This window comes from Paenibacillus sp. ALE3, from assembly GCF_054113405.1.
Window position 1 is genome coordinate 205,001 of sequence record NZ_CM134214.1, and the last position, 55,629, is coordinate 260,629.

A 55,629-nucleotide genomic window follows, 5' to 3' on the forward strand; every position below is an offset into this window, starting at 1 on the left:
AAGGTAGCGAAATTCCTTGTCAGGTAAATTCTGACCCGCACGAATGGCGTAACGACTTGGGCGCTGTCTCAACGAGAGATCCGGTGAAATTTTAATACCTGTGAAGATGCAGGTTACCCGCGACAAGACGGAAAGACCCCATGGAGCTTTACTGCAGCTTGATATTGAATTTGGGTACGATCTGTACAGGATAGGTGGGAGCCGTTGAATCTTGAGCGCCAGCTTGAGAGGAGGCATCCTTGGGATACCACCCTGATCGTATCTAGGTTCTAACTTGGTACCGTGATCCGGTGCGAGGACAGTGTCAGGTGGGCAGTTTGACTGGGGCGGTCGCCTCCTAAAGAGTAACGGAGGCGCCCCAAGGTTCCCTCAGAATGGTTGGAAATCATTCGAAGAGTGCAAAGGCAGAAGGGAGCTTGACTGCGAGACCTACAAGTCGAGCAGGGACGAAAGTCGGGCTTAGTGATCCGGTGGTACCGCATGGAAGGGCCATCGCTCAACGGATAAAAGCTACCCTGGGGATAACAGGCTTATCTCCCCCAAGAGTCCACATCGACGGGGAGGTTTGGCACCTCGATGTCGGCTCATCGCATCCTGGGGCTGAAGTAGGTCCCAAGGGTTGGGCTGTTCGCCCATTAAAGCGGTACGCGAGCTGGGTTCAGAACGTCGTGAGACAGTTCGGTCCCTATCTGTCGTGGGCGTAGGAAATTTGAGAGGAGCTGTCCTTAGTACGAGAGGACCGGGATGGACGTACCGCTGGTGTACCAGTTGTTCCGCCAGGAGCACCGCTGGGTAGCTATGTACGGAAGGGATAAGCGCTGAAAGCATCTAAGCGTGAAGCCCCCCTCAAGATGAGATTTCCCAATTAGTAAGACCCCTTGAAGACGACGAGGTAGATAGGTTGGGGGTGGAAGTGCAGTAATGCATGGAGCTGACCAATACTAATCGGTCGAGGGCTTATCCTAAAGATAAAGCGCAAGGAAGTTTCGGATCCAGTTTTCAAGGTGTAACCTTGAAGTTAGAATTTGCGAGGCAAATTCATGTTTGGTGGCGATAGCGGAGGGGTTCCACACGTACCCATCCCGAACACGACCGTTAAGCCCTCCAGCGCCGATGGTACTTGGACCGCAGGGTCCTGGGAGAGTAGGACGTTGCCAAGCAAAAGTGAAAAAGGATGATAACCTTAGCAGGTTATCATCCTTTTTTTTATGTATTTTGTGGATGGACACCTGCTTCTAAGGTTGACAGAGAGAAGATGCTTTGCGACACTCTAAGTGCGTATTTTTTTAAAAGGTCCAAGTATACGAGCGAGGTGACGAAGTTATGAAGATCAGGCAATTACAACGTGAGGAATTTGAAGCAGCTATTGAATTATCCCAGTATGCTTTTCAGTTTACAATGCCCCCGGAGGATCTGGAGAAAGCTAAGAAGAAATTCAAACCAGAACAAACATGGGGAATCTTCGACGGGCACGAATTGAATGCTAAACTGACTTTGCTGCCGCTACAAGTATACATACATGGTCAGGTTTTTGATATGGGGGGCATTGCTGGTGTGGCAACGTGGCCGGAAAAGCGTCGCGGGGGGATGGTTTCACGTTTGTTGACGCATGCGCTTGAAGAGATGAAGACTGCAGGACAAAGCCTTTCTTTTCTGCATCCATTCTCATTTGCCTTTTATCGTAAATTTGGATGGGAAACATATACGGAGTACAAAAAGTACGTCATTCCAATTGATAAATTCCCTGCTAAACTTAAAACAGAAGGTATAGTCAAACGGGATATCAAAAATATTTCAGAATTGGACCAAGTGTATCAATCGTATGCTTCACGTTACAATGGTACGCTGGTACGAGATAAGGAATGGTGGCAGGAACGGATTTTAAATGAAAATTATCGAACTGTAGTATATTACACGGATGCAGGCAATCCTCAGGGATATGCACTATACAAAATAGAAGATAAACAGTTAAATTGTGATGAGTTGGTATATGAAAATGAGACGGCACGTCGGGCTTTGTGGACTTATTTTGCAAATCATGACTCAATGATAACCCAAGGTAAATTTATTTACGTTCCAGCAGATGACAACCTGCCCTTTTTACTCGATGATCCGCGAATTCAACAGGAAACGGTGCCTTATTTTATGGGGCGTATTGTGGATGCAGTTGCTTTTGTAGAGAGATACCCTTTTGAGCAGATTGGAGAAGAAACAAGTTTGACCTTACATCTGACAGATCGGTATGCCCCTTGGAATGAAGGAGTATGGAGATTAACAATTACTAGGGAGGGGCAAGGACATCTGGCAAGAGTGGATACAAGCAATTTATCTGACAACGCCTTAGCAGCTGACTTGAAACTGGGGATTCAGTCATTAACAACTTTAATGCTCGGCTACCAGCAAGCTGATAACCTGTCTAATTGGGGGCGTATTGAAGGAAGCAGTAAGTCTGTGGCTGCACTTAAACGTGTAATACCAATAAAACAAACGTTCTTATTGGATTTTTTCTGATAAAGCTCCAATTGGTTCTTCTTAATTTCCAACTTTTTTTTAACCAATTGGATGTGGTTTATCATAATTACTCAAAGCTCTTTCCATAATGGGAAGAGTTTTTTGTAATATGGTATAAAACATAATTAGATTGCGAAAAATGGTATTGACCCCTTGGCAAAAATGAAATTTGTGCTATAATACGAATATAGTCAAAGAAAGTCAAAGTCAATTGGAATCAGTGTGATTCCACAAAAGTATTATGTTGTTGGATTGGCCGTATATAACAATTTGACAGCAAAAAAGTAAAAATAACGACCTGATTTGCGTATAGTTAGGAGCTGCTTCTTATGTACAGAAGTGAAGTGTATGATTTATCGCAAATAAAGGTCACACTAGAAACGAAACGGTACAATTCCAATGGATGTACAACAGGCAATAGCCTGAATGCAGCTTAGATTCGTGACTATATCGTTTGGTTAAGTTCAATATACGGCGGACTCTGTGGAGCGTGAAATGTACTTGAATACTTGCGTTTCCGTTAGTGGAGGATGATGAAATGCGCAATGTTTCCGACATTATTGAACAATATTTGAAGAGCATGCTGCTGGAAAGTCCCCAAGGCTTAGTGGAGATTCAGCGCAATGATCTGGCTGACCGCTTTTCCTGCGTACCGTCGCAAATTAATTATGTAATTAGTACCCGGTTTACGCTGGAAAAAGGTTATGTGGTGGAAAGTAAACGCGGTGGTGGAGGCTACATTCGAATTCAGCGAATTCAATTACCTGCACAACATGCGATCCATACACACCTTCATCAGAGCATCGGGGAGGAAATTAGCCAATCGGCAGCAGAAGGACTGATTTATCAGTTAGAGGAAGCTCATTTTTTAAGCAAAAGGGAAGCTGGTCTAATGAAGGCTGCTTTATCAAGAGATACATTATTGCTAAAGCTTCCCTATCGTGACCAACTGCGAGCAAGATTGCTTAAGGCTATGCTGATCTCGTTGCTGGCGGCCAAATAGCTAGTATCCATTAACCAGTGAATAGAGATTTGCAATTCAGATGTAGGGATTTGTAAAAATCCTGACGTTGAAGGAGGTGCTTTTATGCTGTGCCAAGAATGTAATATGCGGCCGGCAACTTTGCATTTCACCAAAATTGTGAATGGCGAAAAGACAGAGTTTCATATTTGTGAGACATGTGCGAAGGAAAAAGGGGAGATGATCCCTGGAACACCTAATGGCTTTTCGATTCATAGCTTGTTGTCGGGGATGTTGGATTTTGACTCCAGCACAAAGAGCCAGTCTTCAGGTCACACTGTTCCCCAAAATCTGCAATGCAAGGATTGCGGTATGACTTATACACAGTTTAGTAAGCTAGGACGTTTTGGATGTCCATCATGCTATCAATATTTTGATAGTCGTCTGGACCCTCTGTTCAAGCGTGTGCATGGTAGTACGAGTCATGTTGGGAAAGTTCCGGTCCGTACTGGAGGCCGATTAAAGGTTAAACGGCAAATTGATGATTTGAAAAAAGAGATGCAACAACACATTGTACAGGAAGAATTCGAATCAGCTGCTGAGCTTAGGGATCAAATCAGAAAGCTTGAAAAAGAAATGACTGAAGAGTAAAGTTTGTGAAGAGTAGGAGGGAATGCGTGATGCCCAATATCCGATTTACGGAAAAGCCGCTAAGTGATTGGATGCGTGGTGATGCTGCGGATTCGGAGATTGTCATTAGCAGCCGGGTAAGAATTGCGCGTAACTTGCAGCATCTGCCTTTTCCCATGCTTGCTACCAATCAGCAGTCGGAAGAAGTGCTTCAACGCTTAACGGATATCCTTCAGTATGATGATTTGCGTCGTTTTGGTACTTTTCATACCTTGAAAATATCCGAGTTGGATGAGATCGACAAGCAGGTACTGGTTGAGAAGCACTTAATTAGTCCTAATTTGGCGAACGAATCTCGCAACGGTGCTGTGTTGATTAGTGATGATGAATCAGTTAGTGTTATGATAAATGAAGAGGATCATCTGCGTATTCAGTGCTTATATCCGGGATTTCAGGTGAGAGAAGCCTGGGAACGCGCTATGGTCATTGATGATGCATTTGAAGCTCATGTTGATTATGCATTTGATGATCGGAGAGGGTTTCTGACCAGTTGTCCGACGAATGTCGGCACAGGTATGCGAGCTTCGGTGATGATGCATTTGCCCGCATTGGTTATGACTCATCAAATCAATCGTATATTGTCCGCTGTTTCACAGGTAGGTCTTACGGTTCGCGGTATTTATGGTGAAGGCAGTGAAGCAGTTGGAAATTTGTTTCAGGTATCTAATCAGATTACCCTGGGACAAACCGAAGCAGAAATTATTGAGAATCTGCATGGCGTGGTGCTGCAAATTATAGAGCACGAACGTTCTGCCAGAGAACGATTGATGAATGAATCCATGCTGCGGATTACAGATCGGGTGATGCGTTCATTCGGTATTTTGTCGTATGCAGCAGTTTTGGATTCCAAGGAGGCTGCACAGCGGCTGTCCGATGTACGTCTCGGTGTAGATTTAGGGATTTTGGAGCGTCCTTCCATTGCAGCGATGAATGAGCTTAATGTGATGACGCAACCTGGCTTTCTGCAAAAAAGCTTTGGGGATAAAATGAATACCGGTGAGCGCGATATGTACCGGGCGAAGCTGATCCGGCAAAAATTAGGCACAACCCTTTAATATATAGAATGATCTGAAATACACATTGTGGAGGTGCAGGATATATGATGTTTGGAAGATTTACGGAACGTGCACAGAAAGTGCTTGCCTTGGCCCAGGAAGAAGCTGTTCGATTGGGACACAACAACATTGGCACAGAGCACATTTTGCTAGGACTCATTCGTGAAGGCGAAGGAATAGCAGCGAAAGCCTTAATCGGTTTAGGGCTGGGACTGGAGAAAATCCAGGATGAAGTGGAAACACTGATTGGACGCGGTCAAGAGCAACCGACGAACATTGCCTATACTCCACGTGCCAAAAAAGTCATTGAGCTGTCTATGGATGAAGCACGTAAATTGGGTCATACCTATGTAGGTACCGAGCATATTTTGCTAGGTCTTATTCGTGAAGGTGAAGGCGTGGCAGCACGTGTTCTGAACAACCTGGGTATCAGTTTGAACAAAGCGCGTCAGCAAGTGCTTCAATTGCTCGGCAGCAGCGAGGCGGTTTCCAGCCATCACGGTGCTCCCGCTAATGTCAGCACTCCAACCCTGGACAGTCTGGCACGCGATCTTACGGCTTCTGCGAAGGAAAATAACCTGGACCCCGTTATTGGGCGTAGCAAGGAAATTGAGCGCGTTATTCAAGTGCTCAGCCGCCGTACAAAGAACAATCCTGTTTTGATCGGTGAACCTGGGGTAGGTAAAACAGCGATTGCCGAAGGATTGGCACAAAAAATCATAGCGAATGAGATTCCTGAAACGTTGCGCGACAAACGCGTAATGACACTTGATATGGGCTCTGTAGTAGCAGGTACTAAGTATCGTGGTGAATTTGAGGATCGCTTGAAGAAGATTATGGACGAGATTCGTCAAGCCGGAAATATCGTACTGTTCATTGATGAGCTGCACACGCTGATTGGTGCTGGTGGAGCGGAAGGCGCAATTGATGCGTCCAACATCCTGAAACCTGCTCTGGCACGTGGCGAGCTGCAATGTATCGGTGCTACTACGCTGGATGAATATCGCAAATATATTGAAAAAGATGCTGCTTTGGAGCGTCGTTTCCAACCTATTACAGTGGATCAACCTTCTCCAGAAGAAGCAATCCAAATCTTGTATGGTCTGCGCGACCGTTACGAAGCGCATCACCGTGTAAAAATCACGGATGAGGCTATTGAAGCTGCAGTAAGATTGTCAGATCGTTATATTACGGATCGCTTCCTACCGGATAAGGCTATTGACCTTATTGATGAAGCGGGCTCCAAGGTAAGGCTGAATTCCTATACAGTACCGCCAAACCTGAAACAGCTGGAAAACCGTCTGGAAGATATCCGTAAGGAAAAAGATTCAGCGGTACAAAGTCAGGAGTTTGAAAAGGCAGCTGCGCTGAGAGATACAGAGCAAAAGATCCGTGAAGAGCTGGATGTCACTAAAAACCAATGGAAAGAACAACAGGGGCGTACAGATTCCGAAGTTACACCAGAGGATATCGCTCAGGTTGTTGCCATCTGGACTGGTGTCCCAGTCAGCAAGCTAAAAGAAGAAGAAACACATCGTTTGCTGAATATGGAGCAACTGTTGCATGAACGGGTGATTGGGCAGGACGAAGCTGTTAAGGCAGTAAGCCGGGCGATTCGCCGGGCACGCGCCGGTCTGAAAGATCCGAAGCGTCCAATCGGCTCCTTTATTTTCCTCGGTCCAACTGGGGTCGGTAAAACAGAGCTGGCACGCGCCTTGGCTGAATCTATGTTTGGTGATGAAAATGCGGTTATCCGTATTGATATGTCCGAATATATGGAGAAGCACTCCACATCCCGTCTGGTAGGAGCGCCTCCAGGGTACGTTGGATATGAAGAAGGCGGTCAACTGACTGAGAAGGTACGTCGTAAGCCTTACTCTGTTGTGTTGCTGGATGAAATTGAAAAGGCACACCCAGAAGTATTCAATATTCTGCTGCAAGTGTTGGAGGATGGACGTCTGACGGATTCCAAAGGTCGTGTTGTTGACTTCCGTAACACACTTATCATCCTAACTTCCAACGTTGGTGCGCAGGCAATCAAACGTAACTCCACGCTTGGCTTTACAGCTGTTGTGGACGCTGGGGCGGATTACGATAACATGAAGGGCAAAGTGATGGATGAACTGAAGAAAAGTTTCCGTCCTGAGTTCTTGAACCGGATAGATGAAATTATCGTTTTCCATTCTCTCGAAGAAAAACATATTGCCGAAATTGTTTCACTCATGTCTGAGGAGCTGCGTAAGCGTCTGAATGAGTATGAGGTGGACTTTGAGTTGACAGATAAGGCTAAGAATTTCCTTGCCAAGGAAGGCTTCGATCCAGCGTATGGTGCGCGTCCATTGCGTCGTGCAATCCAGAAGCATATTGAAGATCGCCTGTCCGAGGAACTGTTGACTGGAAACATTTCTAAAGGCGACTCTCTCTACATTGATGAAGAGAACGGTGCATTGACAGTAACGAAAAAGGATAATGTATCCGCGAAGTCCTAAAGCAGTTTAGTAAATAAAACATTAGAAAAGGGTGTCTCGCAGGCTGGAAAGCTATTGCGAAGGCACCCTTTTTGTGTATTGAATACCTTGAAAGGGTAGGCTAAAAGCTTTGGGAAAGTTTGTGATATTGCTTTACGTCCGCCAAGCTTCAATGGTAAACTTTTATTGTTACAGCTCTTTCAGGTGCTGTGTGAAGATAAATTCGACATCATCGTCGTCAAGAAGGAGCCAGGGAATAAAGTATGGCTAAAGTGAAAACTAAATTTTCCTGTACGGAATGTGGCTATGAATCGCCTAAATGGTACGGAAAATGTCCTGGATGCCAGGCATGGAATTCCATGGTCGAAGAAACGGAAAGCGTTGTAAAAACTCAAGGAATGGGATCTTCCCTTCTTACTCATAGCACAAAAGACAAACCGCTTCCTATTATTGAAGTGGAAAGTGGCAAAGAAACACGAATCTTGACGGGAATTGGTGAATTAAATCGTGTACTTGGTGGAGGTGTGGTGCCAGGTTCACTTGTTCTGGTGGGTGGTGATCCGGGGATCGGCAAGTCTACGCTTATGCTGCAAACCTCTAATGAGCTGGCTTTAACTGGTTTAAAGGTACTCTACGTGTCTGGTGAGGAATCCGTCCGCCAAACAAAGCTACGTGCAGATCGCCTCGGTGCCTTGTCTCCCAGTCTGTACGTATTATGTGAGACGAATTTGGAGACGATTGAAGAAGCAGTAGACAGCTTGAAGCCAGAGTTTTTGGTCATCGACTCGATACAGACTGTATATTTGCCTGAGGTGACAAGTGCGCCTGGTAGTGTAGCTCAGGTGCGCGAGTGTACTTCACGATTTATGCGGATTGCCAAGGGATTAGGTATTGCTACAGTACTGGTAGGGCATGTGACCAAGGAAGGCGCTATTGCAGGTCCGCGTTTGTTGGAGCATATGGTCGATTGTGTACTTTATTTTGAAGGAGAGCGACATCATACGTATCGGCTGTTGCGTGCGGTTAAGAATCGCTTTGGTTCTACGAATGAAATTGGTATTTTTGAAATGGCTGAAAGTGGTTTGCGTGAGGTGGCGAATCCTTCTGAACTTTTCTTGTCCGAACGGCCACTGGGGGTGGCTGGTTCCACCGTCGTTGCCAGTATGGAGGGAACCCGACCTGTATTGGTTGAACTGCAAGCACTAATTGCAGCTACACATTTTCCATCTCCACGCCGAATGGGTACGGGGATCGACCATCATCGGATGGGATTAATCATTGCCGTCCTAGAAAAGCGGATGGGCATGTTTTTGCAAAACCAGGACGCTTATCTCAACGTTGCTGGAGGCGTAAAGCTGGATGAACCAGCGGTGGATTTAGCTATAGCGGTGAGCATTGCTTCCAGCTTTAGGGATGCTCCTACCAAGCCATATGATGTGATTTTTGGTGAAGTAGGACTGACAGGCGAGGTGCGGGCTGTATCCCGAGCAGAACAGCGAGTGCGAGAAGCGGAGAAATTAGGTTTCAAACGGGTGATCATGCCCGAGAAAAGCTTAAAGGGTTGGACACATCCGAAAGGGATACAAATTATAGGAGTTGGAACGGTGGCAGATGCACTGGCAGCTGCATTAGATTAGGGGGCATTGAGAATGAAGGAAGCGAGCCAACTGGATAAAATGAACGATTTGCTGCGGCTTGTGGCACCGGGAACTCCCTTTCGCGACGGATTGGAAAACGTTTTGCGTGCCAAAACGGGTGCTCTTCTGGTCGTTGGCTATAGCCCGGAAGTAATGGAAGTCGTGGATGGCGGTTTCTCTATTAATTGTGATTTTTCACCGAACTATTTGTATGAGCTGGCTAAAATGGACGGCGCAATCATATTGAGCGAGGATTTAAAACGAATTTTATATGCCAATACGCAATTGATTCCTGACTCCTCCATTTCGTCCATAGAAACAGGGATTCGGCATCGGACGGCGGAACGAGTTGCGAAGCAGACTGGCAAACTGGTTGTGTCTATTTCCCAGCGTCGTAATATTATTACGTTGTATCAGGGGACTTTACGGTATGCGCTCAAGGAAATCGGGGTTATCTTAACGAAAGCCAATCAGGCCATTCAGACGCTGGAAAAATATAGATCCGTATTGGGGCAAGCCTCAACCAATTTAACTGCATCTGAATTCGAAGAGCTGGTTACCATGCCAGAGGTTGTTAATGTCATTCAACGGATCGAAATGGTGCTGCGCATCAAAATGGAGATCAAACGATTTATTAACGAGCTCGGAAATGAGGGCAGGCTGATTAGCATGCAGATGGAGGAGCTTGTCAGCAATATCGAGGAAGAAGCTTGGTTGCTGTATAAGGATTATGCCAAAGACGACAGCGACGAGAAGATTCGTGAAATTATATTGGGACTCAAACGTTCTACGGACGACGAATTACTGGATGTAAATCATATTGTACGTTTATTAGGCTACCCTTCTTCAGCAGCGACATCAGAAGAATATATTGCTGCACGCGGATATCGGGTATTGAACAAAATACCTCGTTTGCCAAATGTAATTATTCATAATCTGGTGGAGCGATTTGGACGTTTTCCACATGTCATGACAGCAACGATTGAAGAACTAGATGAAGTAGATGGCATAGGAGAGGTTCGTGCACGTACGATTAAAGAAGGGCTTAAACGTTTGCAGGAACAAGTTTTCATTGACAGACAAATGTAAATGTAATACAGTGAAAGGATTATAATGGAACAATTCATACATTGAGGTGAAGAGATGATTACCAAATCAATTCCGAACATGTGTACCTTGGGTAACTTGTTTCTCGGAATGATCGCCATTTTATTGGCCGTAGACGGAAAATACAGCCTTGCCGCTATTATGGTTATTGTCGCCATGTTGTTGGACGGACTGGATGGAAGGATGGCCCGGGCTCTGAATGCCCAGAGCGAATTCGGTAAAGAACTGGACTCCTTATCAGATATGATATCTTTTGGTGTTGCTCCCGCAGTTATTATGTACATGGTTGCTTTTCATGATGCGAATTCGGCTCTCGCTTGGACGGTTACAGCCATTTTTCCGATGTGCGGAGCATTGCGTTTGGCTCGTTTTAACGTACGTCCCGGTGTACCAGGTTATTTCACAGGTCTGCCCATTCCGGCAGCAGGTGGCGTATTAGCCACTTTGTCCTTATTCCATAACGAGATTTCTTTGTTATACATGTCGATTGCCATGTTGCTGGTCTCTTATTTGATGGTTAGCTCCATGAGATATCCGAATTTCAAAAAGGTCGGTCTTCCGAAAAAAGCGATCTGGATTGCTCCATGGGTCGTAATTGCAGCGGTGTTTCTGGCCGTTAAATTTCCTGATCAGCTGTCGAAGCTGATTTTTGTACCATTGGTGCTATATGCATTGTACGGTATGAAGCTGAACATTCGGAAGCTATCACGCAGACGTGGACGGGAACGAGATCGTTCTAATCAAGAAGAACAGGACGACCAATATCGTCATTCGCAACGTTAGTGTCAGACAAGAACTAGAAGAAGCATTTATTTCCTTGATTCATTCAGGGAGATAAATGCTTTTTTTATGCATAAAAAGTGAAAACACAGGGTTAGTTATGCGAGAAATGGATCATACTGGTAAGGGAAGTGCTATGTATCCAATAAATAGCAGACTATTGAAAAGAAAATAAAGGAGGTATAGAAACTCAATGTGGAGAAAGGCTATTTTAACTTTTACAGGATTGTGCGGCGCGTGGTTTGGCTATACGTTATACCAGCGGATAGGAGGCATCGTATCGTGGATGCCACAATGGTTGAGTGATGGTTCTTTACCAGGAATGGCTGTTTGGATGTTAGCGGGAGCAGTGCTATTTATGGTTGGCTGCTCATTCGCAGGGGCGTCCGTGGCGAATCGATTGCAGCAGGGGATTGAAGGCTTGGTACGAATTCCGATGAATGAGATGATGGCAGGTGTGATGGGGTTAGCAGTGGGGCTGATCCTTTCCTTGGCAGTTTACCCACTCTTTTCAGGATTGGGGGCACCTGGTCTACTTATCCAGACCGCGGTTACCTTGGTATGCGGATATGTGGGATTGATGGTAGGGCTAGAAAAACGGGACGAGTTGTCATGCTTTTGGAGTTCAGGCTTTTTTGGTCGGGGAGCGGATGTAGAAGAACGCAAGCTGGAGGAACATAAAATTTTGGACACCAGCGTCATTATAGATGGGCGTATTGCGGATATCTGCAAAACAGGGTTTATTGAAGGAACCATTGTGATTCCTGAATTTGTGTTGGAGGAGCTTCAGCATATCGCAGATTCTTCAGATTTACTTAAGCGTAATCGTGGACGGCGGGGTCTGGATATTTTGAATAAAATCCAAAAAGAACTAGATGTGAATGTGCTCATTTATGAGGGGGATTTTGAGGAAATTTCAGAGGTCGACAGTAAGCTGGTTAAGCTTGCAAAGGTGTTGCAGGGTAAAGTTGTAACTAATGATTTTAACCTGAATAAAGTATGCGAACTTCAAGGTGTGTCTGTGCTGAACATTAATGATTTGGCGAATGCAGTGAAGCCTGTCGTACTGCCCGGTGAGGAGATTATGGTGCAGATTATCAAAGACGGCAAGGAGCATGGGCAGGGGGTAGCTTATCTGGATGATGGTACGATGATTGTTGTGGAGGGTGGACGTGACTATATTGGCTCTCTCATGGAAGTGCTGGTCACAAGTGTACTTCAGACCTCTGCGGGTCGCATGATCTTTGCTAAACCGAAATTATTGGAAAAAGCTCAATAAACGAGGTATGATGAAGTAGATGTGTTATCATACGGATCGTCCAAGTGCGATCAGGGCAGGAGTTATTTGAATGAACAATCAGGTAGGAGTCGTGATTGTGGCGGCCGGGCGCGGCTCCCGTATGGGAACGCAGGAGAGCAAGCAATTTCTGCTTTTGCGAGACAAGCCCATCTTCATACATACACTTGAAATATTCGCAGCAATGCCTGAAGTGGATGAAATGGTGATGGTTACTGGAGCTGGAGATGTGGAACGTTGCAGAGACTGGGTTCATCAATACAAGATCAGCAAAAATGTACGAGTGGTGGCTGGTGGCAGTGAACGCCAGCATTCGGTTTATCGCGGCTTGCGCCACTTGCAAACAGATTGGGTGATGGTGCATGATGGTGTGCGTCCACTGATTCAACCTGAGCTTGTACGTTCATGCCTGGAGGCTGCCCAGCGTACTGGTGCTTCTGTAGCGGCAGTACCTGTAAAGGATACGATCAAGCAAGTGAACGGGGATGGTATCATTACAGCAACGCCGGATCGCCGAAGTCTGTGGAGTATTCAAACGCCACAGACTTTTCGTCTTTCCGATCTGCTGCGGGCCTATGAGGAAGCGGAGCAGTCAGGATTTTTGGGGACAGATGATTCTATGCTGGTGGAGCGGCTAGGCATTCCAGTTACTGTCGTCCAAGGCAGCTATAAAAACATCAAAATTACTACGCCTGAGGATTTGGAGATGGCGGAGTTATGGGTAAAGACAGAGGGAGAGGATATCAAATGATCAGAATAGGGCAAGGGTTTGACGTCCACCAGCTGGTGGAAGGAAGGCCATGCATCATCGGAGGCGTACATATTCCGTATGAAAAAGGTTTGCTAGGTCATTCCGATGCAGACGTGCTGCTGCATGCCATTAGCGATGCCATCCTGGGCGCGCTTGGCTTGGGAGACATCGGAAAGCATTTTCCGGATAATGACCCTGAATTTAAGGACGCTGATAGCCTGAAGCTACTGGAGCATGTGTGGGGGCTGGCTAAAGAGCGGGGATATCGATTGGGGAACATTGATTCTACGATTATTGCGCAGAAGCCCAAGATGGCATCGTACATCCCGCAGATGAATGAAATCATCGCCCGGGTGCTGGAAGCAGAGGAGTCGTCCCAGGTAAATGTTAAGGCGACAACGACGGAGCAACTCGGGTTTACCGGGCGAGGCGAGGGAATTGCGGCTCAATCGGTTGTCTGTCTAATCAAGTAAATGCTATCATCTTGAGTAATTCTATTTGGAGGAGATTATATGAGCACGGAAGTTCGTGTACGCTATGCACCAAGTCCTACAGGGCATCTGCATATTGGCAATGCCAGAACAGCATTATTTAATTATTTGTTTGCCCGCAATCAAGGCGGGAAATTTATTATCCGCATCGAAGACACAGATGTGAAACGCAATATTGAAGGTGGAGAAGAAAGCCAGCTTAAATATTTGAAATGGTTAGGCATGGACTGGGATGAAAGTATAGACGTGGGCGGCGAGTTTGGACCTTATCGCCAGACCGAACGCTTGGACATCTACAAAACATACTGGCAGGATTTGCTGGATCGTGGTCTGGCATACCGCTGTTATTGCACGGAAGAGGAGCTTGAACGCGAGCGTGAAGAACAGATGGAACGTGGGGAGACACCACGTTACTCAGGAAAACACCGTGATTTAACAGAAGAACAGTGCCAAGCATTTGAAGCAGAGGGCCGTGTACCAAGTATTCGTTTTCGCGTACCAGAAGATCGTGAATATACGTTTGATGATATGGTTAAAGGTCAAATTACGTTCAATTCCAAGGAAAGCGGCGATTTTGTTATCGTCAAAAAAGACGGTATTCCGACATATAACTTCGCCGTAGCGGTTGACGACTATTTGATGAAAATATCGCATGTACTACGGGGCGAAGATCATGTATCCAATACACCGCGGCAGTTGATGATTTTTGAAGCTCTCGGCTGGGAGCCTCCACGCTTTGGTCATATGACGCTGATCGTAGGCGAGGATCACAAAAAGCTCAGCAAACGAAATGAATCCATTATTCAGTTCATGGAGCAGTACGATAAGCTGGGCTATCTGCCGGAAGCTATATTCAACTTTATTGCGCTGTTGGGCTGGTCTCCGGAAGGCGAGGAAGAGATCTATGATCGGGAACAACTGATTTCGATTTTCGATCCTAATCGTTTGTCCAAAAGCCCAGCTGTATTTGATACAAACAAGCTTGCTTATTTGAATAATCATTATATTAAAAAAGCTGATCCTGAGCGGATTGCCAGCATGGCCATTCCACATTTGCAGGCAGCAGGGCTGTTACCAAATGAATTATCGACGGAACAACAGGATTGGGCTAAAGCTCTTGTCCGCTTATACCAAGAACAAATGACTTCAGCGTCTGATATTGTGGCGTTGTCTGAGTTGTTTTTCCGTTCGCATCTGGAGTTGGATGCTGATGCGGCGGCTGTTCTGGCCGAAGAGCAGGTTCCTGAAGTACTTAGAGCCTTTGCAGGCAAGGTTGAAACGAGCGAGGAATTTACAGCTCCACAAATGGCCAAGCTGATCAAGGAAGTTCAAAAGGAAACTGGTTTTAAGGGGAAACAGCTGTTCATGCCGATTCGTGTGGCCCTTACAGGTCAAACTCATGGACGGGATCTGAACGAGACCATCTATTTACTTGGACGTGACAAGGTGTTGGACCGTCTTAAGGCACAAATTAAAGGCTGATATTTCTTGTCAATTTGTTGTCTTTTCGCTATAATGACTCCATTGATATGGATTGATACTTACGTGTAAAGGCTGCGAACAGGAGAAGTACACTGCATAAGGGCATCTACCAGAGAGGACGGTTGAGGGGAAACCCCAGGCTGAGAACCGTCTAGATGACCTGCGGAGGAAATGCGCCTGGGAGCCGTGCGCCCGAACCCTCGTTAGCCTACAATGCTAATGCGGCAAGGGCTTGCCGATTCGTTCCCGTTACAGGACGCCAAAGACGGACTTTTCTGCTTTTTTTGTAGCAGATATGTTCGAAGCAGAGTGGGACCACGTATATGCGTCTCTGCAGCCTAGGCTGCGGAGGCGCTTTTTCATTTTTATCAGATTCAGACTCGCTGTAGATTGAAAATTGTCGAAGCGTGCTAGTGACTACGAAAATTGGCGAAATCTGAAGTGTGATGCGGCGAGGATATGGAGGGAAGAGGAGGGCGACATGTTCAGGCATTTCAAATCCGATATTCAAACTGTTTTGGATAATGATCCGGCCGCCCGGAGTAAGCTGGAAGTCATTTTTACGTATTCTGGCGTTCATGCCCTTTGGGCACACCGAATCGCACATTGGTTTTATTTGCGAAAGTGGTGTACTCTAGCCCGTGTTATATCCCAGGTATCGAGGTTTATGACAGGAATTGAAATTCATCCTGGCGCTCGTATCGGAGATCGGCTGTTCATTGACCACGGCATGGGTGTTGTCATTGGCGAAACCTGTGAAATTGGCGACGATGTCGTGTTGTATCAGGGGGTTACTCTTGGAGGGACTGGAAAAGAGAAAGGGAAGCGTCACCCCACCATTGGGAATAATGTCGTTATAGGCTCCGGTGCAAAAATATTGGGTTCATTTACGATTGGGGCGCAATCCAACATTGGCTCCAACTCGGTTGTGCTAAAAGAAGTTCCGCCAAACAGTACGGTAGTGGGCATCCCAGGGCGAGTGGTCAGACAGGATGGCAGACGTCCAGATCGACTTAGTCACCAATTGCCTGATCCGGTCGTCGATTCTATACGGTCTCTTCAAATGGAAATAGAACGATTGCGAGCAGAATTGTCTGATTTGAAGGAGGAGCAATCTGCTCAGAAACATCAGGTGACCCAAGAGAATAAATTACAAGGATAATTTTCATGAGGGAGGAACATAACGATGTCGCTTCAAATTTATAATACAATGACGAGGAGCCGGGAGCCTTTTGTGCCACTGGAGCCTGGAAAGGTTAAAATGTATGTATGTGGTCCTACAGTGTATGATTACATTCATATTGGTAATGCACGGCCTGTAATTGTGTTTGACGTGGTACGCAGCTACTTGGAGTATTTGGGCTATGATGTAAACTATGTGGTGAATTTTACGGATGTCGATGATAAGTTGATCCGCAAAGCTCGGGAACTTAATATGGCGGTTCCGGCAGTTGCTGAGAAGTTTATTGCTGCCTATCATGAGGATCTGGCAGGATTGAATGTTCCTGCTGCCAGCATAAATCCTCGTGTAACCGAGAGCATGGTTCTGATTATTGATTTTATCAAGGATCTGGTAGACAAAGGCTATGCCTATGAGAATGATGGTGATGTCTTCTACCGGACCAAAAAGTTTAAAGACTACGGACAGCTGTCAGGTCAAAATTTGGAGGAGCTCCAGTTTGGGATTCGCATCAATGTGGATGAACGCAAGGAGAATGCCGAGGATTTTGTACTCTGGAAAGCAGCGAAACCGGGAGAAATTTACTGGTCAAGTCCTTGGGGAGATGGACGCCCAGGCTGGCATATCGAATGCTCTGCTATGGCTCGTCACTATTTGGGGGATACGCTGGATATTCATGGAGGCGGACAGGATCTGCAATTTCCGCATCATGAATGTGAATGTGCACAATCTGAAGTGATTACGGGTAAACCATTATCTCGCTACTGGATGCATAACGGATATATTCGCATAGATAATGAAAAAATGTCGAAATCACTCGGTAACGGTATTTTGGTTAAAGATCTGCGTGCTCGCCACAAGCCCGAGGCTTTGCGTTATTTTATGCTGTCGACACATTACCGCAATCCTTTGAACTACAACCAAGAGACGATGAGTCAGGCGGAGAATAGTGTCGAACGGATTGCCAATGCAGTCGCCAATGTAAAGCATCGTTTAGCCATTGCTTTGAAAGGTAATGAAAAAGTATCGGCTGAGCTGCAAATGAAGCTTGACGGGATACTGCAGCAGTTTGGCGAAAAAATGGATGATGATTTCAATACGCCTGATGCGATTACTGCGGTGTTCGAATGGGTCAGCGAAGCCAATCTTTTGTTGCAGCGTGATGTTGTCAATCAGGCGGAATTGCAAGCGGTGCTGCATACTTTCCATTCGATGAATACGGTGCTTCGCATTTATTCAGAATCGAGTGAAGAGCTGCTGGATGGCGAAGTTGAGCAGTTAATTGCAGAACGTGTCGAAGCTCGTAAAACTAAAAACTGGAGTAGAGCTGACGAAATTCGCGATTTGTTAGCTACTAAAGGCATTGTGCTTGAAGATACGGCCCAGGGGATGCGGTGGCGGCGGAAATGAGTGATAAGCCACTGAATTCAGGAGCTGTGAAAGGCGCAGGAAACTGGTTTCCGTATCCTGCGTCCAAGCCGGCTCGCTTGATGCCCCCTATTGCGTTAGCTTACATTGGTGATGCAGTGTATGAGGTGGCTGTCCGGCAATATCTGTTGACACACCCCAACCTGCGTCCCAATCATTTACATCGACGAGCTACAAAGCTAGTCTCTGCCAAGGCACAGAGTCGTATGTTGGGGTTGCTAGAAACAGTGCTGACGGATGACGAGCGTGACATTGTCCGACAAGGAAGAAATGCCAAGTCAGGGAGCCTGCCTAAAAATGCTGATGTGCTTGAGTATCGACACGCTACAGCACTGGAAGGATTGATTGGTTATCTGTATTGTGATGGACATTTGGACAGATTGACAGAGTTGATTACGTACGGAATTGCACAAATGGAAAATACCGAAAAATCATAAATTGGGGACGGATTGGATGAATTGAATATCAACCGTTTTCCGGGAGGAAGCTAGAGATGGAAGAAGAATGGATTGCCGGTAAGCATTCGGTAACAGAGGCGCTGCGTTCAGGCAGGACGATAAATAAAATTTGGATTGCGGATAATGCACAAAAGCATTTGACATTGCCGATTACAGCTGAGGCGAAAAAAGCAGGAATCATTGTTTTGCAGGTAGACAAGCGTAAGCTCGATCAAATGGTTCCAGGCATTCAGCATCAGGGAGTGGTTGCGCAAGCAGCACCTTTTGCCTACGCTGAAGTGGAAGACTTGCTTGCTAGTGCTCGTGCTAAAGGCGAAGAGCCGTTTTTGATTTTGCTGGATGAAATTGAAGATCCTCATAACTTGGGCTCCATCCTTCGTACGGCGGATTGCACTGGAGCACACGGTATTATAGTGCCAAAAAGGCGTTCAGCAGCTGTAACTGTAACGGTGTCTAAAACATCGGCGGGTGCTGTGGAGTACGTTCCAGTGGCACGGGTGAGCAATCTGGGGCAAACCATTGACCGTCTTAAAGAAGAAGGTGTATGGGTAGTTGGCACGGATGTTACAGCAACCGATCCCGTCTTTGGGAATGGGGTATTCACCGGTCCTGTAGCGATTGTCATTGGTAACGAAAATAAAGGAATGGGCCGTTTGATCCGTGAGAAATGTGATGTACTTGTCAAGCTGCCGATGGCGGGACAAATCAATTCTCTCAATGCTTCTGTAGCTGCAGGTGTCGTCATGTACGAAGTCTTGCGCGGACGACAGGCACGGAGCTAACGATATGGCTGACACGCGGGATGTTCTGCTTGTGGACGGTTACAACATGATTGGAGCCTGGCCCGAACTTTCCGCACTGGTACAATCTGGTATGCAGGAAGCGAGGGACAGACTTCTTGAACGACTGGCGGATCATCAGGCGTATTCGGGCAGAAGAGTCATCGTCGTGTTTGATGCTTACAGGGTGCCAGGATTAGGTAAAACCTTTGCCCAGAGCAAAGTCCAGATTTATTTTACTAGAGAAAAAGAGACAGCCGACGAATGCATCGAACGATTGGTTCGGGAGCTGAGCAGCAAGAGAAGAAGCATTTACGTAGCGACAAGTGATCAGGTAGAGCAGCATGTTGCTTTTGGCCAAGGAGCACTCAGAGTATCGGCACGAGAATTGCTGATCGAGATTGAGGAATCTGAAAGGGAAGTCCAGAAGCGAATTCAGCAGGATAACGCCAAATTGTCTCGCAACTCGTTGGATGCCAAGCTGAGTCCGGAGCTTCGAAAGCTGTTCGAACGATGGAGAAGAGAATGATCCAATAATTGGTGCACTCTCCATTTTGAAACCATTGACAATTTTGTTAGCGCTCTTCTTTTTTAGGTTGTTGTGGTTGACGGTATCAGGTTACATCGCGTATACTTGTCGTATATTTGAGAGAGTAACGGGTACCTTGCGTTGCAGCCGGAGGGATTGTTAGTGAGTGTGGACCTCAAAGATATCATGTTGTCAAAGTTTGATTACAAAAATGATGAAGACATTGTCGGAGCAGTCCATGAAGGTGATGGGGAAGCGCTGGAGTTTCTGATTAACAAGTACCGGAACTTTGTGCGGGCCAAGGCCAGATCCTACTTCCTGATTGGTGCTGATCGCGAGGATATTATTCAGGAGGGCATGATTGGTCTCTACAAATCCATTCGTGATTTTAAGGGAGACAAGCTTGCTTCGTTTAAGGCTTTCGCCGAGTTGTGCATTACACGACAGATTATTACGGCAATTAAGACGGCTACACGACAAAAGCACATTCCTCTGAACTCTTACGTATCTCTGGACAAGCCCATCTATGATGAAGAGTCAGACCGGACGTTGCTCGATGTGATTTGTGGAACACAAGTAAGTGACCCTGAAGAGCTGATTATCAATCAGGAAGAGTTTGTGGGTCTTGAGGACAAAATGTCCGAGATTCTGAGCGAGCTAGAACGCAAGGTACTTATGTTGTATCTGGACGGACGTTCGTATCAGGAGATTGCAGAGGATCTTGACCGCCATGTTAAATCCATTGATAACGCGCTGCAACGGGTCAAGCGTAAACTTGAAAAGTATCTGGAAGTAAGGGATAGTTGAAAGTAGAGGCTGACATGGAAAAGGCTCGAGTTTGAGTCTTTTTTTATTCGTTTTGGGTAAGCTGTGCAGGTTTATAAGTGTTGTAAATGATTTATACTAAAAAAGATGAATAATAGATATCGCTTTGATTTTGAAGCAGTATTTCAGAGAACAGCTCCAAAGGATGGGCAGATGTAAAAATGCACCACAACCGAGACTGCGAAATGTATGCAAACATTCGTTGACATGGAAAACCCCGTGTGATAAAGTGTTTTAGGTAGGCCTAAATTCGCGGTTTTTTTTAGGATCAATTATGAGACTTCCGGTGTTGGATGTCTTCGGGAGGTGCACATCATGCGGGTAATTATTACTTTGGCTTGTACAAATTGCAAACAAAGAAATTACACAACGACGAAAAACAAGCGTAATCACCCCGACCGCATGGAGATGAAGAAATTCTGTAAGTCCTGTAACGAACAGACTTCTCATCGGGAAACCAGATAGTTTTTGGAGGTGTAGTCGGCGTGAAACGCAGTTTCAAGTCTCTGTTTTCCTTTTTCTCTGAAAGCTGGGCTGAACTCAAGAAAGTTCGCTGGCCCAATCGTAAAGAACTGACCAACTATACGCTGATTGTCATAGGGACGATTGCGTTCGTCACGATTTATTTTTGGGTTCTCGATATCGGCATTTCCGCTGTGATCGAAGCGATTATCTAGGAAGGGTTCCAGGTGGCTTGATATGGAAAAAAGATGGTACGTCGTTCATACCTATTCAGGGTATGAGAACAAAGTCAAAGCCAATTTGGAAAAACGCGTTGAGTCCATGGGCATGGAAGACAAGATATTCCGTGTTCTTGTTCCTATGGAAGAAGAACTGGTAACCAAGGACGGTAAGAAAAAAACCGTTATGCGTAAAGTCTACCCTGGTTATGTCTTGGTCGAAATGGTCCAAACCGATGATTCTTGGTATGTTGTACGCAACACACCAGGTGTTACGGGATTTGTAGGGTCGACAGGCTCGGGTTCCAAACCGACGCCATTGCTTCCGGAAGAAGTTGAACAGATTCTGAAGCATATGGGCATGGTAGAGCCGAAACCGAAGATTGAATTCGATGTTAAGGAATCCGTGCGAATTAAAGTTGGTCCTTTTGCGAATTTTGTGGGCTCCGTGGAAGAAATTTTGGTTGAGAAGAGCAAGCTTAAGGTTCACGTCAACATGTTTGGACGGGAAACCCCGCTTGAGTTGGATTATACTCAAGTGGAGAAAATATAGATTTTTCTTACAGGTTTCTTGTGGGAGGATCAATAGGTCCGTCTACCACTATTGAGTCAAGGAGGTGTCATCCATGGCAAAAAAGGTAATTAAAATGGTAAAACTGCAGATTCCTGCAGGGAAAGCTAATCCAGCGCCTCCAGTAGGTCCAGCTTTGGGTCAAGCAGGTGTCAACATTATGGCATTCTGTAAAGAGTTCAATGCTCGTACTGCTGATCAAGCAGGCCTGATTATTCCGGTTGAAATTTCGGTATTTGAGGATCGTTCTTTTACGTTCATCACCAAAACTCCACCGGCTGCTGTTCTGTTGAAAGTTGCTGCTAAAATCGAAAAAGGTTCCGGTGAACCGAATAAAACGAAAGTTGCAACTGTAAATCGCGCTGCTGTTCGTCAAATTGCAGAGCAAAAAATGCCTGACCTTAACGCAGCTTCCGTAGAATCGGCAATGCGTATGGTTGAAGGTACTGCTCGCAGCATGGGTATCACCATCGTAGATTAATTTTATTAATCTACGTGTGCCGGCAGTTTGACTGTCCGGTAAGTGTGGGAGGAATATCCGCTAATACCACATAAGGAGGAAAAGATAATGGCTAAACATGGTAAGAAGTACCTGGAAGCTGCTAAGCTGATTGACAGCGAAGCAACTTATGAGCCTTTGGAAGCCGTTGAATTGGTGAAAAAGGCTGCAACTGCTAAATTCGACGAAACCGTTGAAGCTGCAGTTCGTCTGGGCGTAGATTCCCGTAAACAAGACCAGGCTGTTCGTGGTGTTGTTGTCCTGCCACATGGTACGGGTAAAACACAACGTGTTCTGGTATTTGCAAAAGGTGACAAAGTGAAAGAAGCGGAAGCGGCTGGCGCTGATTTTGTTGGCGATCAAGATATGATCAACAAAATCCAACAAGGCTGGTTCGAATTCGACGTCTGCGTTGCGACACCTGATATGATGAGTGAGGTTGGTAAACTGGGTCGTTTGCTCGGTGGTAAAGGTTTGATGCCTAACCCTAAAGCAGGCACAGTTACTTTCGATGTTGCCAAGGCTGTTCAAGAAATTAAAGCCGGTAAAATCGAATACCGTCTCGACAAAGCAGGTCAAATTCACGCACCAATCGGCAAAGCTTCTTTCAGTGCTGAACAACTGAACGAAAACCTTAAAGCCTTGATTGAAGCCTTGAACCGTGCGAAGCCAGCGGCTGCTAAAGGTGTATACCTGAAAAACATCGCTATTTCTTCGACTATGGGACCAAGTGCACGTGTGAACGCATCTGTTTACAGATAATATTTTTATTGACAGGTTCAATTGAATTTGTTATTCTGTAAAAGTTGTGAGTCATTGTGACTGACCGTTAAAGTTGAATATGCTTACCGTAGACAGTAGGTGCCTTCGGGCTTAATTTCCTACCGAGGTGTTATGATAGAACGTTTCATGTGACGGGCTTGTCCCGTCCATGTAGATTTATCAAGCCTTCGTACTCTACGGAGGCTTTTTTCATGCTCATGAAAACGACTTTGGTAGATCACCAGAATGGGTGTTTCGAACAAAGTAGATAAATTGATCAGGAGGTGTACAGTTTGGCAAATGCAAAGGTGATTCAAGCAAAACAAGAAGCTGTTGAAGTTGTAGCTGCAAAATTGCGCGAGAGCGTAACAACTGTAGTTGCAGACTATCGCGGTCTGAATGTTGCCCAAGTAACTGAGCTGCGTAAGCAGCTTCGCGAAGCCGGAATCGAATTTCAAGTGCTGAAAAACACACTGCTCCGCCGTGCAACTGCGGAAGCAGGATTGACTGAACTGGACGCAGTATTGACAGGTCCTACTGCAATCGCGTTCGGTAAAGATGATGCAGTGTCTGCAGCTAAAATCTTGAACGATTTCGCTAAGAAAAACAATGCATTGGAACTGAAAGGTGCAGTTGTAGAAGGTCGTGTGATCGGTGTTGAGGAAATCAAAGCGCTGGCAGAACTGCCATCCCGCGAAGGTCTCCTTTCCATGCTCCTCAGCGTGCTTCAAGCTCCTATGCGCAACTTCGCGCTTGCAGTTAAAGCTGTTGCAGATAAAGAAGAGCAAAGTGCATAAGTTGGGATTTAAACCTGCTGTATAGCAGTTAAGAACAAAAAAATACGAATTTAAATGGAGGTTCAACCATGAGTAAAGAGCAAATCTTGGAAGCAATTAAAGGTATGTCCGTATTGGAACTGAACGATCTCGTGAAAGCAATCGAAGAAGAATTCGGCGTAACTGCAGCAGCTCCAGTAGCTGTAGCAGGTGGCGCAGCAGGTGGCGCAGCAGAAGCTGAGCAATCCGAGTTCGACGTAATCTTGACAAGCGCTGGCGCTTCCAAAATCAACGTTATCAAAGCAGTTCGCGAAATCACAGGTCTTGGCCTGAAAGAAGCAAAAGAACTGGTTGACAACGCTCCAAAACCACTGAAAGAAAAAGTTGCAAAAGAAGAAGCTGAATCCGTTAAAGCAAAATTGGAAGAAGCAGGCGCTTCTGTAGAAGTAAAATAATTGACTGCTCTCTAGCAGCCAATGAATTAAAACAAACCCCTTGAGGTGATCTTCAAGGGGTTTGTTGCTGTAAAACGGTATTATAAACAGGTCTGAGATATTATTCTAAAGGCTATGATGTTAGTACGACCGTACAACCGAAAGAGGTGGGCGTGAATGGCTGATCATTATTACTCCAAACGGCCAGAGACGGCGCATGAACGACGAAGTTTAGAAACAGTACTACGTGGACGTTCCTATCGATTTGCCAGCGATTCAGGCGTTTTTTCAAAACAGGGAATTGATTATGGGAGTCGAGTGCTGATTGAAGCTATGCAACTTCCTACAAATGCCTCGGTATTGGATGTAGGATGTGGCTACGGACCGATTGGTTTGACGGCGGCAACGCTTGTCCCAGACGGACACATTACAATGGTTGATATTAACGAGCGAGCCGTTCAACTAGCGATAGAGAATGCGGAGCGTAATGGGATTAAAAATGTCACCATTAAGCAAAGTGATTTGTTTGCAGAAGTGCAACACGAACGTTTTGACGTGATCTTGACGAATCCTCCTATACGTGCAGGGAAGGAAACGGTGCACACCATTTTTGAACTTGCATATGAGCATTTAAACGAGGGTGGAGCTTTGTGGGTCGTCATCCAGAAAAAACAGGGTGCTCCTTCGGCGAGCGCTAAAATAGAGAGCCTTTTTGGTTATGTGGAGGAAGTTACGAAGGATAAAGGTTATCGGATTCTGAAGGCAGAAAAAACTTTTAGAAAAATGCAATAGGACCATTGACTTGAGTCCTGGTCTGTGATATCATTATAAAATGTCAGTATTAGGATGCCCTCCATGGCTTTAGTTTGTTGAAATGTCAATAGATTTATGCGTAACAGGGTATAGTATTTATACCTATTACGTATAATATAACCATTTTGGGCAAATCTACAAGTGATGAAGATCTTCCGGCAAGAGGATTCCGCAGATACGTCGCTCTTTTTTCGAATGCATTCGAGTAAGGGCTTTTCTGTATTTGTAAGATCGAATCTTCTGTATGTGTCTTATTATAAGGTCACAAACAGAGGTTCGCAATGTATTTTTAAAGTGAGTAGACATGAGGGGTGAGTTTAAGTTGGCAGGACATCTTGTTCAATATGGTCGACGCACTCGGCGCAGTTATGCACGTATTAATGAGGTACTCGAGGTTCCCAACCTGATTGAGATCCAACAAAAATCCTATGATTGGTTTTTGGAGGAAGGATTACGGGAAATGTTTCGGGATATTTCTCCAATTCAAGATTTCACAGGAAATCTGATTCTGGAGTTTATCGATTACTCTCTCGGAGAACCCAAATATACCGTTGACGACGCAAAGGAACGCGACGTTACGTATGCAGCACCGCTTCGGGTAAAAGTCCGGCTTATTAATAAAGAAACCGGGGAAGTGAAAGAGCAGGAAGTATTCATGGGAGACTTCCCGCTGATGACTGAAACGGGTACGTTTATTATTAACGGTGCGGAACGGGTTATTGTCAGCCAGTTGGTTCGCTCTCCCAGCGTCTATTTCAGCACAAAAGTCGACAAGAATGCGAAAACAACATACACCGCAACGGTAATTCCTAACCGGGGGGCTTGGCTCGAACTGGAGATGGATGCGAAGGATATTATCTATGTCCGGATTGACCGTACCCGTAAAATTCCGGTTACGGTGTTGCTGCGTGCGCTTGGCTTTGGCACTGATGCTGAGATTCTGGATTTGCTCGGCAATGACGAATATATCCGCAACACACTTGATAAAGACAACACGGATTCCACGGAGAAAGCGCTGATCGAAATTTATGAGCGTCTTCGTCCGGGTGAGCCGCCTACATTAGATAACGCAAAAAGCTTGCTTGTTGCACGCTTCTTTGATCCAAAACGTTATGATCTGGCCAACGTAGGTCGTTACAAAATCAATAAAAAGCTTCACATCAAAAACCGTCTGTTCAATCAACGGCTTGCTGAGACCCTGATTGATACGACAACTGGCGAAATCATTGCTGAAGCAGGGCAAATGGTAGACCGCCGCCTGTTGGACGAGATTTTGGCTCAACTGGAAGAGTCGGTTGGACATCGTACGTATCATGTTGCTAGTGGTGTTTTAGAAAGCAACGATATTCCGCTTCAAACGATTGATGTATTCTCGCCAATTGAAGACGGTAAAGTGGTAAAACTGATTGCCAATGGGAATATCGATAAATCGGTTAAGAACATTACGCCTGCCGATATTATTTCCTCCATCAGTTATTTTATTAACTTGCTTCACGGAATCGGAAGTACGGACGATATTGACCATTTGGGTAACCGTCGTTTGCGTTCTGTAGGTGAGTTGCTTCAAAATCAGTTCCGGATCGGTTTGTCCCGTATGGAACGCGTGGTGCGCGAAAGAATGTCGATTCAGGATGCTAATGTAATCACGCCACAGGCGCTGATTAACATACGTCCGGTCATTGCGTCGATTAAAGAGTTCTTTGGTAGCTCCCAGCTGTCTCAGTTTATGGATCAGACAAATCCGCTTGCTGAATTAACGCACAAACGTCGTCTGTCTGCACTCGGACCCGGCGGTTTGACGCGCGAACGCGCGGGCATGGAAGTACGTGACGTCCATCCAAGTCACTACGGCCGTATGTGTCCTATCGAGACACCAGAGGGACCGAACATTGGTTTGATCAACTCTTTGTCCACTTTCGCACGTATTAATGAGTATGGATTTATCGAAGCTCCTTATCGTTGGGTAGATCCGAAAACCGGAAAAGTTACAGACCAGATTGATTACCTGACTGCTGATGAGGAAGATAACTACATCGTTGCTCAGGCAAATGCGGAACTAACAGAAGAAAACACCTTTAAGGATGAAATCGTTATTGTCCGCTATAACAAGCAGTCTGATAACATTATTCCAATGGCAAGTAGCCGTGTTGATTACATGGACGTATCGCCTAAACAGGTCGTATCGGTCGCAACTGCACTGATTCCGTTCCTGGAGAACGATGACTCGAACCGCGCATTGATGGGTTCCAACATGCAGCGGCAGGCTGTCCCACTGCTGATTCCGAAAGCGCCTTTGGTAGGAACAGGGATGGAACATAAGTCTGCAAAAGATTCTGGTGTTTGCGTTGTGTCCAAGTACAACGGGGTAATTGAACGTTCTTCGGCTAACGAAATTTGGCTGCGTCGTATTGAAACGGTAGATGGTGCTGAAGTAAAAGGCGATATTGTTAAGTATAAATTACACAAATTTATGCGTTCTAACCAAGGAACATGCATCAACCAGCGTCCGATTGTGAACAGAGGTGATATTGTCAAGGTTGGCGATATTCTTGCCGATGGTCCTTCCACCGAGATGGGTGAGTTGGCACTGGGACGTAACGTTGTCGTAGCGTTCATGACTTGGGAAGGTTATAACTACGAGGATGCTATCTTGCTGAGCGAGAAATTGGTTAAAGAGGATGTATACACCTCGATCCATATCGAGGAATACGAATCTGAAGCTCGTGATACGAAGCTTGGACCAGAAGAAATTACTCGTGATATTCCGAATGTTGGTGAAGAAGCGCTTCGTAATCTAGATGAACGCGGCATCATTCGCATCGGTGCGGAAATCGCCGCAGGTGACATTCTTGTTGGTAAAGTAACACCTAAGGGTGTGACTGAGTTGACAGCTGAAGAACGTCTCTTGCATGCGATCTTCGGTGAGAAGGCGCGCGAGGTTCGTGATACTTCCTTGAGAGTCCCTCACGGAACCGACGGGATCGTTGTAGATGTTAAAGTATTTACACGTGAAAATGGCGATGAGCTGCCACCGGGTGTAAACCAGTTGGTGCGCGTATACATTGCTCAAAAACGTAAAATTTCCGAAGGCGATAAAATGGCTGGACGTCACGGTAACAAGGGTGTCGTTGCCCGTATTCTGCCTGAAGAAGATATGCCATTCTTGCCGGATGGCACTCCAGTACAAGTCGTACTGAACCCGCTGGGCGTACCTTCGCGGATGAACATCGGACAGGTGCTTGAAGTGCATCTGGGTATGGCTGCAATGCGTCTTGGTATCCATGTGGCAACTCCAGTATTCGATGGTGCCAAGGAGTATGACGTATTTGATACGATGGAAGAAGCGGGTATGCAACGCAATGGTAAAACGGTGTTGTATGATGGACGTACAGGTGATCGTTTTGAACGTGAAGTTACTGTCGGTGTCATGCACATGATCAAACTGGCGCACATGGTAGACGATAAAATCCATGCCCGTTCTACAGGTCCTTACTCTCTCGTTACGCAACAGCCATTGGGTGGTAAAGCTCAATTCGGTGGTCAGCGCTTCGGGGAGATGGAAGTATGGGCACTGGAAGCTTACGGTGCAGCGTACACGCTTCAGGAAATTTTGACTGTGAAATCCGATGATGTGGTTGGACGTGTTAAAACTTACGAATCCATCGTCAAAGGTGAAAATGTCCCTGAACCAGGTGTTCCTGAATCATTCAAGGTCTTGATCAAAGAGCTGCAAAGCTTGGGTATGGACGTGAAGATTCTGTCTGAAGACGAACAAGAGATCGAAATGAGAGAGCTTGATGATGAAGATGACACAACTGGCGATAAGCTGAGTTTGAATCTGGAAGGCTCTGAGGTTGGCGTAGAGTAGTGTGACTGCTGACTGACTCATATCAGCTTTGTTATATGCTTTGATCCATTTTTGGATGGATCAGGCTTCTTGATACCGCCCGGTGCTGCCGGGCGGTATCAAACCTAAAAACTCAGGATTTGGTTAAGGAGGGTTGCTCCTTGTTGGACGTTAACAATTTCGAATATATGAAAATCGGGCTTGCTTCCCCCGAAAAGATTCGTTCTTGGTCCCGCGGAGAAGTCAAAAAACCGGAGACGATTAACTATCGTACGCTTAAACCGGAAAAAGAAGGACTATTTTGCGAGAAAATTTTCGGACCTACGAAAGATTGGGAATGTCACTGTGGTAAGTACAAACGTGTACGCTATAAAGGTGTTGTCTGTGACCGCTGTGGAGTAGAAGTTACTCGCGCTAAGGTTCGCCGTGAGCGTATGGGCCACATTGAGTTGGCTGCTCCTGTATCGCACATTTGGTACTTCAAAGGCATTCCGAGTCGTATGGGTCTTGCTCTTGATATGTCTCCAAGATCTTTGGAAGAGATCATTTACTTCGCATCTTATGTTGTAACCGATCCAGGAGATACGCCTTTGGAGAAAAAGCAACTCCTGTCCGAGAAAGAATACCGCAGCTACCGTGAGAAATATGGCTACGGATTCCAGGCGGGAATGGGTGCTGAAGCGGTTAAAAAGCTTCTTCAAGATTTAGATATAGACAAAGAATTGGAATTCTTGAAAGAAGAGCTACGTACGGCTCAAGGGCAACGTCGAAACCGTGCGATCAAACGCCTTGAAGTTATTGAGGCATTCCGTAACTCTGGTAACCAACCGGATTGGATGATCATGGACGTACTGCCTGTTATTCCTCCTGAGCTTCGTCCAATGGTACAGCTGGATGGTGGACGTTTTGCTACTTCTGACCTTAATGATCTGTATCGTCGTGTTATTAACCGTAATAACCGTCTGAAACGCTTGTTAGATCTGGGTGCGCCAGATATTATCGTGCAAAATGAAAAACGGATGCTGCAGGAAGCTGTTGACGCTCTGATTGATAATGGTCGTCGTGGTCGTCCTGTTACAGGTCCGGGTAATCGTCCTTTGAAATCCCTCAGCCACATGCTGAAAGGTAAACAAGGACGTTTCCGTCAAAACTTGCTCGGGAAACGTGTTGACTATTCCGGTCGTTCCGTTATCGTAGTAGGCCCGTACTTGAAGATGTACCAATGCGGTCTGCCGAAAGAAATGGCGCTGGAGCTGTTCAAGCCTTTTGTTATGAAAGAGCTTGTTAACAAAGGTTTGGCACACAACATTAAGAGCGCGAAGCGGAAAGTAGAGCGTGTGAGTGCTGAAGTGTGGGATGTACTCGAAGAAGTAATCAAGGAGCATCCGGTTCTTCTAAACCGTGCCCCTACGCTGCATAGACTAGGTATTCAAGCGTTTGAACCGATCTTGGTTGAAGGTCGTGCGATTCGTTTGCATCCGCTCGTATGTACGGCATATAATGCCGACTTTGACGGTGACCAAATGGCGGTTCACGTTCCGCTGTCTGCAGAGGCTCAAGCGGAAGCTCGTTTGCTCATGCTGGCATCCGGCAACATTTTGAATCCAAAAGACGGCAAGCCTGTTGTTACTCCTTCCCAGGATATGGTCCTCGGCTCATTCTATTTGACTATGGACAACAAGGAAGAAGAAGGAAGCAACATGATCCTTCGCAACCCGAATGAGGCTATCTCGGCTTACCAACGCGGAACAGCGGGTCTACATGCTCGTGTAGCTATTCCGGTTAAAGCTTTGAATAAAACGAGCTTTACAGAGAAGCAGCAGGATGCGATGTTGATTACAACCGTGGGTAAAATTATTTTTAATGAGATTTTCCCAGCAAGCTTCCCGTATATCAATGACGCTACTCGTGCCAACCTGCTCTATGGTACTGCTGAAGAGTTCTTTGTTTACGAGAAAGGTGTAAATCTTACTGAAGCCATCCAGAACGCTCCGCAAGCTGGTGGAGTGGGCAAGGATTACCTTGGTAATATCATCGCCCGTTGCTTTGAGATTTACCATACGACAGAAACCGCCGTGATTTTGGATAAGATCAAACAGCTTGGCTTTACGTATTCTACTCGTGCAGGTGTGACGGTTGCTGTGGCAGACGTAGTTGTACCTCAAGAGAAACAGGATATTCTTAAGGCATCTGATGATAAAGCACAAGTCGTGACCAATCAGTACCGTCGTGGTCTGATTACGAACGAGGAACGCTATGACCGGATTATTGATATTTGGTCTAAGGCTAAAGACGATATCACAGACATTTTGATGAAATCCATGGATCGCTACAACTCTATCATGATGATGGTTGACTCTAAAGCGCGTGGTAACAAATCACAGATTACCCAGCTTGGCGGTATGCGTGGACTGATGGCGAATCCATCTGGTCGTATTATCGAGCTCCCAATCAAATCGAACTTCCGTGAAGGTCTGACAGTACTCGAGTACTTTATCTCCACTCACGGAGCGCGTAAAGGTTTGGCGGATACAGCCTTACGTACGGCTGACTCTGGTTACCTAACTCGTCGTCTCGTTGATGTGGCGCAGGATGTTATCGTGCGCGAAGATGACTGCGGAACGGATAAAGGCTTTACAGTAAGTCGCATCCAGGATGGTAAAGAAGTCATTGAGGACCTATACGATCGTCTGGAAGGTCGCTATTGCTTCGAAACCGTACGTCATCCTGAAACGGGTGAAATCTTGGCTAGACGCAACGAACTGATTGACTCCAACAAAGCTGAAGCGATCGTTAAAGCTGGTGTGGATAAAGTTCAAATTCGTTCCGTACTAAGCTGCCGTGCTAAACATGGCGTCTGCAAAAAATGTTACGGCCGTAATCTGGCTACTGGCAAGCACGTTGAGATTGGTGAAGCGGTTGGTATTATCGCGGCTCAATCCATTGGTGAACCAGGGACACAGCTCACCATGCGTACGTTCCACACAGGTGGTGTAGCGGGCGACGATATCACCCAAGGTTTGCCTCGTATCCAGGAGCTTTTTGAAGCGCGTAATCCTAAAGGTCAGGCAACCATCAGTGAAATTGACGGTGTAGTTAAAGAGGTTCGTGAAGGGAAAGACCGTCGCGAAATCGACATTCAGGGTGAAGCTGAAACAAAAACCTATTCGGTCACTTATGGTTCACGTCTGCGCGTAAGCGAAGGCATGACTGTGGAAGCCGGGGACGAACTGACGGATGGTTCGATTGACCCTAAAGAAATGCTGCGTATTAAAGGTATTCGCGGGGTGCAGAACTATATCCTTCAGGAAGTTCAACGTGTATACCGGAACCAGGGTGTAGAAATCAACGACAAGCACGTAGAAGTTATGATTCGTCAAATGTTGCGTAAAATTCGTATCATTGATGCGGGCGACACGACACTCCTTCCAGGTTCATTTGTTGATGTGCATGAGTATGAAAATGCAAACAAGATAGCAATTCTCAGCGGCCAAGAACCAGCGGTAGCCAAACCAGTTCTTCTTGGTATCACCAAGGCGTCTTTGGAAACTGACTCCTTCTTGTCAGCAGCTTCCTTCCAGGAAACTACTCGTGTCCTGACAGATGCAGCTATCAAAGGAAAAGTCGATCAGTTGCTTGGATTGAAGGAGAATGTAATTATCGGTAAATTGATCCCTGCGGGAACAGGTATGAACCGTTACCGTAGCGTGAAATTTGCCCAGCCTGAAGAGGGGCAATCCTCATCTGAGGAGCTCGAACCCATTTCAGCTGAGTAGTAATATAAAAATAGTATGATAAGCCCGGAACACCGTAGATATAAGCTTTGGTAAAGGTTGTAGCAACGGTGCTCCGGTGCTTCTTATAAAAATGTAACGTATTACTTTGTTTAAATAGATTATAGTTGATAATTGTCTTGACATTGTTCATAGTCAATGCTAATATAGCAAAGGTGCGTGAGCAGCCTATATGCTATTGGGTCTTTTCGGAGGAATGAGATATGTCTAAAGAACAGGGACTGCAAGATGCTCATGTCAAAATCGGTACCAAACAAACCATTCGTATGGTAGAATTGGGCTTCGCCTCGGAAGTATATGTGGCAGAAGATGCAGATCAGCGTTTCACTTCCAACATCATTGATTTATGCAATAAGCACGGGGTCAAAGTGACTCTCGTAGATACAATGAAAAATCTCGGAGCTGCATGCGGGATTGAAGTGGGAGCCGCGATGGCTGCTATCGTAAAACAATAGGGTAAGGAACGTTTTTGTCTAGGGAATCGTTATTCTTGGCGGCAAAGACTTTTCATTTGTTCTTTTATGAACCGCCTGGGTCTGTGGGCTTAGATAAGGTTTATAAAGTAACAGCAAAAATTGAGGAAGGGGGTGGCAACCAACATGCCAACTATTAACCAACTGGTTCGTAAAGGACGTCAAGCCAAAATCGAGAAATCGAAATCACCGGCTTTGCAAAAAGGTTTTAATGCCTTGAAACGTGAAGCTACCGACATCAGTGCCCCGCAAAAACGCGGAGTGTGCACTCGTGTAGGTACTATGACTCCGAAAAAACCGAACTCCGCACTTCGTAAATATGCCCGTGTTCGCTTGACGAACCGTGTAGAGGTGACTGCTTACATTCCAGGTATTGGACATAACCTTCAAGAACACAGCGTAGTGCTGATTCGCGGTGGTCGTGTAAAAGACCTTCCGGGTGTACGTTACCACATCGTTCGCGGTGCTTTGGATACTGCAGGCGTAAACAACCGCATGCAAGCTCGTTCCAAATACGGCGCAAAACGCCCTAAAGCTAAAAAATCCTAATGAATATAAACCGCATATGCAGGTTTAACATGTAAGAAAGGGGGATATCCATGCCACGCAAAGGTCCAGTTACCAAAAGAGACGTGTTGCCAGATCCGGTATACAACAGTAAGTTGGTTACTCGCTTGATCAACCGCATCATGCTCGACGGAAAACGAGGCGTTGCTCAAAGCATTCTGTATAATGCGTTCAAGCTTATCCAAGAACGTACGGGTAATGACCCGATGGAAGTATTTGAAGCAGCTATCAAGAATATCATGCCAGTCCTGGAAGTTAAAGCACGCCGTGTCGGCGGTGCCAACTACCAAGTACCAATCGAGGTAAAACCAGAAAGACGTACGTCCCTGGGATTACGTTGGCTCGTAAACTACTCCCGCAACCGCGGCGAGAAAACTATGGAAGAGCGTTTGGCGGCTGAGATTATCGATGCTTCCAACAACACAGGCGCTTCCGTGAAGAAACGTGAAGACACGCACAAAATGGCTGAAGCGAACAAAGCGTTTGCTCACTATCGTTGGTAGGATTCAGCTCAAAAAAAATAACTTCAATTTTGAAGGGAGACCCATTTCATGGCAAGAGAGTTCTCCTTGAAAAATACACGTAATATCGGGATCATGGCTCATATTGACGCGGGTAAAACCACAACAACAGAGCGGATCTTGTTCTACACAGGCCGTACGCACAAAATCGGTGAAGTTCACGAAGGTGCTGCGACAATGGACTGGATGGAACAAGAACAAGAGCGCGGAATCACGATTACTTCCGCTGCGACGACCGCTGCCTGGAAAGGTCACCGCGTCAATATCATCGACACCCCGGGGCACGTTGACTTCACTGTTGAAGTTGAACGTTCCCTTCGTGTATTGGACGGAGCAGTTGGTGTTTTCAGTGCGAAAGAAGGCGTTGAGCCTCAGTCTGAAACTGTATGGAGACAGGCTGATCGCTATGGCGTTCCACGGATCGCATATGTAAACAAAATGGACATTATTGGTGCTGACTTCTTGAACGTTGTAGCAGATATGCGTGATCGCCTTCAAGCGAACGCAGTTGCGATTCAACTTCCAATCGGTGCGGAAAATGACTTTTTAGGTATCATCGATATCGTTGGACAAAAGGCTTATATGTACAAAGATGACCTTGGTCAAAATATCGAAGAAGCCGAAATTCCTGCGGAATACAAAGACAAAGTCGAAGAGCTCCGCAACGAATTGATTGAGAAGGTTGCTGAACTGGATGAAGATTTGACTATGAAATACCTTGAAGGCGAAGAGATCACGGTTGAGGAAATTAAAGCCGCTCTCCGCAGAGGTGTTGTAGAAGTTAAGATCTTCCCAGTTATCTGTGGATCTTCTTACCGTAACAAAGGTGTTCAGTTGATGCTGGACGCTGTTGTTGATTACCTGCCAGCTCCTATTGATGTACCAAGTATTCAAGGTCATCTGGAAGATGGAACGGAAGTTGAACGTCATTCTTCTGATGAAGAGCCTTTCTCCGCATTGGCCTTCAAAATTATGACGGACCCTTACGTTGGTAAATTGACATTCTTCCGCGTATATTCTGGTGTTCTTCAATCCGGTTCTTACGTATTGAATGCAACAAAAGGCAAACGTGAACGTATCGGACGTATTCTTCAAATGCACGCGAATAGCCGTCAAGAAATCACTGAAGTTTACTCCGGTGACATTGCGGCAGCCGTAGGTTTGAAAGATACAGGTACAGGTGATACACTGTGTGATGAGAAGAATCCTGTTATTCTCGAATCCATGAACTTCCCTGATCCGGTTATCGAAATCGCGGTTGAGCCTAAAACCAAAGCTGACCAAGACAAGATGGCAGTTGCACTCGGTAAGTTGACCGAAGAAGATCCAACTCTTCGTGCTTCTACTAACGAAGAAACTGGCCAAACTATCTTGGCAGGTATGGGTGAGCTTCACTTGGACATTATCATTGACCGTATGCGTCGTGAGTTCAAAGTGGAAACCAATGTTGGTAAACCACAGGTAGCATACCGTGAAACATTCCGTGCTCCAGCACGTGTTGAAGGTAAGTTTGTTCGTCAATCCGGTGGTCGTGGTCAATATGGTCACGTATGGGTTGAGTTCGAACCACTCGAAGCAGGTACTGGTAGCCAGTTTGAAAGCAAGGTTGTCGGTGGCTCTGTTCCAAGAGAATACATCGGACCTGCACTTGCTGGTATTGAAGAGCAAATGAAAAACGGTGTCCTTGCAGGCTTCCCGCTTGTGGACGTTAAAGCTACAATTGTGGATGGATCATACCATGATGTCGATTCCAATGAAATGGCATTTAAAATTGCCGGTTCAATGGCGCTGAAAGCAGCGAAAGACAAATGTAAACCTGTATTGCTTGAGCCGATTATGAAAGTTGAAGTAACGGTTCCAGAGGAATACATGGGTGACGTAATGGGTATGCTGAACTCCCGTCGTGGTCGGATTGAAGGTATGGATTCCCGTGGTGGTGCCCAAATTATTCGTGCAATGGTTCCATTGTCCGAAATGTTTGGATATTCCACTACACTTCGCTCCGGTACACAAGGACGCGGTGTGTTCTCCATGGAGCTTCATCACTATGAAGAAGTTCCGAAGAGCATTGCTGAAGAGATCGTTGCCAAAACCAAAGGCGGCGAGTAATACAGTGTATTAGCTGATCGGATACTCTAGGTTTTTCCAAGAGGTTTCCGACAGCCTAAAAATAAAACATGTTATTGAGGAGGAATTGTTCAAATGGCAAAGGCTAAGTTTGAACGTAACAAACCGCACGTTAATATCGGTACAATTGGTCACGTCGATCATGGTAAAACAACTTTGACTGCTGCAATCACAACTGTACTTTCCAAAACTTACGGTGGTGCTGCTGTAGCATTCGATCAAATCGATAAAGCTCCAGAAGAGCGCGAACGCGGTATCACAATCTCCACTGCACACGTGGAATACGAAACACCTAACCGTCACTATGCACACGTTGACTGCCCAGGTCACGCCGACTATGTTAAAAACATGATCACTGGGGCTGCACAAATGGACGGAGCGATTCTGGTTGTATCCGCAGCTGACGGTCCTATGCCGCAAACTCGCGAACACATCCTCTTGTCCCGTCAAGTAGGTGTTCCATACATCGTTGTATTCCTGAACAAATGCGACATGGTTGAAGACGAAGAGTTGCTGGAATTGGTTGAAATGGAAGTTCGCGACTTGCTGAGCGAGTATGACTTCCCAGGCGACGACACTCCAATCACTCGTGGTTCCGCTCGTGAAGCACTGCAAAACCCAGATGGCGACTGGGCTAAGAAAATCGTTGAAATGTTCGAAACAATCGACACTTACATCCCAACTCCAGAACGCGACACTGACAAGCCTTTCCTTATGCCTGTCGAGGACGTATTCTCCATCACTGGTCGTGGTACAGTTGCTACAGGCCGTGTAGAGCGTGGTACTGTTAAAGTGGGCGACGAAATCGAAATCATCGGTATTCAAGAAGAATCCCGTAAATCCGTAGTAACAGGCGTAGAAATGTTCCGTAAATTGCTTGACTCCGCTCAAGCTGGTGACAACATCGGCGCACTGCTTCGCGGTGTAGATCGTGCACAAATCGAGCGTGGCCAAGTATTGGCTAAACCAGGTTCTGTTAACCCACATACAGAATTCTCTGCTCAAATCTACGTTTTGACTAAAGAAGAAGGCGGACGTCACAAACCTTTCTTCACTGGTTACCGTCCACAGTTCTACTTCCGTACAACTGACGTAACTGGTATCATTACTCTGCCAGAAGGTTCCGAAATGGTAATGCCTGGTGATAACATTACGGTTACTGTTCAACTGATCAGCCCAATCGCGATTGAAGAAGGAACTAAGTTCTCCATTCGTGAAGGTGGACGTACAGTTGGTGCAGGCGCTGTAGCAACAATCTCCAAATAATAAGGCTACGAGCCTTGAATATAGCAACATTGTACTGGAACGAGTAACATCGTATTGGAATGAAGTAAAACGAGCCCCTGCCATGGTGCGGGGGCTTTTCTCTTGAGGAAAATTGCAAGCTACGAGCACAATTGTTATCTTTGAAAATAAGATGCATTGTTTTTTTACGTTTTTGCTTGCAATAGGCAGAAGTATTCGATATAATAACTAATGTTGTTTGTGACTGTGCGATGATGTGAGAGGTTACTGACACACCCGGCCCCTTTGCCATGGGAGGGCTGTCGGAAAATTTTCACGGAGTATGTCCGATACCAAATTGGGCGATAGAAGGAGGGACTAAAATGGCAAAGCAAAAAATTCGTATTCGTTTGAAAGCTTACGATCACAGAATTCTTGATCAATCCGCTGAGAAAATTGTTGAAACAGCTAAACGTTCGGGTGCAGGTGTTTCCGGACCAATTCCGCTGCCAACTGAAAAACAAATCATTACTATTCTCCGTGCGGTACACAAGTACAAGGATTCTCGGGAACAATTCGAAATGCGCACACACAAGCGTTTGATCGACATTGTTAATCCGACTCCACAAACTGTGGATGCCTTGATGCGCTTGGACCTGCCGTCCGGTGTAGATATCGAAATTAAATTGTAATATGTAATCAGGAAAAGAAAAGAGGTGTCAACATGAAAGGTATCTTAGGAAAAAAACTCGGAATGACTCAAGTGTTTACCCCTGAAGGTAACGTACTTGCTGTTACGGTTATCGAAGCTGGTCCTTGTGTTGTTCTGCAAAAGAAAGATCTGGAAAACGATGGATACGAAGCTATCCAACTCGGATTCTCTGATAAAAAAGAAAAAAGATCCAACAAACCTGAAGCAGGGCATGCCAAAAAAGCAAATACTGCACCTAAGCGCTACGTTCGTGAACTTCGTGGCATCGACCTTGCTGCGTACGAGGTTGGCCAAGAACTGAAGGCTGATGTCTTCACAGAAGGCGAATTCGTTGACGTAACAGGTATTTCTAAAGGTAAAGGTTTTGCCGGCGTTATCAAACGTTGGGGACAAAGCCGCGGACCAATGGCACACGGCTCGCGTTACCACAGAGGTCCAGGTTCTATGGGTTCCATTCAAGCTAACCGCGTTCCTAAAGGTAAACACTTGCCAGGACACATGGGGCATGAAACGGTAACGATTCAACGCCTTGAAGTTGTTAAGATCGATACAGAACGTAATGTATTGCTCGTGAAAGGTTCCATTCCAGGACCTAAAAACAGCTTCGTTAAAGTATTAGAAACGGTGAAAAAATAATCAACTGAGGAAAGGAGGAACACAAAATGCCAAAAGTAGCACTATTTAATATTAGCGGCAGCCAAGTTGGCGAAATTGAATTGAACGATGCAGTGTTCGGTATCGAACCGAATAAACACGTTCTTCATGACGCTGTTGTTATGCAATTGGCTTCCCTGCGTCAAGGTACTCACAAAGTAAAAGGACGTTCTGAAGTACGTGGCGGCGGACGTAAACCTTGGAAACAAAAAGGTACTGGTCGCGCTCGTCAAGGTTCAATTCGTGCACCACAATGGGTTGGTGGCGGTACTGTATTCGGTCCGACTCCACGCAGCTATGCTTACAAATTGCCTAAAAAAGTTCGTCGTCTGGCGATCAAATCGGCACTGTCATCCAAAGTGATTGAGAATGAAATCATCGTATTGGACGCTCTTACACTGAACGGACCTAAAACGAAAGAATTCGCAGCCATTTTGAATAACCTTAAAGCTGATCGTAAAGCATTGATTGTAGCTCCTAGCTATGATGACAATGTAGCACTGTCCGCTCGTAATATTCCTGGTGTGAAGTTTGTAGCCGCAGACGGCATTAATGTTCTTGATGTGCTCGGACACGACAAACTGATCATTACGAAGGAAGCAGTTCAGAAGGTAGAGGAGGTGCTCGCGTAATGAAGGATCCTCGTGATATTATCAAACGTCCGATTATCACCGAACGTACGGCTGGTATGATGAATGACTTGAAATATGTTTTCGAAGTTGATATTCGTTCCAATAAAGTCGAAGTTAAAAAAGCAATCGAAGCAATTTTTAACGTGAAAGTAAGTAACGTTAATACACTTCGTGTGCCTGCGAAACCAAAACGCTACGGTCGTCATTCCGGCTATACGAGCGAGTGGAAAAAAGCGTTCGTAACGCTGAGCAAAGACAGTAAGCCGCTTGAGTTTTTTGAAACAGTATAATTGAATCTGTAAAGTAAGGAGGGAAACTCAGTGCCAATTAAAAAGTATAAACCGACGTCCCCGGCCAGACGTGCAATGTCTGTATCTACTTTCGAGGAGATCACAACAAATCAGCCCGAGAAATCGTTGCTGGCACCTCTGAGCAAGCAAGCTGGACGTAATAACCAAGGTAAAATTACAGTTCGTCATCATGGCGGCGGACACAAACGTAAATACCGTATTATTGACTTCAAACGTAACAAAGATGGAATACCGGGCCGCGTTGCTACGATCGAATATGATCCAAACCGTACGTCCAACATCGCACTTATCCACTATGTGGATGGTGAAAAACGTTACATCATCGCTCCTAAAGGTCTGAAAGTAGGAGATGTAGTGGTATCCGGTCCGGACTCCGATATTAAAATCGGTAACTCCTTGCCATTGGAAAACATTCCAGTAGGTACGGTTATCCACAATATCGAATTGAAACCGGGTAAAGGTGGCCAACTTGTTCGTGCTGCTGGTACGGAAGCCCAACTTCTTGGTAAAGAAGAGAAGTATGTTACAATTCGTTTGACTTCTGGTGAAGTGCGTCGCATTCTGAAAGTTTGCCGTGCTACAATCGGATCTGTAGGTAACGAAGACCACGAACTTGTTAAGATCGGTAAAGCTGGTCGTAGTCGTTGGTTGGGACAACGCCCTGAAGTTCGCGGTGTTGTTATGAACCCTAACGATCACCCACACGGTGGTGGTGAAGGTCGCGCTCCAATCGGACGTAAATCTCCAATGTCTCCATGGGGTAAACCAACCCTTGGTTACAAGACACGTAAAAAAGGCAAAGCATCTGATAAGTACATCGTTCGTCGTCGTACTAAGTAATAAAACGTGCGCTTAAGTCGCACGTTAACATATTAAAGAACGACTACGTTTTAACGAAGGGAGGATTCACAAATGGGTCGCAGTCTCAAAAAAGGACCATTTATTGATGGTTACCTGTTGAAAAAAGTAGAGGTTTTGAACGAGTCTGACAAAAAAGTCGTGATCAAAACTTGGTCCCGTCGCTCTACGATTTTCCCGCAATTTATCGGACACACGTTTGGTGTATATGATGGTCGTAAACACGTGCCTGTATACGTAACGGAAGATATGGTTGGACACAAATTGGGCGAATTCGCTCCAACGCGTACGTACAAAGGCCATACGGATGACGATAAGAAAACAAGAAGATAATCAACACAGCGTAGTGTTTGAGAGGAGGTAACTCAATGGAAGCAAAAGCACATGCTAAATCCGTGCGGATTTCCGCTCGCAAAGTGAAACTTGTTATCGATTTGATTCGTGGCAAGCAGGTAGGTGAGGCGATTGCAATTCTTCGTCACACTCCGAAATCCGCTTCTCCAGTCGTTGAGAAATTGTTGAATTCTGCTATCGCGAACGCAGATCACAACTACTCTATGGACGTAAATAAATTGGTAGTGTCTGAGGTTTTTGTAAACCAAGGTCCTACAATGAAACGGTTCCGCCCGCGTGCAATGGGTCGTGCAAGCCGCATCAATAAACGCACCAGTCATATTACTCTGGTGGTATCTGAAAAATAAGGAGGGAAAACGTGTGGGCCAAAAGGTAAATCCCGTCGGACTCCGAATCGGTATTATCCGTGATTGGGAATCCAAATGGTATGCAGGCAAAGATTTCGGTGATCTTTTGCTGGAAGACGTTAAGATTCGTGAGCATCTGAAGAAAAGATTGAAAGACTCCGCTGTATCCCGTGTTGAAATCGAGAGAGCAGCTAACCGTGTCAACGTAACGATTCACACTGCGAAACCAGGTATGGTTATCGGTAAGGGTGGTTCCGAAGTTGAAAATCTGCGTAATGAAATCACTAAAATCGCAGGCGGTAAAAAGGTACACATCAATATCTCTGAAATTAAAAATCCTGAACTGGATGCAATTCTTGTTGCTGAAAGCATTGCACAACAATTGGAACGTCGTGTTTCTTTCCGTCGTGCGTTGAAACAAGCAATTCAAAGAACTATGCGTTCCGGTGCAAAAGGAATTAAAACTCAAGTAGGCGGACGTCTTGGCGGTGCCGAAATCGCTCGTTCCGAAGGATACAGCGAAGGAACTGTTCCACTGCATACACTTCGTGCTGACATCGACTACGGTACAGCAGAAGCTCATACTACTTATGGCCGTCTTGGCGTAAAAGTATGGATCTATCGTGGAGAGGTTCTTCCTCCAGCTAAGAAACAAGCTCCTCAGGAAGGAGGCAACTAATCATGTTGGTACCTAAACGCGTAAAACATCGTAAACAACAACGTGGTCACATGAAGGGTCGTGCAAAAGGCGGTACTACACTGAATTTTGGTGAGTACGGTTTGCAAGCTACTGAACCAGCATGGATCACTAACCGTCAAATCGAAGCTGCTCGTATTGCGATGACTCGTTACATCAAACGTGGTGGTAAGGTTTGGATTAAAATTTTCCCTGACAAACCAATTACTCAAAAGCCTCTTGAGGTTCGTATGGGTAGTGGTAAAGGTAACGTAGAAAAATGGGTTGCAGTAGTGAAACCAGGTAAGATCATGTTTGAACTTGCTGGTGTACCGGAAGAGATTGCTCGTGAAGCAATGCGTCTTGCCGCTCACAAACTGCCAATCAAAACTAAGTTTGTGAAACGTGAAGAATTGGGTGGTGAAGCAAATGAAGGCTAGTGAATTCCGCAACCTTACCACTGCTGAAATCGAACAAAAGATCTCTGGTTTTAAAGAAGAACTTTTCAACCTTCGTTTTCAACTCGCTACCGGTCAGCTTGATAACCCGACTCGGATCGGTGCTGTGCGTAAGGAAATTGCTCGTGCTAAAACTGTGATCCGTGAAAGAGAACTTGGGATTAGCTAAGATATTAGACCGGGTGGAAATTCCGCCTGTAATTAGGAAGGAGGCCAACAATGAGCGAACGTAATGCCCGTAAAGTATTAGTCGGTAAAGTAGTCAGCGACAAAATGGATAAAACGATTGTGATTGCTGTAGAAACTTACAAAAAACATGATCTCTACCATAAACGCATTAAAGTGACTAAAAAATTCAAAGCTCATGATGAAAACAACACTGCACAAATCGGTGATACTGTTAAAATCATGGAAACTCGTCCTTTGTCCAAAGACAAAAACTGGAGACTGGTCGAAATCGTTGAAAAAGCTGTTATAATCTAATGTAGTGTAGTTTTTCCGAAAGGAGGATAAATAAATGATTCAACCATTTACACGTTTGACTGTGGCTGACAATTCCGGCGCGAAGGAACTGATGTGTATCCGTGTGCTCGGTGGTACGGGACGTCGTACAGCTCAAATTGGTGACCTGATCGTTTGTTCCGTAAAACAAGCAACACCAGGCGGCGTTGTCAAAAAGGGTGATGTAGTAAGAGCGGTTGTCGTTCGTACTAAACGTTCTATCCGCCGTAAAGACGGTTCCTACATCGGATTTGATGAGAACGCAGCAGTGGTCGTTAAAGAAGACAAGAGCCCACGCGGTACTCGTATTTTCGGACCAGTTGCTCGCGAACTTCGTGATAAAGACTTCATGAAAATCGTTTCCTTGGCTCCGGAAGTGATCTAAATTCACCTTAAAATGTGCCCGTAGGAGGTGTACGAAATGCCAAAAGTGAAAAAAGTTCTGGAATCCCATAACAACAAGCTGCACGTCAAAAAAGACGACACTGTTCTGGTGATTACAGGTAAAGATAAAGGTAAAAAAGGTCGCGTTATCGCTGCTTATCCTCGTCAAAACCGTGTGCTTGTGGAAGGTGTTAACATGATTAAAAAACACCAAAAGCCTAATCAGCTGAATCCACAAGGCGGCATCATCGAGAAAGAAGCTCCGATTCACGTTTCCAACGTTATGCACATTGATCCGAAGAGCGGAAAAGTAACTCGTGTGGGTTACAAGGTTTTGGACAACGGAAAAAAAGTGCGTATTGCAAAACGTTCAGGCGAAGTGATCGACTAATTATTTTTTGAAGAAAGGAGGACTATGATTCATGGCAACAACAAGAATGAAAGAACGTTTCTTGAAAGAAATCACTCCTGCTTTGATGCAGAAGTTCAACTATACAACAGTGATGCAAGTGCCTAAAATCGAGAAAGTTGTAATCAACATGGGTGTTGGCGACGCAGTCCAAAACTCCAAAGTACTTGATTCGGCTCTTAACGACATGCAGCTGATCGCTGGTCAAAAACCAGTTATCACTCGCGCAAAAAAATCTATTGCAGGTTTTAAATTGCGTGAAAACATGCCGATCGGTGTAAAGGTAACACTTCGTGGCGAGCGTATGTATTATTTCTTGGACAAATTGTTCAACATCACACTCCCTCGCGTACGTGACTTCCATGGCGTATCAACAAAAGCTTTCGACGGACGTGGTAACTACACGCTTGGTTTGAAAGAACAGTTGATCTTCCCGGAAATCGAGTACGATCAAGTTGATAAAGTTCGTGGTATGGATATCGTTATCGTAACGACTGCCAAGACTGACGAAGAGTCCCGTGAGCTTCTGACTCAGCTGGGCATGCCTTTCGCGAAATAATGTTGGCATAACGTTTCGGGCGTCTGATTTAAAGACACCCTGTTCTCCGAAACTATTTAGGAGGTGTCAGGCTAAGTGGCAAAAACTTCAATGAAAGTCAAACAACAACGCGCACCAAAGTTTAAAGTTCGTGCTTATACTCGTTGCGAACGTTGTGGTCGTCCACATTCGGTGCTGCAAAAGTTTAAGATCTGCAGAATTTGCTTCCGTGAATTAGCTTATAAAGGCCAGATTCCTGGCGTGAAAAAAGCAAGCTGGTAAAAAGTCCTGTTTGGGAAGGAGGTTTATACACAATGACTATGTCTGATCCAATTGCAGATATGCTTACTCGTATTCGTAACGCGAACACTGTTCGCCACGAAACAGTAGAAATGCCTGCATCTACAATGAAAAAACAAATCGCCGACATCCTGAAACGTGAAGGATTCATTCGTGATGCGGAATTTGTTGAAGATAGCAAACAAGGGATCATCCGTATTTTCTTGAAATACGGTGCGAACAACGAGCGTGTTATCACAGGTTTGAAAAGAATCAGTAAACCAGGTCTTCGCGTTTACACGAAGAGCAATGAGATTCCACGCGTACTGGGTGGACTCGGGATCGCAATCATTTCAACATCCAAAGGTATCATGACCGACAAAGAAGCACGTCAGTCCAAAGCCGGCGGAGAAGTGGTTTGCTACGTTTGGTAATTTAACGTTTAAAAGATAGGAGGTGCAACAGATATGTCCCGTATTGGTCGTAAACCAATCACAGTACCAAGTGGTGTTGACGTGACTTTGAACAACACAGTGATCACAGTTAAAGGTCCTAAAGGAACATTGACTCGTGAGCTTCATAAAGACATGTCCGTTACTGTGGAAAATAATGAAATTAATGTAGTTCGTCCTTCGGACAACAAACTTCACCGCTCTTTGCATGGAACAACCCGCAGCGTTGTTAATAACATGGTAAGTGGTGTAACTGAAGGCTTTTCAAAATCTCTGGAGCTGGTTGGGGTCGGATATCGTGCAAGCAAATCCGGAGATAAAATCGTTCTGAACGTTGGATACTCTCATCCGGTTGAAATTTCACCGGAAGCGGGCATCGAGTTCGAAGTTCCTTCGAACACTAAAATCATCGTCCACGGAATTGATAAAGAGCGTGTAGGTGCCTATGCTGCTAAAATCCGTTCTGTTCGTGAACCTGAACCGTACAAAGGTAAAGGGATTAAATACGAAGGCGAGCGCATCATCCGTAAAGAAGGTAAAGCCGGTAAGAAGAAATAAGTTTCTTACCGACTTTTGTGCGGTCTTTCTACTGGAAAGACTTGTACTTCTTTTTTACCCAGTGCGTCTTAGTATAAAGTTTTAAAAGGCAAACTGAAGGGAGTGAAAACTTGAGATGATTACAAAACAAGATAAAAATAAAGCGCGTGTCAGAAGACATCTGCGTGTACGTAAGAAAATCGAAGGTACGGCTGTACGTCCTCGTTTGAACGTATTCCGCTCTTCCAAGCATATCTACGCACAACTGATTGATGATGTTGCTGGTGTAACATTGGTTTCTGCATCCACTATGGATAAAGAGCTGAGCAGCGAAATCAAAAACGGTGGTAGTGTAGAAGCAGCTCGTAAGGTTGGCGAACTCGTTGCTAAACGTGCGAAAGAAAAAGGCCATGCTAACATCGTATTTGATCGTGGTGGATACTTGTATCATGGACGGATTCAAGCTTTGGCTGATGCAGCTCGCGAAGCAGGCCTTGAATTCTAAGACATTTCTCAAAAGGAGGTTAACGACTTGCGTGTAGATCCGAATACTTTGGAACTGACTGAAAGAGTAGTAAATATTAATCGTGTAGCTAAAGTTGTCAAAGGCGGACGCCGTTTTAGCTTCAGTGCTCTGGTAGTAGTGGGCGACGGCAACGGCTGGGTAGGCGCTGGAATCGGTAAAGCGGGCGAAGTACCTGATGCGATTCGCAAAGGTATTGAAGATGCTAAGAAAAACCTGGTTCACGTTCCACTCGTAGGCACAACAATTCCTCACCTTGTTACAGGTAAGTTCGGTGCTGGCCGGGTTCTGTTGAAACCGGCATCGGAAGGTACTGGGGTTATCGCTGGTGGTCCAGTTCGTGCTGTTCTGGAACTTGCTGGTGTAGGTGATATCTTGACAAAATCTTTGGGTTCTTCGAATTCCATGAATATGGTCAATGCGACTTTGGAAGGTTTGTCCCGCTTGAAACGCGCTGAAGATGTTGCTAAATTGCGCGGCAAATCCATCGAAGAGCTGCTGGGCTAAGGAGGGAATATCATGGCGAAATTAGAAATCACCCTCGTTCGTTCGTTGATCGGCCGTCCTGGTACTCAGAGAACGACTGTTAAAACGCTCGGCTTGCGTAAAATCAACCATAAAGTAGTTCAACCCGACAATGCAGCGATTCGCGGGATGATTAATCAAGTTAGCCATTTGGTTTCTGTTAAAGAAATCGAGGCTTAAGAAATAAAGTATTTTAACAATAATCAAGGAGGTGCAACGAACGATGAAGTTACATGAGCTTTCCCCAGCTCCAGGCTCCCGCAAAGAACGTAAACGTTTGGGTCGTGGTCCTAGTAGCGGTACGGGTAAAACTTCTGGTCGTGGTCATAAGGGTCAAAACGCTCGTTCCGGCGGTGGTGTACGTCCGGGCTTCGAGGGTGGTCAAAACCCACTGTATCGTCGCTTGCCTAAACGCGGTTTCGTAAATCCTACTCGTAAAGAGTATGCGGTTTTGAATATCGAAGATTTGAACAGTTTTGCAGCGGGTACAGAAGTAAGCCCTGAGTTTTTGCTGAACAATGGTATTGTGAAGAACGCGAAATCCGGAATTAAAATTCTGGGTAACGGTGAAATCACTGTGAAATTGACAGTTAAAGCGAACAAGTTCTCTCAATCTGCGGTAGAGAAAATTGAAGCTGCCGGCGGTAAAACCGAGGTGATCTAATGTTCAAGACCCTGAAAAATATATGGCGGGTTGAGGATCTTAGAACCCGAATCCTGTTTACCCTGTTTATACTCTTTGTATATCGTATTGGCTCCTTCGTGCCGGTTCCCGGTGTGAATAAGCAAGTCTTTACTTCTCAGGATCAGGCAGGAAGCGAGTTGTTTGGACTCCTTAACACCTTCTCAGGGGGCGCATTGTATCAGTTTTCGATCTTCGCCCTCGGGATTATGCCATATATTACAGCGTCCATCATTGTACAGTTGCTGTCAATGGACGTGATTCCGAAACTTGCGGAATGGGCTAAACAAGGAGAGCATGGTAAAAAGAAATTGGCTCAAATTACACGGTATGGTACTGTAATACTAGGCTTAATCCAAGCATTCGGAACGTCGATTGGTTTCAATCGACTGTACGGTGCAGCGATGATTCCAGGTGCTACTTTTGCCGATTATCTGGTTATTGCCATTGTGCTTACAGCAGGGACTACGTTCCTTATGTGGCTCGGTGAGCAAATTACCGAAAAGGGAATCGGTAATGGTATCTCTATTGTAATCTTTGCAGGGATCGCGGCAGGTATTCCAAGACATATTCGGACGATTGTAGAATCTCAGTTTATTCAAGCAGATCAGCTGTTTATGAATATCCTGAAGGCAATTATCATTGCCTTGGTGGTTGTTCTGATTATTGTGGGTGTTATCTACATCCAACAAGGTATTCGGAAAATTCCAGTACAATACGCAAAACGTGTAGTTGGCAACAAGATGTACGGTGGCCAGAATACGCATATTCCGATGAAAATAAATGCGGCAGGCGTTATTCCGGTAATCTTTGCGGTATCATTGCTGCAATTCCCGACAATTATTGCGAGTTTCTGGGCAGATCATGCTTGGGCTAAGTGGATTACCACTTACTTGTATTATGACAAGCCGCTGGGCATGGTTTTGTATGTCGTAATGATTATCGGTTTCACATTCTTCTATACCTTTGTACAGATGAATCCGCAGCAAATGGCCGACAACATGAAGAAAAACGGCGGTTATATCCCGGGTATTCGCCCAGGTAAAGCTACGGAGAAATACTTGACACGAGTAATGTCACGTTTGACAATGACAGGAGCTTTGTTCCTGGCAGTCATATCCGTTTTGCCGGTATTCTTCGGTTCGCTTTCGGGCTTGCCTCGTTCCGTGCAAATTGGCGGTACTTCATTGCTCATCATTATTGGTGTAGCATTGGATACGATGAAGCAAATCGAAAGCCAACTGATCAAACGCCATTACAAAGGCTTCATCAACAAATAGGCAATAGGTACCGGCATAGGATGTTCGCATGCTTACCGGCACCTTTTGTGCTGTTTCTTGTGTAGGGGTCGTCTTGAGGAGTGACAGATTGTGAATATTTTGATCATGGGCCCTCCGGGGGCTGGTAAAGGTACACAAGCAGATGTCATTGTGAAGGAGTTCGGCATTCCTCATATCTCGACAGGTGATGCGTTTCGCCTAGCGATGAAACAGGGAACACCTATTGGCATTAAAGCCAAAGAGTATATTGACAAGGGTGAACTTGTTCCGGATGATGTAACAATCGGTATCGTTGAAGAACGACTACAGCAGCCGGATTGCAAGAAAGGTTTCTTGCTAGACGGTTTTCCAAGAACTTTAGCTCAAGCTGAAGCCTTGGATCAAATTTTGGGTCGTTTGAACACGAAGCTGGATGATGTCATCAACCTGAAAGTGGATCGTGACAACTTGTTGGCACGAATCACAGGACGGCGAGTTTGTAAAAGCTGCGGAGCTAGCTATCATATTGTCTTTAATCCTCCTAAGGTTGAAGGCATTTGCGATAAAGACGGTGGTGAACTCTATCAGCGTCCTGACGATAACGAAGATAGCGTAAGAACACGACTTGACGAATATAGTAATAAAACAGCACCACTCCTCACGTTTTATGAGAACCAGAATCTTCTGCGTCATATTGACGGAGAACAGGATATTGATGTGGTTTCCCAAAATATCGTGTCCTTGTTGCGGGGTTAGCTGTAATGATCATTTGCAAGTCGGGGACGGAATCAAGCTTTATGAGGAAAGCTAGGAAAATGAATTCGGCAACGAGTCATTTCTTAGCAGGACACATCGAGCCCGGTATTACGACCGGTGAACTTGATCATTTAGCTGATCGGTATATTCGCAGTCAGGGAGCTGTGCCGTCTTTTAAAGGTTATAACGGTTTTCCTGCTAGCATTTGCGCTTCAGTCAACGAACAACTGGTGCACGGATTTCCCGGCAAACGCAAGTTAAACAAAGGCGATGTCCTTACTAAAACTCGCCAGTTTACAATGTCGCATGCCATTCGGCAATATATTGAGAATCCAAACCGTGGTATTTCCGAGCAGGGACCGAGGCTGAAAACCGGCATTGTGCTGGCTATTGAATCAATGATTCCAATAGGTACTCACCTTGTAGGGACGCTAGAAGACAACTGGACGGTCGTTACGATGAACGTAATCTCTTGTGCTCCTTATGAGCAATTGGTGACGGACGAAGCGGACGACATGGACATTTTCACGAAACTGAGTGCGTAGGTGATTGGAATGAATCAGCAAGGAAACCTGCAAATCGGTCAGCTGGTGAAGATTCTGAAAGGCAGAGGTGCCGGACAGATTGCGGTTGTCGTTTCAATAGCAGATAGCAGGTTTGTGTATATTGCGGATGGGGATAAACGAAAGTTTGATCAAGCGAAGAAGAAAAATGTTCTTCATTTGGTGCCTCAGCCAAAGATTAGTAGCGAGATTGTAAATAGTTTAAACGAAAGCGGTCGGGTGACGAACGGAAAACTGCGGCATGCAGTGAAAACTTTCCTGGACTCGTCCGAATACCAAGCTGAAGAGAAAGGAGACTGACTTTGGCCAAAGAAGATGTCATTGAGGTTGAAGGTACGGTAATCGAGCCACTGCCGAACGCTACGTTCAAGGTAGAGCTGGAGAACGGTCATCAAATTCTTGCTCATGTTTCCGGAAAGCTGCGGATGCACTTTATCCGTATTTTGACAGGCGACAAGGTGGTTGTACAGTTATCGCCTTACGATTTAACCAAAGGCCGTATAACGTACCGCAAGTAATTCATGCAGGTTTTTATTAAACGTATGTCATTAAAAAAAACTTGTTTTGCTCGGCAAAACGATGTGAATGTTCACGAAGCGAGTTTTACCAGGGTAAAGCTTGGAGGAGGTAATCAACATGAAGGTAAGACCTTCTGTAAAACCTATTTGCGAGAAATGCAAAGTCATTCGCCGCAAAGGGAATGTAATGGTTATTTGCGAAAATCCGAAACACAAACAAAAACAAGGTTAATAGAAGGGGGTGTAGCGTAAAATGGCTCGTATAGCTGGTGTGGATTTGCCACGTGACAAACGCGTTGAGATCGCCTTGACTTACATTTTCGGAATCGGTAAGACGACTTCTCAGAAAATTTTGAAGGAAACAGGCATCAGTGCAAACACGCGTGTTCGTGATTTGACTGAAGATGAAGTGAGCAAATTACGTGAAACGATCGACAAAGAAGTTAAAGTAGAAGGCGATCTGCGTCGTGAAATTTCCTTGAATATTAAACGTCTGACTGAGATTGGCTGCTACCGTGGTGTTCGTCACCGTCGTGGATTGCCTGTTCGCGGACAACGTACTAAAACTAATGCTCGTACCCGTAAAGGTCCTCGTCGGACTGTAGCGAACAAGAAGAAATAAGAAGGGAGGATAACATTCAATGGCTAAACCGAAAAAAGTTGTACGCACAAAACGCCGTGACCGTAAAAATATCGAGAGTGGCGTGGCACACATCCGTTCCACGTTCAACAACACGATCGTTACGATCACAGATCCACACGGTAACGCAATCTCTTGGGCCAGCTCAGGCGGCATGGGATTCCGTGGTTCCCGTAAATCTACTCCATTCGCAGCGCAAATGGCCGCAGAAACTGCTGCTAAAGCTGCTATGGAACACGGCATGAAGACAGTCGAAGTCATGGTTAAAGGACCTGGTGCAGGTCGCGAAGCAGCAATCCGCTCTTTGCAAGCTGCTGGTCTGGAAGTTAACCTGATCAAAGACGTAACTCCGGTACCTCATAACGGATGCCGTCCTCCAAAACGTCGTCGCGTCTAATGAGATTTCTCCTCTGCGTGTAGTATAGATCCGGCACAAACTGCCAAGAATGGATGTTTAGGTATACTGCATGATAGACTATGGATAAGGTGAATGTTTCATATAGGAGCGACGTTTTGAAGGAGGGATATTGCAGTGATAGAAATCGAAAAGCCGAAAATTGAGACGGTTGACGTCAATGATGATGGCACCTATGGAAAATTCGTAGTAGAACCGCTGGAACGCGGATACGGTACGACGCTTGGGAACTCGCTTCGCCGTATTCTGTTATCCTCGTTACCGGGGGCAGCAGTCACATCGGTTCAGATCGATGGGGTTCTGCACGAGTTTGCAACGGTTCCCGGTGTGAAGGAAGACGTAACGGAGATCATTCTGAACTTGAAAGCTTTATCGCTTAAAATCCACTCAGATGAAGAGAAAGTACTCGAAATCGATGCGGAAGGCGAAGGAGTTGTAACGGCAGGTGATATCCGTGCGGATAGTGATGTGGAAATTCTTAATCCGGATCTTCACATTGCAACGCTCGGACCGGGTTCGAGACTTCACATGCGTATTTTTGCCAATCGCGGTCGCGGTTACGTTAAGCAGGATCGGAATAAACGTGATGACCAGCCGATCGGCGTCATTCCCGTCGACTCCATCTACACTCCGATTGCACGCGTGAACTACGGCGTAGAAAATACGCGTGTCGGCCAGGTTACGAATTATGACAAGCTGACACTTGAGGTTTGGACTGACGGAACTATTCGTCCTGAAGAAGCTGTGAGCCTTGGAGCCAAAATTTTGACCGAGCATGTGATGCTATTCGTGGGTCTCACGGATGAAGCAAAAGATGCAGAAATTATGGTCGAAAAAGAAGAAGACAAAAAAGAAAAAGTTCTTGAAATGACGATCGAAGAGCTGGATCTCTCCGTCCGTTCCTATAACTGCCTTAAGCGCGCTGGTATCAATACGGTACAAGAACTCACGACTAAATCTGAAGAAGATATGATGAAGGTCCGTAACTTGGGTCGCAAATCTTTGGAAGAAGTACAAGAGAAGCTCGAGGAACTTGGTTTAGGACTTCGTACGGAAGAATAGCACAGCAACGTTTTTGTGAAGGAGGGGAAACTACATGGCATACCAAAAATTGGGCCGTAATTCTAGTGCCCGTAAAGCTTTGTTTCGTGATTTGGTAACCGATCTGTTCTTGTATGAGCGTATCCAAACTACTGAGGCTAAAGCGAAAGAAGTTCGTTCTATTGCTGAAAAACTGATCACCAAAGCGAAAAAAGGAGATCTGCACGCACGTCGTCAAGTGGCTGCGTTCGTTCGCCGTGAAACTTTGGATGGTGAGCAGGATGCAATCCAAAAGCTGTTTAGCGAATTGGCTACACGTTACAATGAGCGTCCAGGTGGATACACTCGTATCCTGAAACTGGGACCTCGTCGTGGCGACGCCGCTCCAATGGTATATCTGGAATTGGTTGACCGCGCGTAAACAGGCGAAGATGAGGGAAGGGTGGACAGAATCGGCTTGATTCTGAACAACCCTTTTTTTCTCTTGGAGGAGTCCTTGAGGGGCTTCTCCTTTGTTATGTTCGGTTATTTCCTGTAAGACCAGAGAATACCCCTACAAAGGTGTGAGAAGCATGCGGAACTTGTGCATGAAGGTGAACTATGATGGAACCCACTATGATGGCTTTCAGACGCAGCCTAGTGGCAACACTATTCAGGACTGCCTTGAAAATGCTATATACTCATTGACGGGCGAACGTCTGAAAATTACGGGCTCAGGACGGACAGATGCAGGTGTGCATGCATACGGGCAGGTATTCAATTTTCATACTGAATCGCCGATTCCGATACATCGCTGGTGTCTGGCACTTAATGCCTGGCTGCCTCGTGATATCATCGTTACGGATGCGAGAGAGGTGCCACTGTCCTTTCATGCACGCCGCATGGCGAAGCGGAAGACGTATCGGTACAGTATTAATGCGAACCGGTTTCCAGACATCTTTCACCGTCGTACACAGGCCCATCATCCAACGAGTCTGGATGTAAGAGCGATGGAAAAGGGGTTGGCTCATTTAGTGGGCACCTTTGACTATACTTCGTTCGCATCTCGACGTTCCCAAAAGACGAACCATGTTCGCACTATTTACGAAGCCTATATAACGGTAGACCATTCCTTTTCGCGTCCAGGGTCGGATGATCAGGGAATTATTCATACGTATATTACAGGTAGCGGATTTTTGCAGCACATGGTTCGGATTATAATGGGGACTTTGCTGGAAGTGGGAGAAGGCAAAAAATCGCCGGATGATATTCCTTCCATTTTGGAAGCAAAAAACCGTTCAAAGGCCGGACCTACTGCCGTTGGACACGCTTTAACGCTCTGGAATGTAGAGTACGAAGAAAACATCAAAAAACATTGATTTTTCCCTTGCAGAATTGATGGTTATCCTGTAATATAAAAGTTGTGTTTTCTTAATGGCTTTCCCACAGCCCCAATTAAGATAATCACCTTATAGCAACATCTAATCCATCAATAATGCAGCAACTTAACGAACGAAGATAAATGATGATTTCTGTTAACGAACTTAAGGAGGATACTTTTCATGCGTACTACGTATATGGCGAAGCCAAATGAAGTTGAGCGCAACTGGCACATCATTGATGCCGAAGGCAAAACGCTCGGCCGTCTGGCAAGCGAAGCGGCTGCGTTGATTCGCGGCAAACACAAGCCACAGTTTACACCACATGTGGACACAGGTGATTTTGTTGTTGTAATCAATGCGGAGAAAATCGTATTGACCGGTAAAAAAATGGAGAACAAGAAATACTATCGTCACTCCCTGCACCCAGGTGGTCTGAAAGTAACAGTTGCACAAGATATGGTTAAGAACAAACCTGAACGTATGTTGGAATTGGCTGTTCACGGTATGCTTCCTAAAACTCGTCAAGGCGACAAAATGAAGCTGAGACTTAAAGCTTACAGAGGTACAGAGCATCCACATGCAGCACAAAAACCTGAAGTTTACGAACTTCGCGGATAATTAAAAGGGAGGACAGTTTCATGGCACAAGTACAATACTATGGGACAGGTCGTCGTAAACATTCGGTAGCTCGTGTTCGTCTCGTACCGGGTGAAGGACGCATTGTCATCAATAAGCGTGATATTAATGAATATTTCGGTTTGGAAACTCTCAAACTGATCGTAAAACAACCACTGAATCTGACAGAAACACTTGGCAGCTATGACGTACTCGTTATCGCTCATGGTGGTGGTATTTCTGGTCAAGCAGGCGCAATCCGCCACGGTATTTCCCGTGCTCTGTTGAAAGCAGACCCAGAATTCCGTCCAGCTTTGAAAAAAGCAGGATTCTTGACTCGTGACCCACGTATGAAAGAACGTAAAAAGTACGGTCTCAAAGCCGCTCGTCGTGCACCACAGTTCTCGAAACGTTAATATTTCGAATACAGAAGAACCTTTTCCTTATGGAAAGGGTTCTTTTTTATTTAGATTATTTGCTGCTCATTAACCATATGTGGATAAATGGATCTGCACTAGAGTTTTATGGCTTCATCTGCTCTGCGATACATAAATAAGCGCATATACTGTCTGGAATACGTAAGTTATCCACGATGTTACTAAAGTAGGTATAGTTATGCACAAATATAGTTTGCTATTTTAACACGGTTTATCCTGTAATGTTCACAACCTGTGACTAATTAAAAAGATTAGAGAATTTTTTTTGTTTTCCCAATTTGATAAAAGCTTATATATCTTCTGGTTGAGCAATGGCTATTCTATCCTGTGTAGCTTTTTTGGTGACGTCCAGGATACAGCAAGGGATACATCGTTTAGCTTATGCGTACTAGCTGTAAAGCAATCTCTAGCCTACTACTGCCCATCTCCTCGGCTACCGTATTGCAGCGATGATGAGGAGTTTTTCTAACCATTGAGAACGAGCCTATAATAGGGCTCCAGTTACGTTAAGGGCTTATTTGTGCCCCAATGTATTAATTCCTCTTCAAGGGCTGCTGTGAGCGCTATAGGAGTGGATAGAGGCTTATTAGCGATTTGGGTGCCATTTCTTTTTAATATTCCTTAATAAAAGTACGATTAGTGTCAGAGCTGGTTTACCTTGAGCTGATGCCGGCC

General features: G+C 45.5%; 67 protein-coding genes, 2 rRNA genes and 1 other annotated feature (1 of these 70 running past the window's edge). All 69 genes read left to right on the forward strand.

All coding sequences use genetic code 11. From position 1 onward, the window contains the following. Nucleotides 1–965 (forward strand): 23S ribosomal RNA (locus tag ACXHJ2_RS00845) (it extends 1,960 nt beyond the left edge of the window). Nucleotides 966–1,043: 78 nt separating this feature from the next. After that, a 5S ribosomal RNA gene (gene rrf / locus ACXHJ2_RS00850) occupies nt 1,044–1,160 on the forward strand. Nucleotides 1,161–1,323: 163 nt separating this feature from the next. Continuing rightward, on the forward strand, nt 1,324–2,511 hold the full coding sequence (locus ACXHJ2_RS00855) for a GNAT family N-acetyltransferase (RefSeq protein WP_165084296.1): 1,188 nt from the start codon (nt 1,324–1,326) through the stop codon (nt 2,509–2,511). 538 nt (nt 2,512–3,049) lie between these two features. Next, entirely contained in the window at nt 3,050–3,514 is a 465-nt protein-coding gene (locus tag ACXHJ2_RS00860; RefSeq protein WP_013373295.1) for a CtsR family transcriptional regulator, read from the forward strand. Nucleotides 3,515–3,598: 84 nt separating this feature from the next. Next, the gene (locus tag ACXHJ2_RS00865) at nt 3,599–4,123 is read left to right on the forward strand and encodes a UvrB/UvrC motif-containing protein (protein ID WP_013373294.1); all 525 of its coding nucleotides are present in this window, start codon (nt 3,599–3,601) and stop codon (nt 4,121–4,123) included. 29 nt (nt 4,124–4,152) lie between these two features. Continuing rightward, on the forward strand, nt 4,153–5,217 hold the full coding sequence (locus tag ACXHJ2_RS00870) for a protein arginine kinase (protein WP_165084298.1): 1,065 nt from the start codon (nt 4,153–4,155) through the stop codon (nt 5,215–5,217). 44 nt (nt 5,218–5,261) lie between these two features. Continuing rightward, nucleotides 5,262–7,706, forward strand: a complete 2,445-nt coding sequence (gene clpC, locus ACXHJ2_RS00875) for an ATP-dependent protease ATP-binding subunit ClpC (protein ID WP_016818634.1) — start codon at nt 5,262–5,264, stop codon at nt 7,704–7,706. Between the two features lie 242 nt (nt 7,707–7,948). Beyond that, nucleotides 7,949–9,322: a DNA repair protein RadA gene (gene radA / locus ACXHJ2_RS00880; RefSeq protein ID WP_013373291.1), complete on the forward strand. Its 1,374-nt coding sequence runs from the start codon at nt 7,949–7,951 to the stop codon at nt 9,320–9,322. A 12-nt stretch (nt 9,323–9,334) separates the two neighbouring features. Next, nucleotides 9,335–10,411 (forward strand): DNA integrity scanning diadenylate cyclase DisA, encoded by a 1,077-nt coding sequence (gene disA / locus ACXHJ2_RS00885; RefSeq protein WP_013373290.1) that lies wholly within the window; start codon nt 9,335–9,337, stop codon nt 10,409–10,411. A 54-nt stretch (nt 10,412–10,465) separates the two neighbouring features. Continuing rightward, the gene (pssA, locus tag ACXHJ2_RS00890) at nt 10,466–11,212 is read left to right on the forward strand and encodes a CDP-diacylglycerol--serine O-phosphatidyltransferase (protein WP_013373289.1); all 747 of its coding nucleotides are present in this window, start codon (nt 10,466–10,468) and stop codon (nt 11,210–11,212) included. Between the two features lie 190 nt (nt 11,213–11,402). Beyond that, entirely contained in the window at nt 11,403–12,488 is a 1,086-nt protein-coding gene (locus tag ACXHJ2_RS00895) for a PIN/TRAM domain-containing protein (protein WP_165084294.1), read from the forward strand. Nucleotides 12,489–12,558: 70 nt separating this feature from the next. Continuing rightward, nucleotides 12,559–13,257, forward strand: coding sequence for a 2-C-methyl-D-erythritol 4-phosphate cytidylyltransferase (gene ispD / locus ACXHJ2_RS00900; RefSeq protein WP_013373287.1), 699 nt, complete (start codon nt 12,559–12,561; stop codon nt 13,255–13,257). Further along, nucleotides 13,254–13,730, forward strand: a complete 477-nt coding sequence (ispF, locus tag ACXHJ2_RS00905; RefSeq protein ID WP_013373286.1) for a 2-C-methyl-D-erythritol 2,4-cyclodiphosphate synthase — start codon at nt 13,254–13,256, stop codon at nt 13,728–13,730. The genes ispD and ispF overlap by 4 nt, the downstream gene beginning before the upstream one ends. Before the next feature lie 39 nt (nt 13,731–13,769). Then, nucleotides 13,770–15,230: a glutamate--tRNA ligase gene (gltX, locus tag ACXHJ2_RS00910; protein WP_165084292.1), complete on the forward strand. Its 1,461-nt coding sequence runs from the start codon at nt 13,770–13,772 to the stop codon at nt 15,228–15,230. Nucleotides 15,231–15,711: 481 nt separating this feature from the next. Beyond that, nucleotides 15,712–16,392 carry a serine O-acetyltransferase gene (gene cysE, locus ACXHJ2_RS00915; protein WP_013373284.1) on the forward strand — a complete coding sequence of 227 codons (681 nt, stop codon included), beginning with the start codon at nt 15,712–15,714 and terminating at the stop codon, nt 16,390–16,392. Between the two features lie 24 nt (nt 16,393–16,416). Continuing rightward, entirely contained in the window at nt 16,417–17,820 is a 1,404-nt protein-coding gene (gene cysS, locus ACXHJ2_RS00920; protein ID WP_165084290.1) for a cysteine--tRNA ligase, read from the forward strand. Further along, the gene (locus tag ACXHJ2_RS00925; protein ID WP_165084288.1) at nt 17,817–18,275 is read left to right on the forward strand and encodes a Mini-ribonuclease 3; all 459 of its coding nucleotides are present in this window, start codon (nt 17,817–17,819) and stop codon (nt 18,273–18,275) included. The genes cysS and ACXHJ2_RS00925 overlap by 4 nt, the downstream gene beginning before the upstream one ends. Nucleotides 18,276–18,331: 56 nt before the next feature. Further along, the gene (rlmB, locus tag ACXHJ2_RS00930) at nt 18,332–19,078 is read left to right on the forward strand and encodes a 23S rRNA (guanosine(2251)-2'-O)-methyltransferase RlmB (RefSeq protein WP_013373281.1); all 747 of its coding nucleotides are present in this window, start codon (nt 18,332–18,334) and stop codon (nt 19,076–19,078) included. Nucleotides 19,079–19,082: 4 nt separating this feature from the next. Further along, nucleotides 19,083–19,604: an NYN domain-containing protein gene (locus tag ACXHJ2_RS00935; protein ID WP_013373280.1), complete on the forward strand. Its 522-nt coding sequence runs from the start codon at nt 19,083–19,085 to the stop codon at nt 19,602–19,604. A 162-nt stretch (nt 19,605–19,766) separates the two neighbouring features. Next, entirely contained in the window at nt 19,767–20,411 is a 645-nt protein-coding gene (gene sigH, locus ACXHJ2_RS00940; protein ID WP_016324748.1) for an RNA polymerase sporulation sigma factor SigH, read from the forward strand. A 333-nt stretch (nt 20,412–20,744) separates the two neighbouring features. Beyond that, complete coding sequence (gene rpmG, locus ACXHJ2_RS00945) at nt 20,745–20,894, forward strand: 50S ribosomal protein L33 (protein ID WP_013373278.1); 150 nt, start codon at nt 20,745–20,747, stop codon at nt 20,892–20,894. A gap of 20 nt (nt 20,895–20,914) precedes the next feature. Continuing rightward, nucleotides 20,915–21,106 carry a preprotein translocase subunit SecE gene (secE, locus tag ACXHJ2_RS00950; protein WP_013312170.1) on the forward strand — a complete coding sequence of 64 codons (192 nt, stop codon included), beginning with the start codon at nt 20,915–20,917 and terminating at the stop codon, nt 21,104–21,106. Between the two features lie 22 nt (nt 21,107–21,128). Next, complete coding sequence (nusG, locus tag ACXHJ2_RS00955) at nt 21,129–21,662, forward strand: transcription termination/antitermination protein NusG (protein ID WP_007432596.1); 534 nt, start codon at nt 21,129–21,131, stop codon at nt 21,660–21,662. Nucleotides 21,663–21,735: 73 nt separating this feature from the next. Next, the gene (rplK, locus tag ACXHJ2_RS00960; RefSeq protein ID WP_007432595.1) at nt 21,736–22,161 is read left to right on the forward strand and encodes a 50S ribosomal protein L11; all 426 of its coding nucleotides are present in this window, start codon (nt 21,736–21,738) and stop codon (nt 22,159–22,161) included. 87 nt (nt 22,162–22,248) lie between these two features. Beyond that, the gene (rplA, locus tag ACXHJ2_RS00965) at nt 22,249–22,941 is read left to right on the forward strand and encodes a 50S ribosomal protein L1 (RefSeq protein ID WP_007432594.1); all 693 of its coding nucleotides are present in this window, start codon (nt 22,249–22,251) and stop codon (nt 22,939–22,941) included. Nucleotides 22,942–23,009: 68 nt separating this feature from the next. Further along, nucleotides 23,010–23,161, forward strand: a sequence feature (ribosomal protein L10 leader region). A gap of 73 nt (nt 23,162–23,234) precedes the next feature. Next, nucleotides 23,235–23,738 carry a 50S ribosomal protein L10 gene (gene rplJ, locus ACXHJ2_RS00970; protein ID WP_040102790.1) on the forward strand — a complete coding sequence of 168 codons (504 nt, stop codon included), beginning with the start codon at nt 23,235–23,237 and terminating at the stop codon, nt 23,736–23,738. A 68-nt stretch (nt 23,739–23,806) separates the two neighbouring features. Continuing rightward, a complete protein-coding gene (rplL, locus tag ACXHJ2_RS00975) occupies nt 23,807–24,172 on the forward strand; it encodes a 50S ribosomal protein L7/L12 (RefSeq protein ID WP_013373275.1) in 366 nt (121 codons plus the stop codon). A gap of 156 nt (nt 24,173–24,328) precedes the next feature. Further along, entirely contained in the window at nt 24,329–24,943 is a 615-nt protein-coding gene (locus tag ACXHJ2_RS00980; protein WP_064962323.1) for a class I SAM-dependent methyltransferase, read from the forward strand. 343 nt (nt 24,944–25,286) lie between these two features. Next, complete coding sequence (gene rpoB, locus ACXHJ2_RS00985) at nt 25,287–28,832, forward strand: DNA-directed RNA polymerase subunit beta (RefSeq protein WP_063211168.1); 3,546 nt, start codon at nt 25,287–25,289, stop codon at nt 28,830–28,832. Nucleotides 28,833–28,972: 140 nt separating this feature from the next. After that, on the forward strand, nt 28,973–32,587 hold the full coding sequence (gene rpoC / locus ACXHJ2_RS00990; protein WP_013373272.1) for a DNA-directed RNA polymerase subunit beta': 3,615 nt from the start codon (nt 28,973–28,975) through the stop codon (nt 32,585–32,587). Nucleotides 32,588–32,808: 221 nt separating this feature from the next. Further along, complete coding sequence (locus ACXHJ2_RS00995) at nt 32,809–33,060, forward strand: ribosomal L7Ae/L30e/S12e/Gadd45 family protein (RefSeq protein ID WP_013373271.1); 252 nt, start codon at nt 32,809–32,811, stop codon at nt 33,058–33,060. 144 nt (nt 33,061–33,204) lie between these two features. After that, a complete protein-coding gene (rpsL, locus tag ACXHJ2_RS01000) occupies nt 33,205–33,627 on the forward strand; it encodes a 30S ribosomal protein S12 (protein WP_007432587.1) in 423 nt (140 codons plus the stop codon). 50 nt (nt 33,628–33,677) lie between these two features. Continuing rightward, nucleotides 33,678–34,148 carry a 30S ribosomal protein S7 gene (rpsG, locus tag ACXHJ2_RS01005; protein ID WP_007432586.1) on the forward strand — a complete coding sequence of 157 codons (471 nt, stop codon included), beginning with the start codon at nt 33,678–33,680 and terminating at the stop codon, nt 34,146–34,148. A gap of 48 nt (nt 34,149–34,196) precedes the next feature. Further along, nucleotides 34,197–36,275, forward strand: coding sequence for an elongation factor G (gene fusA, locus ACXHJ2_RS01010; RefSeq protein ID WP_165084286.1), 2,079 nt, complete (start codon nt 34,197–34,199; stop codon nt 36,273–36,275). A gap of 93 nt (nt 36,276–36,368) precedes the next feature. After that, nucleotides 36,369–37,559, forward strand: a complete 1,191-nt coding sequence (gene tuf, locus ACXHJ2_RS01015; protein ID WP_013373267.1) for an elongation factor Tu — start codon at nt 36,369–36,371, stop codon at nt 37,557–37,559. A gap of 341 nt (nt 37,560–37,900) precedes the next feature. Beyond that, nucleotides 37,901–38,209, forward strand: coding sequence for a 30S ribosomal protein S10 (gene rpsJ / locus ACXHJ2_RS01020; protein ID WP_005544556.1), 309 nt, complete (start codon nt 37,901–37,903; stop codon nt 38,207–38,209). Between the two features lie 32 nt (nt 38,210–38,241). After that, the gene (rplC, locus tag ACXHJ2_RS01025) at nt 38,242–38,865 is read left to right on the forward strand and encodes a 50S ribosomal protein L3 (RefSeq protein WP_013312161.1); all 624 of its coding nucleotides are present in this window, start codon (nt 38,242–38,244) and stop codon (nt 38,863–38,865) included. Between the two features lie 26 nt (nt 38,866–38,891). Next, nucleotides 38,892–39,515, forward strand: a complete 624-nt coding sequence (rplD, locus tag ACXHJ2_RS01030; RefSeq protein ID WP_013312160.1) for a 50S ribosomal protein L4 — start codon at nt 38,892–38,894, stop codon at nt 39,513–39,515. Further along, entirely contained in the window at nt 39,515–39,805 is a 291-nt protein-coding gene (rplW, locus tag ACXHJ2_RS01035) for a 50S ribosomal protein L23 (RefSeq protein ID WP_013373266.1), read from the forward strand. The genes rplD and rplW overlap by 1 nt, the downstream gene beginning before the upstream one ends. A gap of 30 nt (nt 39,806–39,835) precedes the next feature. Continuing rightward, nucleotides 39,836–40,666 (forward strand): 50S ribosomal protein L2, encoded by an 831-nt coding sequence (gene rplB / locus ACXHJ2_RS01040; RefSeq protein WP_016818651.1) that lies wholly within the window; start codon nt 39,836–39,838, stop codon nt 40,664–40,666. A 72-nt stretch (nt 40,667–40,738) separates the two neighbouring features. Beyond that, a complete protein-coding gene (gene rpsS / locus ACXHJ2_RS01045) occupies nt 40,739–41,017 on the forward strand; it encodes a 30S ribosomal protein S19 (RefSeq protein ID WP_007432579.1) in 279 nt (92 codons plus the stop codon). Between the two features lie 35 nt (nt 41,018–41,052). Next, nucleotides 41,053–41,385 (forward strand): 50S ribosomal protein L22, encoded by a 333-nt coding sequence (gene rplV / locus ACXHJ2_RS01050; RefSeq protein WP_007432578.1) that lies wholly within the window; start codon nt 41,053–41,055, stop codon nt 41,383–41,385. 13 nt (nt 41,386–41,398) lie between these two features. Beyond that, a complete protein-coding gene (gene rpsC, locus ACXHJ2_RS01055) occupies nt 41,399–42,064 on the forward strand; it encodes a 30S ribosomal protein S3 (protein WP_007432577.1) in 666 nt (221 codons plus the stop codon). Nucleotides 42,065–42,066: 2 nt separating this feature from the next. Beyond that, nucleotides 42,067–42,501, forward strand: a complete 435-nt coding sequence (gene rplP / locus ACXHJ2_RS01060; protein ID WP_007432576.1) for a 50S ribosomal protein L16 — start codon at nt 42,067–42,069, stop codon at nt 42,499–42,501. Continuing rightward, on the forward strand, nt 42,491–42,688 hold the full coding sequence (gene rpmC, locus ACXHJ2_RS01065) for a 50S ribosomal protein L29 (protein WP_007432575.1): 198 nt from the start codon (nt 42,491–42,493) through the stop codon (nt 42,686–42,688). Before rplP ends, rpmC begins: the two co-directional genes overlap by 11 nt. A gap of 50 nt (nt 42,689–42,738) precedes the next feature. Then, on the forward strand, nt 42,739–43,002 hold the full coding sequence (rpsQ, locus tag ACXHJ2_RS01070) for a 30S ribosomal protein S17 (RefSeq protein ID WP_007432574.1): 264 nt from the start codon (nt 42,739–42,741) through the stop codon (nt 43,000–43,002). Between the two features lie 34 nt (nt 43,003–43,036). Next, entirely contained in the window at nt 43,037–43,405 is a 369-nt protein-coding gene (rplN, locus tag ACXHJ2_RS01075) for a 50S ribosomal protein L14 (RefSeq protein WP_007432573.1), read from the forward strand. Nucleotides 43,406–43,441: 36 nt separating this feature from the next. Next, complete coding sequence (rplX, locus tag ACXHJ2_RS01080) at nt 43,442–43,795, forward strand: 50S ribosomal protein L24 (RefSeq protein WP_013312155.1); 354 nt, start codon at nt 43,442–43,444, stop codon at nt 43,793–43,795. A 31-nt stretch (nt 43,796–43,826) separates the two neighbouring features. Further along, nucleotides 43,827–44,372 carry a 50S ribosomal protein L5 gene (gene rplE / locus ACXHJ2_RS01085; protein WP_007432571.1) on the forward strand — a complete coding sequence of 182 codons (546 nt, stop codon included), beginning with the start codon at nt 43,827–43,829 and terminating at the stop codon, nt 44,370–44,372. Nucleotides 44,373–44,447: 75 nt separating this feature from the next. Then, entirely contained in the window at nt 44,448–44,633 is a 186-nt protein-coding gene (locus ACXHJ2_RS01090; protein WP_010348808.1) for a type Z 30S ribosomal protein S14, read from the forward strand. Between the two features lie 32 nt (nt 44,634–44,665). Then, entirely contained in the window at nt 44,666–45,064 is a 399-nt protein-coding gene (rpsH, locus tag ACXHJ2_RS01095; protein ID WP_007432570.1) for a 30S ribosomal protein S8, read from the forward strand. 33 nt (nt 45,065–45,097) lie between these two features. Next, a complete protein-coding gene (gene rplF / locus ACXHJ2_RS01100; protein WP_165084284.1) occupies nt 45,098–45,640 on the forward strand; it encodes a 50S ribosomal protein L6 in 543 nt (180 codons plus the stop codon). A gap of 115 nt (nt 45,641–45,755) precedes the next feature. After that, complete coding sequence (gene rplR, locus ACXHJ2_RS01105; protein ID WP_007432568.1) at nt 45,756–46,124, forward strand: 50S ribosomal protein L18; 369 nt, start codon at nt 45,756–45,758, stop codon at nt 46,122–46,124. Between the two features lie 27 nt (nt 46,125–46,151). Next, nucleotides 46,152–46,649 carry a 30S ribosomal protein S5 gene (rpsE, locus tag ACXHJ2_RS01110; protein WP_013373261.1) on the forward strand — a complete coding sequence of 166 codons (498 nt, stop codon included), beginning with the start codon at nt 46,152–46,154 and terminating at the stop codon, nt 46,647–46,649. Between the two features lie 12 nt (nt 46,650–46,661). Next, complete coding sequence (rpmD, locus tag ACXHJ2_RS01115) at nt 46,662–46,847, forward strand: 50S ribosomal protein L30 (protein WP_013373260.1); 186 nt, start codon at nt 46,662–46,664, stop codon at nt 46,845–46,847. A 43-nt stretch (nt 46,848–46,890) separates the two neighbouring features. Further along, complete coding sequence (gene rplO / locus ACXHJ2_RS01120) at nt 46,891–47,331, forward strand: 50S ribosomal protein L15 (protein ID WP_013312149.1); 441 nt, start codon at nt 46,891–46,893, stop codon at nt 47,329–47,331. Further along, entirely contained in the window at nt 47,331–48,629 is a 1,299-nt protein-coding gene (secY, locus tag ACXHJ2_RS01125) for a preprotein translocase subunit SecY (protein WP_013373259.1), read from the forward strand. The genes rplO and secY overlap by 1 nt, the downstream gene beginning before the upstream one ends. Before the next feature lie 90 nt (nt 48,630–48,719). Continuing rightward, complete coding sequence (locus ACXHJ2_RS01130) at nt 48,720–49,364, forward strand: adenylate kinase (protein ID WP_013373258.1); 645 nt, start codon at nt 48,720–48,722, stop codon at nt 49,362–49,364. A gap of 5 nt (nt 49,365–49,369) precedes the next feature. After that, nucleotides 49,370–49,909, forward strand: coding sequence for a M24 family metallopeptidase (locus ACXHJ2_RS01135; protein WP_040102792.1), 540 nt, complete (start codon nt 49,370–49,372; stop codon nt 49,907–49,909). A 9-nt stretch (nt 49,910–49,918) separates the two neighbouring features. Continuing rightward, on the forward strand, nt 49,919–50,227 hold the full coding sequence (locus tag ACXHJ2_RS01140) for a KOW domain-containing RNA-binding protein (RefSeq protein WP_013373256.1): 309 nt from the start codon (nt 49,919–49,921) through the stop codon (nt 50,225–50,227). 2 nt (nt 50,228–50,229) lie between these two features. Next, entirely contained in the window at nt 50,230–50,445 is a 216-nt protein-coding gene (infA, locus tag ACXHJ2_RS01145; RefSeq protein WP_006212898.1) for a translation initiation factor IF-1, read from the forward strand. Nucleotides 50,446–50,563: 118 nt separating this feature from the next. Continuing rightward, nucleotides 50,564–50,677: a 50S ribosomal protein L36 gene (gene rpmJ, locus ACXHJ2_RS01150; protein WP_003333770.1), complete on the forward strand. Its 114-nt coding sequence runs from the start codon at nt 50,564–50,566 to the stop codon at nt 50,675–50,677. A 21-nt stretch (nt 50,678–50,698) separates the two neighbouring features. Beyond that, on the forward strand, nt 50,699–51,067 hold the full coding sequence (rpsM, locus tag ACXHJ2_RS01155; protein WP_007432560.1) for a 30S ribosomal protein S13: 369 nt from the start codon (nt 50,699–50,701) through the stop codon (nt 51,065–51,067). A gap of 19 nt (nt 51,068–51,086) precedes the next feature. After that, complete coding sequence (gene rpsK / locus ACXHJ2_RS01160) at nt 51,087–51,482, forward strand: 30S ribosomal protein S11 (protein WP_007432559.1); 396 nt, start codon at nt 51,087–51,089, stop codon at nt 51,480–51,482. A gap of 135 nt (nt 51,483–51,617) precedes the next feature. Beyond that, complete coding sequence (locus ACXHJ2_RS01165) at nt 51,618–52,562, forward strand: DNA-directed RNA polymerase subunit alpha (protein WP_013373254.1); 945 nt, start codon at nt 51,618–51,620, stop codon at nt 52,560–52,562. Between the two features lie 34 nt (nt 52,563–52,596). Further along, the gene (gene rplQ / locus ACXHJ2_RS01170) at nt 52,597–52,962 is read left to right on the forward strand and encodes a 50S ribosomal protein L17 (RefSeq protein WP_013373253.1); all 366 of its coding nucleotides are present in this window, start codon (nt 52,597–52,599) and stop codon (nt 52,960–52,962) included. Nucleotides 52,963–53,113: 151 nt separating this feature from the next. Beyond that, complete coding sequence (gene truA, locus ACXHJ2_RS01175) at nt 53,114–53,899, forward strand: tRNA pseudouridine(38-40) synthase TruA (RefSeq protein ID WP_025365929.1); 786 nt, start codon at nt 53,114–53,116, stop codon at nt 53,897–53,899. A gap of 183 nt (nt 53,900–54,082) precedes the next feature. Continuing rightward, nucleotides 54,083–54,520, forward strand: coding sequence for a 50S ribosomal protein L13 (gene rplM / locus ACXHJ2_RS01180; RefSeq protein ID WP_013373251.1), 438 nt, complete (start codon nt 54,083–54,085; stop codon nt 54,518–54,520). Nucleotides 54,521–54,540: 20 nt separating this feature from the next. Next, nucleotides 54,541–54,933 (forward strand): 30S ribosomal protein S9, encoded by a 393-nt coding sequence (gene rpsI / locus ACXHJ2_RS01185; RefSeq protein ID WP_013373250.1) that lies wholly within the window; start codon nt 54,541–54,543, stop codon nt 54,931–54,933. Nucleotides 54,934–55,629 lie beyond the last annotated feature (696 nt).

What these genes read in the sequence shown, in the direction of transcription:
- rpsQ (WP_007432574.1), top strand. Translation starts at nt 42,739, where the DNA reads ATGAGCGAACGTAATGCCCGTAAAGTATTAGTCGGTAAAGTAGTCAGC.
- rpsH (WP_007432570.1), top strand. Translation starts at nt 44,666, where the DNA reads ATGACTATGTCTGATCCAATTGCAGATATGCTTACTCGTATTCGTAAC.
- nusG (WP_007432596.1), top strand. Translation starts at nt 21,129, where the DNA reads ATGGAAAAAAGATGGTACGTCGTTCATACCTATTCAGGGTATGAGAAC.
- rpsI (WP_013373250.1), top strand. Translation starts at nt 54,541, where the DNA reads ATGGCACAAGTACAATACTATGGGACAGGTCGTCGTAAACATTCGGTA.
- ispF (WP_013373286.1), top strand. Translation starts at nt 13,254, where the DNA reads ATGATCAGAATAGGGCAAGGGTTTGACGTCCACCAGCTGGTGGAAGGA.
- rpmD (WP_013373260.1), top strand. Translation starts at nt 46,662, where the DNA reads ATGGCGAAATTAGAAATCACCCTCGTTCGTTCGTTGATCGGCCGTCCT.
- rpsJ (WP_005544556.1), top strand. Translation starts at nt 37,901, where the DNA reads ATGGCAAAGCAAAAAATTCGTATTCGTTTGAAAGCTTACGATCACAGA.
- rplP (WP_007432576.1), top strand. Translation starts at nt 42,067, where the DNA reads ATGTTGGTACCTAAACGCGTAAAACATCGTAAACAACAACGTGGTCAC.
- rplN (WP_007432573.1), top strand. Translation starts at nt 43,037, where the DNA reads ATGATTCAACCATTTACACGTTTGACTGTGGCTGACAATTCCGGCGCG.
- rplC (WP_013312161.1), top strand. Translation starts at nt 38,242, where the DNA reads ATGAAAGGTATCTTAGGAAAAAAACTCGGAATGACTCAAGTGTTTACC.
- rpmG (WP_013373278.1), top strand. Translation starts at nt 20,745, where the DNA reads ATGCGGGTAATTATTACTTTGGCTTGTACAAATTGCAAACAAAGAAAT.
- rplA (WP_007432594.1), top strand. Translation starts at nt 22,249, where the DNA reads ATGGCTAAACATGGTAAGAAGTACCTGGAAGCTGCTAAGCTGATTGAC.
- ACXHJ2_RS00980 (WP_064962323.1), top strand. Translation starts at nt 24,329, where the DNA reads ATGGCTGATCATTATTACTCCAAACGGCCAGAGACGGCGCATGAACGA.
- pssA (WP_013373289.1), top strand. Translation starts at nt 10,466, where the DNA reads ATGATTACCAAATCAATTCCGAACATGTGTACCTTGGGTAACTTGTTT.
- rplE (WP_007432571.1), top strand. Translation starts at nt 43,827, where the DNA reads ATGGCAACAACAAGAATGAAAGAACGTTTCTTGAAAGAAATCACTCCT.
- rplM (WP_013373251.1), top strand. Translation starts at nt 54,083, where the DNA reads ATGCGTACTACGTATATGGCGAAGCCAAATGAAGTTGAGCGCAACTGG.
- ACXHJ2_RS00995 (WP_013373271.1), top strand. Translation starts at nt 32,809, where the DNA reads ATGTCTAAAGAACAGGGACTGCAAGATGCTCATGTCAAAATCGGTACC.
- ACXHJ2_RS00855 (WP_165084296.1), top strand. Translation starts at nt 1,324, where the DNA reads ATGAAGATCAGGCAATTACAACGTGAGGAATTTGAAGCAGCTATTGAA.
- rlmB (WP_013373281.1), top strand. Translation starts at nt 18,332, where the DNA reads ATGGAAGAAGAATGGATTGCCGGTAAGCATTCGGTAACAGAGGCGCTG.
- ACXHJ2_RS00870 (WP_165084298.1), top strand. Translation starts at nt 4,153, where the DNA reads ATGCCCAATATCCGATTTACGGAAAAGCCGCTAAGTGATTGGATGCGT.
- rplL (WP_013373275.1), top strand. Translation starts at nt 23,807, where the DNA reads ATGAGTAAAGAGCAAATCTTGGAAGCAATTAAAGGTATGTCCGTATTG.
- tuf (WP_013373267.1), top strand. Translation starts at nt 36,369, where the DNA reads ATGGCAAAGGCTAAGTTTGAACGTAACAAACCGCACGTTAATATCGGT.
- rpmJ (WP_003333770.1), top strand. Translation starts at nt 50,564, where the DNA reads ATGAAGGTAAGACCTTCTGTAAAACCTATTTGCGAGAAATGCAAAGTC.
- ACXHJ2_RS00860 (WP_013373295.1), top strand. Translation starts at nt 3,050, where the DNA reads ATGCGCAATGTTTCCGACATTATTGAACAATATTTGAAGAGCATGCTG.
- ACXHJ2_RS00935 (WP_013373280.1), top strand. Translation starts at nt 19,083, where the DNA reads ATGGCTGACACGCGGGATGTTCTGCTTGTGGACGGTTACAACATGATT.
- rpsM (WP_007432560.1), top strand. Translation starts at nt 50,699, where the DNA reads ATGGCTCGTATAGCTGGTGTGGATTTGCCACGTGACAAACGCGTTGAG.
- rplK (WP_007432595.1), top strand. Translation starts at nt 21,736, where the DNA reads ATGGCAAAAAAGGTAATTAAAATGGTAAAACTGCAGATTCCTGCAGGG.
- ACXHJ2_RS01135 (WP_040102792.1), top strand. Translation starts at nt 49,370, where the DNA reads ATGATCATTTGCAAGTCGGGGACGGAATCAAGCTTTATGAGGAAAGCT.
- rpsG (WP_007432586.1), top strand. Translation starts at nt 33,678, where the DNA reads ATGCCACGCAAAGGTCCAGTTACCAAAAGAGACGTGTTGCCAGATCCG.
- truA (WP_025365929.1), top strand. Translation starts at nt 53,114, where the DNA reads ATGCGGAACTTGTGCATGAAGGTGAACTATGATGGAACCCACTATGAT.
- rplR (WP_007432568.1), top strand. Translation starts at nt 45,756, where the DNA reads ATGATTACAAAACAAGATAAAAATAAAGCGCGTGTCAGAAGACATCTG.
- ACXHJ2_RS00925 (WP_165084288.1), top strand. Translation starts at nt 17,817, where the DNA reads ATGAGTGATAAGCCACTGAATTCAGGAGCTGTGAAAGGCGCAGGAAAC.
- rplX (WP_013312155.1), top strand. Translation starts at nt 43,442, where the DNA reads ATGCCAAAAGTGAAAAAAGTTCTGGAATCCCATAACAACAAGCTGCAC.
- ACXHJ2_RS00865 (WP_013373294.1), top strand. Translation starts at nt 3,599, where the DNA reads ATGCTGTGCCAAGAATGTAATATGCGGCCGGCAACTTTGCATTTCACC.
- cysE (WP_013373284.1), top strand. Translation starts at nt 15,712, where the DNA reads ATGTTCAGGCATTTCAAATCCGATATTCAAACTGTTTTGGATAATGAT.
- rpsL (WP_007432587.1), top strand. Translation starts at nt 33,205, where the DNA reads ATGCCAACTATTAACCAACTGGTTCGTAAAGGACGTCAAGCCAAAATC.
- ACXHJ2_RS00895 (WP_165084294.1), top strand. Translation starts at nt 11,403, where the DNA reads ATGTGGAGAAAGGCTATTTTAACTTTTACAGGATTGTGCGGCGCGTGG.
- disA (WP_013373290.1), top strand. Translation starts at nt 9,335, where the DNA reads ATGAAGGAAGCGAGCCAACTGGATAAAATGAACGATTTGCTGCGGCTT.
- gltX (WP_165084292.1), top strand. Translation starts at nt 13,770, where the DNA reads ATGAGCACGGAAGTTCGTGTACGCTATGCACCAAGTCCTACAGGGCAT.
- rplF (WP_165084284.1), top strand. Translation starts at nt 45,098, where the DNA reads ATGTCCCGTATTGGTCGTAAACCAATCACAGTACCAAGTGGTGTTGAC.
- ACXHJ2_RS01140 (WP_013373256.1), top strand. Translation starts at nt 49,919, where the DNA reads ATGAATCAGCAAGGAAACCTGCAAATCGGTCAGCTGGTGAAGATTCTG.
- fusA (WP_165084286.1), top strand. Translation starts at nt 34,197, where the DNA reads ATGGCAAGAGAGTTCTCCTTGAAAAATACACGTAATATCGGGATCATG.
- ispD (WP_013373287.1), top strand. Translation starts at nt 12,559, where the DNA reads ATGAACAATCAGGTAGGAGTCGTGATTGTGGCGGCCGGGCGCGGCTCC.
- rpmC (WP_007432575.1), top strand. Translation starts at nt 42,491, where the DNA reads ATGAAGGCTAGTGAATTCCGCAACCTTACCACTGCTGAAATCGAACAA.
- rplW (WP_013373266.1), top strand. Translation starts at nt 39,515, where the DNA reads ATGAAGGATCCTCGTGATATTATCAAACGTCCGATTATCACCGAACGT.
- clpC (WP_016818634.1), top strand. Translation starts at nt 5,262, where the DNA reads ATGATGTTTGGAAGATTTACGGAACGTGCACAGAAAGTGCTTGCCTTG.
- rplD (WP_013312160.1), top strand. Translation starts at nt 38,892, where the DNA reads ATGCCAAAAGTAGCACTATTTAATATTAGCGGCAGCCAAGTTGGCGAA.
- rpsS (WP_007432579.1), top strand. Translation starts at nt 40,739, where the DNA reads ATGGGTCGCAGTCTCAAAAAAGGACCATTTATTGATGGTTACCTGTTG.
- radA (WP_013373291.1), top strand. Translation starts at nt 7,949, where the DNA reads ATGGCTAAAGTGAAAACTAAATTTTCCTGTACGGAATGTGGCTATGAA.
- rplV (WP_007432578.1), top strand. Translation starts at nt 41,053, where the DNA reads ATGGAAGCAAAAGCACATGCTAAATCCGTGCGGATTTCCGCTCGCAAA.
- cysS (WP_165084290.1), top strand. Translation starts at nt 16,417, where the DNA reads ATGTCGCTTCAAATTTATAATACAATGACGAGGAGCCGGGAGCCTTTT.
- rplQ (WP_013373253.1), top strand. Translation starts at nt 52,597, where the DNA reads ATGGCATACCAAAAATTGGGCCGTAATTCTAGTGCCCGTAAAGCTTTG.
- rpsK (WP_007432559.1), top strand. Translation starts at nt 51,087, where the DNA reads ATGGCTAAACCGAAAAAAGTTGTACGCACAAAACGCCGTGACCGTAAA.
- secY (WP_013373259.1), top strand. Translation starts at nt 47,331, where the DNA reads ATGTTCAAGACCCTGAAAAATATATGGCGGGTTGAGGATCTTAGAACC.
- rplO (WP_013312149.1), top strand. Translation starts at nt 46,891, where the DNA reads ATGAAGTTACATGAGCTTTCCCCAGCTCCAGGCTCCCGCAAAGAACGT.